We start from the raw sequence: 57,671 nt of genomic DNA on the forward strand, positions 1-57,671 counted from the left end.
TAATGGAACGATATTCTTTTAAAACTGCTTCTACACAGTGAAGCTTAAACTCATAAGTATATTTGTTTCTCTTTCTCATACAAATACCCTCAAGATGTGTCTAACTTTTTGGGGGCAGTGCATATGGTAGGAACCTTTTTGCCATACTACTATAAAAGCATAATGGTTATTCTAGTTTCGAAGCGTAAAGATACTAATAGGAAACAGAAAAAGGTAGACGCTGCGGTGTATACCTTTTTGGCAGATGATAGTGACGCTTATGGAAAAGTTACAACTAGGTAGTAATAATGACTGTAATAATTGAGATTTGGGATACAGGATTCAATTTTATAACAGTTAAATTCGAAATCAGAAAAACGCAATCATAGATATTATCTATTAAACTATAGAATCTATTGATTTTGATTATATATTTCAAGGCAGTAATTTTACACCCAGATAAAATCCTGTAATAAGTCGATGCCAGTTACAATCTGTTAAGCCAGGAATTTATTGAAGATTTGAAAGAAAAATATCAGTATCCAAGATAATTTTCATCATAGAATAGTAATCCCTGATAAAAATAATATTGCAATAACTTACCTTTCGTATAAGGTTTATAATTTTATACGATAACACACAAATTCAGAGACATTCACAATTCATAAATCTATAAACTTTTTAAAAATATGGGACAAGAATCCGGCGATATTAGCAAATGCCCGTTTCATAATGGTACAATGAAACACAATACAGCAGGTGGAGGCACAAGAAACCAGGACTGGTGGCCTAATCAATTAAAGGTGAGCATCTTGCGTCAACACTCTACGAAATCAAATCCGATGGATGGCGATTTTGACTATGCGGAGGAATTTAAAAGCCTTGATCTTGAAGCTGTGAAAAATGACCTTCATGCTCTCATGACCGATTCTCAGGACTGGTGGCCTGCTGACTTCGGGCATTACGGCCCTTTGTTTGTTCGTATGGCATGGCATAGTGCAGGTACTTATCGTGTAACTGATGGTCGTGGTGGTGGTGGCTCAGGCCAACAACGTTTTGCACCATTGAACAGCTGGCCTGATAACGTAAGCCTTGATAAAGCCCGCAGATTGCTATGGCCTATCAAACAAAAATATGGTCGCAAACTTTCATGGGCTGACTTACTGATTCTTACAGGAAATATAGCGTTGGAGTCAATGGGCTTTAAAACATTTGGCTTTGCAGGTGGACGTGCAGACGTTTGGGAGCCGGATGAAGATGTATACTGGGGTTCAGAAACTACCTGGTTGGGCGGTGATTTACGTTATGCGGATGGCTCAGATGGTGTTGCTAAAGAACATGGTGTAGTTTCTTCTGACGATAATGCAGATGGCTATATTCATCATGATCGTAATCTTGAAAAACCATTAGCGGCTGTACAAATGGGATTGATTTATGTGAACCCTGAAGGACCGGATGGTAATCCTGACCCAATTGCAGCTGCCAGGGATATTCGCGATACTTTTGGCCGTATGGCCATGAATGATGAAGAAACAGTTGCCTTGATTGCAGGTGGACATAGTTTTGGTAAAACGCATGGTGCTGCGCCTTCTTCACATGTGGGTAAAGAACCGGAAGCGGCTGACATTGAATCACAAGGGCTTGGCTGGAATAATAGTTTCGGCTCAGGAAAAGGTGCAGATACCATTACCAGTGGATTGGAAGTAATCTGGACAACCACGCCAACTCAGTGGAGCAATAACTTCTTTGAAAACCTGTTTAATTTTGAGTGGGAATTAACCAAAAGCCCGGCAGGTGCACACCAATGGGTAGCAAAAAATGCAGACGGAATTATTCCCGATGCCTTTGATGAATCGAAAAAGCACTTGCCTCGTATGCTTACAACCGACTTGGCGCTAAGATTTGACCCGATTTACGAAAAAATATCAAGACGTTTCTTAGAAAGCCAGGATGCTTTTGCAGATGCTTTTGCCCGTGCCTGGTTTAAATTGACACACCGTGATATGGGTCCACGTGCTCGTTACCTGGGTGCTGATGTTCCTGAAGAAGTATTGCTATGGCAAGATCCGATTCCTGCAGTAAACCATATTTTAATTGATGAGAATGATGCGGCAGCCCTTAAAGCAAAAGTATTAGAATCAGGATTAACAGTGTCTGAACTGGTTTCGACAGCCTGGGCTTCAGCTTCTACTTTCCGTGGCTCAGATAAACGTGGTGGTGCTAATGGTGCTCGTGTACGTTTAGCTCCTCAAAGATATTGGAGAGTGAACAACCCTACACAATTACAAAAGGTATTGGGTGCATTAGAAGGCATTCAGAAAGAATTCAATGGCGGACAATCAACTGATAAGAAAGTTTCAATAGCTGACCTGATTGTATTGGCTGGTGTAGCAGGTATTGAAAAAGCTGCCAAAGATGCCGGACACGACATTACTGTTCCATTTACACCAGGCCGTATGGATGCTTCGCAAGACCAGACTGATGTAGAATCAGTAGGTTTCTTAGAGCCTGTGGCTGATGGTTTCCGTAACTACCGTAAATCACAAATGCGTGTATCTACCGAAGAACTATTGATTGATAAAGCTCACTTGCTTACATTAACAGCCCCTGAATTGACCGTATTATTGGGTGGTATGCGTGTATTGGATACTAATTTCGATGGTTCTAAGCATGGTGTTTTCACCACTCGTCCTGGTGTATTAACAAATGATTTCTTTGTTAACCTATTGGATATGAGCACAGCATGGAAAGCAACATCGCCAGATAGAGAAATCTATGAGGGTAGTGACCGCAAAACAGGTGCTGTAAAATGGACAGGTACCCGTGCAGATTTAGTATTTGGTTCGAATTCAGAACTAAGAGCTGTTGCTGAAGTATATGCAAGTTCGGATGCGCAAGATAAATTCATCAAAGATTTTGTTGCCGCCTGGACCAAGGTAATGAATCTTGATAGATTTGATTTGGCTTGATAATTAAACTTGAATAGATGAATCGAAACAGCCTTCAATTAAGAAGGCTGTTTTTAATATGACCCTTACAAAGACACCTTCTTATGCCCATCGTTTGTGGCTTTTAAGAATTTAATCAGCCCTGCCATATAGATTTCCTGATCATCCCACATAGCCATATGGCTTCCATTCGGACAGAACAAATAACTTCCGTTTTGTACTTGCGTACTCATCCATTGCATATGGTTTGGATCCATTGTATCATGTTTGGCTCCGATCACTAATGTAGGTACGGTAATGTTTTTCAGTTGAGTTTTGCGGTCCCAGTTTACTAAATTGCCGCCTATACCAAATTCACTTGGGCCTTGCATAGTAACATACAGCGAATTGTTCATCTTGCTGAATGTGCGGTTGACTGGCTCAGGCCATTGGTCGAGGGGCATCCGGCAAAGGTGTTTTGCATAGAAATTAGGCATCAGCAATTGCATATATTCTGGATTGCTAAAATCTTTTTTGGCTTCAATCTCACGGATACGGGCCAATATTTTTGGGTCAAATTGAGGAGCTAACACACTATCGGCATACTTACCATAATCAGGGCAGCTACTCATCATATTAGAGATGATCAGCCCTTTAATATGTTGCTGATATTTCAATGAATATTCCATAGCAAGGATACCTCCCCAAGAATGGCCTAATAGGTAGAAATTAGTATTATCCAGTTTCAATGCCTGACGCACTTGCTCCACCTCCTCTACAAAGCGAGGCAATTGCCAGAAAGTAGTATCATTTGGATTATCAGAATTGCCACAACCCAACTGGTCATAGTAAATCAGTTCGATACCCTCGGCGGGTAGGTAACTTTCCATGCTTTCAAAGCTTTCGTGTGTGCCACCTGGTCCACCATTGAGTAAAAGCAACTTGATACGAGGATTATTACCGATTCTTTTTGTCCATACATTAAATTTCCCTTTAGGAGTATTAAGGCTGACCATCTGAATACCACCTGTTTTAACGCCTGATGTAGTATCCTTAAAGTATTCGCGTAAGGTAACATCTTGTGTGGAAGATTGTTTCTGGCAGCTGCTTGCCCATAGGGCGCAGCAAAGAACTAAGGTTAAAAAGAAGTATTTTTTGATCATGAGCATAGAGTTTAGATGATTTTTACAAATATATAAAAAACAACTATACCCCATTGATAATCAATCAAATACTAAAGTATGAGCTACTGGTTTATTACTTGATAGATGAATGAATTAATTAAATAACCTTTTAAATTCCAGTGGTGATTGGTTAGTTTTCGTTTTGAATAATTTACTGAAAGATTGTGGGTGTTCGAAGCCCAGTTCATAGGCAATCTCGCTTACCGATAAGTTTGTTGTAGATAATTTCTCCTTGGCTTTTTCAATCAGTTTGTGATGGATATGCTGTTGCGCATTTTGACCTGTAAGTGAGCGGAGAACATCACTTAAATAACTTGGTGATAAGTTTAGTTGTTCTGAAAGATAATGAACAGTTGGGATTCCATCACTCAGCGCTGTTTCGTTTAGAAAATAGTTATCAAGGATATCTTCCAGTTTTTGGAGTATATCATTGTTTAGTACTTTTCTGGTAATAAACTGACGTTTATAAAAACGATTGGCATAATTAAGTAATAGTTCAATCTGGGAAACGACTACATCCTGACTAAAATCATCAATCCGGCTGTTTAGTTCATTTTCTATCATGGCAAAAACACCGAGGATGGTTGTTTTCTCATCTTCTGAAAGATGGAGCGTTTCATTTGTCGAATAAGAAAAGAAGCCGTATTGTTTAATCTTTTTTGCTAAAGAATAACCTAAAAAGAAATCGGGGTGGATCAACAAAGTACATACTGAGCATACGGTATCTTCATTTTCGCTATTACCAATCACCTGACCCGGAGCTGCGAATAACAAACCTCCTTCATCAAAATCATAATAACTTTGTCCATATCTAAGTCTACCCGTCAGCTTAGGTTTAAACGCTATTTTATAAAAACTCAACACATGACTAGTAGGATATCTATCAAGGTCAATCCGACTATTAGTATTGTTAATCAAACTAATAAGAGGGTGTTGAGGTTTGGGTAAACCAAAAACCAGATGTCCTTCGGATAAAGACGAAATTTTCAGAGGACTATTATCTTCTTTTCTCATAAACTGAGTATAGTTTCAAACCGATAACCAATAGTTGATCAAATATTGGTTATCAGTTTGTGTTTTATCATTTGTTTATCTTATCAAAATCAGCCCTGAGCTGAGTTAGAAAGCTCTGCCCATGCCTCCCAGGTTGCCAGGCGTTCATTATAGGCATTGCGTGTCCAGGGCAAATTATGACTCCCCAGAAAGAATCGCAATGGAGGATTTTCTGCATCTACAATCTGGAAAAGCGCCTGTGACGTAGCATCCGGATTGCCTCGTTCCAGAGTTCTTAAATTTTCAAAAAACTCTGCTTTGAAATCCGTATAAATATCCAGATTCTGTGCAAATTTCAAGGATTGCTGGCTGCCGAATTCGGTGGCGTATGCACCTGGTTCTATGATAGTTACTTTTATTCCGAATTGTTTTACTTCGGTTGCCAGACTTTCGTGAATGGCCTCAAATGCCCATTTTGATGAACAATAGTAGCCTATAACAGGCAAAGTAACATGTCCAAGATTACTTGAAGTACCCAGTATATGTCCAAAACCTTGTTTTCTGAGTAGCGGTAAAGCTGCCTGAATAACAGAAACTGGCCCTATAACGTTCGTTTCATAAAGTAGGCGAATATCATCTGCACTAGCCTCTTCTATAGTGCCCACCAGAGAATATCCTGCATTATTAAAAACAATATCAAGTCTTCCAAAATGGGCATATGCCTGTTCTACTACAGCTTTTGCCTGTTCAGTATTGGTAACATCCAATTCTAGTGTTAATACGTTTTCACCGTACTTTTCATTCAATCCGGCAATACTTTCTAGTTTTCTTGCTGTGGCAGCTACTTTATCTCCACGTTTAAGAGCGGCTTCAACCCAAACCTGTCCAAATCCTCGGGAAGCGCCTGTAATGAACCAAACTTTAGCAGATTTATCAGAAACCAGTGTTGAAAGAGCTCCTGCATTTTCATTGTATTGTGACATAATTTTCTTTTTAAATGAATAATGGCACAAAGGTCAGCAAGCAAAGTTTGAGATTTGTAGCCGAATTGCAGCATTTTGTAACCGAAATGAGGATACTCTCAAGTGAAGAATTTAAATAGCTATTCTTACTCTTAAAAAAATGTATTAAATAAAAAAGTCGCCAATGATTGGCGACTTAAAAGCAATTGCTATAAATAAGATTTATCGTCTCAACAATAATTCTTCCAGATTATCCAGCCCCATGGTAAAGCCTTCTTTAAAGCCCATATCTAGTATAGCTTTCAAATCGGCTGAACTTTCGTGTTGGATAGTAATATCTACCGTGGTATTATTGTTTTCTTCTGTAAAAATAATTGTCCAGAACGAACCAGGCATTTCTGAATTTTCATTACCATCTTCATCACAAAAGGCATCTTTCCATGAAATAAGTCTTTTTTCTTTGATTTTATCAAACTCAGCTTTGCTCCAGTGCTTTTCATTTTCTGGGCCAACCATGGCATATAACCATGTGCCACCCTCGGTGAAATCAAAGCGTTTTGATTGTGCCCGCCATGGCTTTGGCGCCCACCATTGATCCAGAAGTCCCGGCTTAGTCCAGGCATCCCAAACCGTATCAATATCTGCCGGGAATTCACGTGTTACATCAACGGTATTATTATCTTCATTTACCGTAAATTCAAATAATAAGTTGCTTTTCATATCATTTTATTTTTTGGTTCATACTATTCTGCATAGTATAAACTACATAAGTACATACCTTGTTTGTCAGAAATTCAAATTTGAATTTATACTAACAAAACATCACTTATATATTTTATCTAACAAAGTTTCTTGGCTAATCTGAATTTATTAATTATCTTTATAATCAAGACACTTAACAATCAAGATATATGTTTAATAAAGAAGAAGTCTTGAAACTAAGAAAGCTAAGCCAACGGTTGGCTTATACTTCCATTCAAATGCACGAAGCCATTGGACGAAAAGCAGGTATGACTGGCACTGACCATAAATATTTAGGGTTTTTACTTCAACGGGGACCAATGACTGCCGGAGAATTTTCTATAATAACCGGACTTACCACCGGTGCTATGACCAGCTTAATAGACCGTTTTGAAAAGAAAAAACTGCTTAAACGACAGCCAGATGCAAGCGACCGTAGAAAAGTAATCATCGTGCCTGATACAGAAAAAATAATGGGGTTGTTAAAACCACTTTATGAAGATTTTCAAACCGATACCGAAAACCTGTTTGCAACATTTTCAATAGAAGAAGTAAAGGTTTTAGAAAGGTATTTTCTAAATGCTATAGAAATTATGAATCATAAGATACAGACTCTAAATCAAAAACAATAAGGCAATGAATACATCACACGAAATTAAAGAACCTATTCAGAACGCTTTTTCACAAACCTACTTTCATGGAACTAAAGCAGATTTAAAGATTGGTGATTTCATAGAAGTAGGTTATAACTCGAATTTCATAGACATGAAATTGAAACATATTTATCTGACTTCGACATTAAATGCTGCTATTTGGGGTGCTGAATTAGCTTCAGGAGAAGGACGTGAAAGAATTTATCTGGTAGAAGCGACCGGTTCGCTGGAAGATGATCCTAATGTAACTAATAAAAAATTTCCGGGTAATCCTACCATGTCTTATCGTTCTGAGCAGCCTTTTAAAGTGATTGGTGAAGTTACTGTATGGCAAAGCCATTCAGCAGAACAAATAAAAGCTATGAAGGATGGACTGGAAAAGAGGAAACTGGAAGGGGGAATTTTGATTGAAGAGTAGATTTAAGAAAACGTAATTAAGAATATTTTAGGCCGCAACTCACAATTTTCTTAACTCCTGGAAAGAGTCGGAAACCCAGCAGGTTTATGATTGCATGATAGTAAATTTACATTTTTTTAAAATGGGTTTTGCAACATAAAAGGAAACTACTATATTTGCACCACAATTCGGGAAAACACCTGAAAATGGATCCGTAGCTCAGCTGGATAGAGCAACAGATTTCTAATCTGTGGGTCGCAGGTTCGAATCCTGCCGGGTTCACAAAAATGTTAAAGTCACTGAATTTCAGTGGCTTTTTTTGTATTCAAGTGCAGCAAGATTCGAACTTAAACGTATTTAATAGCAATTGACTCTTAATCAGCGGGTCAACAAAAAAATATCCTTTAAAAAATTCCCCTTGAATAAATAATCTCTACAAAAATACCTTTGAAACTTTGATATTTACGCTGAACTTTGAAGCTTGATTTCAGAACTAACAAACCGCCTGAATGCTATTCAACTCATTACAATTCGTATTCTTTTTTATTGTTGTTACGCTAGCTTATTTCAGTTTACCACATCGAGGCAGAATCTGGTTGTTACTCTTAGCCAGTTGTTATTTCTACGCGGTTTTCAAGCCTATCTATATTCTCATTCTTTTTGTAACCATAGTTGTAGATTATTTTGCAGGGATTTTGATTGCCGATGCTACTGGCAAAAGGCGTAAGTGGTTATTGGTATTGAGTCTGATTACCAATATTGGTTTCTTAGCGTATTTCAAATATTATAATTTTCTGAATACCAATCTTGCCATTATATTATCAAAGTTTGATACCCCTACCCCATTTCCGTTCTTAGAATTTGCATTACCAATAGGTTTGTCTTTTCACACTTTTCAGGCAATGAGCTATACTATTGAGGTATATCGTGGAAACCAGAAAGCGGAGAAAGATTTTGTGATTTATTCGCTCTATGTGATGTTCTACCCCCAGTTGGTGGCTGGACCTATTGAGAGACCGCAAAATTTACTATGGCAGTTTCATAGCTTTTTTAAATACGATTTCGGCAACCTGAAAGAGGGCTTAATGCGCATTGCCTGGGGTTTATTTAAGAAGGTAGTAATTGCTGACCGTTTAGCTTTAGTTGTAGACTCTTGCTACGATAATCCCCAAGATCATAATGGGCTTACGCTTTTGATTGGCACAATTTTCTTTACTTTCCAGATATATTGTGATTTTTCAGGCTATTCTGATATTGCCTTGGGTACAGCACGGGTAATGGGCTTTAAGCTGATGGAAAACTTTGATACGCCTTATTTCTCTACCTCTATTTCCGAATTCTGGCGTAGATGGCATATATCTCTTTCTGGTTGGTTCAGAGACTATTTGTATATTCCAATGGGTGGGAATCGGGTTAGTGAAGGTAGAAAATATTTCAATAGATTTTTTGTATTTATGATGAGTGGGTTATGGCATGGCGCAGCCTGGACATTCGTTATATGGGGAGCTTTACATGGCTTATATCTCATTATGGCGCAGATACGCGATAAGTATTTCAAACTTAAAACCCCTGTCCTACCCGCTATTCTGATTAAGCCTTTTAATCTGCTGTTCACGTTTATACTGGTCATGCTTACCTGGATATTTTTTCGTGCGAAAGGTTTGACGAACGCCAAAATTATCTTCCAGAAAATACTTTCATTTGGCAGTTACGGAAATACTATTCATTCGCCATTAAATGATATAGAAATGATATTCTGTTGGTTACTGATTGCAGGCTTATTATTGAAAGAAAGATTCTATAAAGTAATTGACACAAGCAATACCACTAAGTTTTACATATTATTTACTGTTTTCATGATCCTATGCTATTTCTTTGGGGTGTTCGAATCTAACCAGTTTATTTATTTTCAGTTTTAAAAAATTATTTAGTGATTGAACCAACGCGGCCCGGTGTTTAGTGATTGACCTAAACGGATTTTTACATTGTAAATTTAGTCAAGCAAATATGACTTCTAAAATATTAAGATATACAGCGCTTATTGTCTTTTCGGGTTTGTGGTTATTAGGCTTTTCCACGCATATCTCAAAATGGCTTTATGCACAAGGGATTATCAAAGACGATTATCGCTATGGGGATTTGTATCGTTTTTCGAATCTGCCACAGTTCAGGGTATTAAAAGAACCTTGTCAAACACCACAAACGAAAATTACTCAACCTAATACGGCACTTTATTTGATTGGAGATAGTTTTACTGAAGAAGGTCGCATTGAAGCAGGAGATTTTGTGAGCGGAAGTTTTCATAGATTCTTTATCGGGCATTCGCCTTATATCAAATTAGACAAAACTAAGAAGAATGTACTAATCATTGAGACTGTTGAACGACATTTCAGAGAACGTTTTGCTAAACCTTATAGAAATCTTACTTTCAAAGAACCAAGTGCTCAACAAGCGATAAATACCAGGCTGAAACAGGCAAAATCAGATTTCTGGTATGATTCAGAGCGGCATGAGTCTGTTCTGTTTTCCTCAGATTTCTTTCTGACTATCAAAGAATGGAAGGCATCATTAAATGATCGGATATTTGATAGAACTGATGGCCATGTGGTAGTGTCGAAAGATAAAAAGAATATTTTTTATGAGCTTGATGCACGGTCGAATGGCATAACCTCTACGTTTGATAAAATTTCCGATAAAGAAATCACTCTATTGGTAGAAAATGTCAACCGTACCTACGATTTTTACAGAAAGAGTGGTTTCGATAAAGTGTATCTCACGATTGCGCCTAATAAGAGTTCTGTTCTTGGTAAAGATTTGGGAGAATATAATCACCTGATTGAACGCATTCAGAAAAGCCCTGCTTTACGTATGCCAATCTTCGATATTTATACACCTTTCAGCACTTCTGAAAAGATGTTGTATGATGTTGGAGACACGCATTGGAATTGCGAAGGAAAGCAGATATGGATCAACGCTGTAAATCAAAAACTATAATATTTTTTTTATACGGCTACGTTCATTAAATTTGTACTTTATTTAGATACATATTATATAACTTAATAGCATAAATTATTTCTTATGAAAAGAGCACTGGTATGTGGAGCAGGTGGTTTTATTGGAGGCCATTTGGTTAATCGCTTAAAGAGTGAAGGTTATTGGGTGAGAGGAGTAGATTTAAAATATAATGAATACGGAAATGGAAATGCGGATGATTTTGTGATTGGAGATTTGACAGACCCGGTAGTTTGCAAACAAGTATTAGAAGGTGGATTTGATGAAGTATATCAATTGGCGGCTGATATGGGTGGTGCAGGATATATCTTTACAGGCGAAAACGATGCAGCCGTTATGCACAATTCGGCACTATGTAACCTACACATGTTACATGCTGCACAACAGGCAGGCGTAAAAAAAATCTTCTATTCATCATCAGCTTGTATGTATCCTGAATACAATCAGCTTGACCCTGAAAACCCTAAATGTTCAGAAGAATCAGCATATCCTGCTGCTCCGGATAGCGAGTATGGTTGGGAAAAACTATTCAGCGAACGTTTGTATCTTACTTACCAGCGCAATTTAGGTATTACAGTAAAAGTAGCTCGTTTCCACAATATCTTTGGCCCGCAAGGCACCTGGAAAGGTGGTAAAGAAAAAGCACCAGCAGCTATCTGCCGCAAAGTGATTGAAGCAGAAGATGGTGGTACTATCGAGATCTGGGGCGATGGCAAACAAACACGTTCATTCTTATATGTAGATGAGTGCGTAGATGGTGTTCGTCGCTTAATGGAATCTGATTTCTCTGGTCCTGTAAATATTGGCTCAGAAGAGATGATTTCTATCAACGATTTTGCTAAAATGATTGCTGAAATTTCTGGCAAAAAAATCACTATTAAAAATATTCCTGGTCCTCAGGGTGTACGCGGACGTAATTCTGACAACGCTTTGATTCAGGAAAAATTAGGATGGGCGCCATCGCAATCATTGAAAGAAGGTATCACTAAAACCTATCAATGGATTGCTGAACAAGCTAGCAAAGAGGTTGCTGAATTAGTGTAAGAATTATCATTTCTTAATTATAGATTGAGATGACTGTGCTAAGGTTCAGTCATCTTTTTTTTATTGGCAAGCCAATTCAAATTGTAGGGCTCAAAATTTTGAACTCCTACCTGGTAAATATTCTTTGACCTCATACGTGGCACGCATTTTTATTCATTTTATAATAAAAATCTGCTATGAAGTCCAACTTTGACCTTACGTTAATGCTTGCTCGTATTGAGGACGCCATTAGGCCTTTTCCCAAAGCAGCCATGTTTGAATTGGCTGAGAGAGGCTACACCTCTCTATTTGAGCAACTGATTTCCTGTATTATCTCAATCCGTACATTTGATGAAACTACTATTCCTGTCTCCTTACGGCTTTTTGAAATTGCACGGACACCCCAGGAAATACTAAAACTAAGTCCTGAAAGACTGAGTGAATTATTGTTTGGCAGCTCTTATCCGGAACAGAAAGCTTATACTATGTTAGGCATTGCACGGACAGCAATTGAACAATACAATGGTGAATTACCTGCTGACTTCGATAAGCTAACAGAAATGAAAGGTGTAGGGCCAAAATGTGCGAATCTGGCATTGGGAGTAGCAGCAGGACAAGCGGCTATTAGTGTAGATATCCATGTGCACAGGGTGGTAAATCGGTGGGGCTTTATACAAGCCAGCCAGCCGGAAAAGACGCTGAAAGCATTAGAAGCCAAAGTACCTGTTGAACAATGGATTGATATTAATCGTTTACTGATGCCTTTTGGAAAACATATCTGTACTGGTAATTTACCTAAATGTTCTACCTGCCCGGTATTGGAATTTTGTGAGCAGGTCGGAGTAACAAAGCATCGATAAAATATAAAGGCGAACTTTTAGTTCGCCTGCACGTATTATATTTCTAATAGTGTTCTGATAAATGCTTCACTGGTATGATCTTCTATAAATTGCTTGGCTTTTTGAGGATATTCAACTTTTGAAGTGTTCAGGAAATACTGGAAAGCCTCTTTAATTTCTTCCGACTTATGACCATCAACAGTTATTCCTAAGTTATACTCTCTGGTCTGTTCTCCTACTACACCGTATTTAGTTGCAATAATAGGTTTATTATGGCGAGAAGCAAGACCAATTACACCACTTGATGAGTAAAAATTGACATAGGCTAGAGAAATCACATCGCTTTGGCCGATAAATGATTCCATTTCATCATCACCTACAAATCTACTTTCAAGAGCCACTTGAAGTTCAGGCCTTAATTGTTTAGCCTCTGCAATTGCCTCGGCTAGTGGTGCCTGATATTCATCTCTTATTTTACCAACTATCAATAAACAACTCCTGGATGCTTCTTCTGCAGATAGTTGCTGTAGGCCTTTCAATAGATTCACTACATTTTTTTTACTATCTATCATCCCAAAAGCCAGAAAGATTTTTCTGTTAGCGTTAATCCTATATTTCTCTCTTATTAATAATCCATCTCTTGAAGGATAATCATAAACAGGGTCAGGCAGATAAGCAAATATTTTTGTTCCCAGAGTCTCATTCATAGTCTTTACCGTTTGCCTGTCGTTAAAGATAAAGACTTTCTTTAGATGCTTATTCCGGAGCATCCACCAGGATGTAAATATCTTACGCGCTTTGGTTACGGCTGTCTGTTGTTTAGCTCTAAGGGTACCCTGAGCAGGAATCACTCTTGGGTAAGGATTAAACATAATCCCGGTGATTTCGCACGCTGAACGACTACTTCCAATGGTATGTTGAAACATATCGACCATCATTAATATCAGTTTGTCTGCTTTCCAGTCGCTGACATATTTCATGATGGACTTCCAAAGTAATTGTGTCGACTTTATCAGGCTCATGCCCGAGTTATGCGGCGCAAACTCTTCGTCAGTAAAGAATGTTATCTGAACGTTTTTGGCAGAAGTAGTTATTGAAGGGATAGTCTTTGCCTCAGGATTCAGCAAAAACACATATTCAGTCTCGTTTGGGTTTTGTTCTAAGAATCTTAAGATATTTTGAATATGTCCTAAATTATGCCCCACTAATTTCACATAAATATCGCAGATAATAATTCGCATAATTTGTCTTTTGAAAATCCGATTAATAAGAAAACGATTAAAATAATAATCGTTATATCGACACTAAATTGAAAATGATATAACCCTGCATGAAATAAAATCTCACGACGCACTTACTTACCAACCACACTTTTATAGACATTTAAAGTCTTCTTAGCAGTATTTTCAGGAGAAAAATCTTTCAATCTCTGATAGCCTTTTTTCACTAAATTCAACTTTAACTCTGCATTATCAATCAGTTTTTCAACTTCGAAATTAATATTCTCCTTATTTTCAGGATTAAAATACAGCGCAGCATTCTGTGCAACTTCAGGAAAACATGAACGATCGCTTAGTATTACAGGGCACCCACAGGCAAATGCCTCCAGAATTGGTATCCCAAAACCTTCATATAAAGATGGATAAATAAAGGCTATAGCTTTCTGATAAATCCGATAGAGTACCGCATCGTTTGGTATTTCCTGATGTAAAATCTGCCCGCTTACTCCCAATTCATGAAATAATTTCTGCTCGCTTTCTGTAAAGCCATGACTTCCGGCACATATCAGATGTAAATCTGATTGTTTATGTAGAATTGGTGCAATGGCTGTGAGGAAAATGTCAAAGTTTTTATAGTTTTCCCTGTTCCCAACATATAGCAGGTATCTTTCAGGCGTAACAATATCAAAATCTTCTGCAGGTTTGTAAGTAGCAAAATGTGTAGAATGATGAACTACTTCTATCTTTTCCGGTGCAATACGAAAAATCTCTAAGAGGTCATTTTTTGTATTCTCCGAAACCGCAATCACTTTTGCTGCTCTATCCAGTACTCTTTGTTTATAAGCTTTATCAAATCCATCCAACTGAGCATATTGGGTAGCAAATTTCTCAGGAATTGCATCATGGTGAGTAATCACATAAGGTGTTTTACCCAAAAAAGTCATGAAATAATCGTTGAAATAAGTCGGATGAAATATATCGTAATTATGACGTGTTATCTGGAGGGCACTATTAGCCCGGTTAACGTGAGAAAACAAAGTATTTGTAAGGCCGTGTCCCAGGAAATAACTGAATGGAAATACCTTTTTAACATCGGCATTTTTCAGGTATTCGTTATTTGAGAAAAGTAATGATAAATTCACCTCTACTCCCTGATGATATTTCAGATTGTGCATCAGGTCATAAAAATACCTTGCTACACCTCCAAATTTTGCACCCGAAAATGATTGATGATCGAAAAGGACTCTCATAAAAAAGGTCAGTATGTAGTAGTATCGATGCTTAGGAAAACAAAACTTTAATGCAAAATACCCTACATTCTATTTTAATTCTTACAAAATAAAATACTCTAAAAAAATGTATGCATAGTTTGATTACTGTATTTTTATCTTTTTAGGCTATCTGCTGATAAAACTACAACTATTGAGCATAAGAGGCATGTTAAACACCCAGACTATTTATTGATGTCAATTCAGATGTGATTTCAGAATAACATAAGCATGAAAGTGTTACCGAAATTAGTTTGTCTTGAGCAAATATTACTGATAGTGAAATGCAGTTTTGCTGAACATCCTGGCAAAAATAACAAAAAAGGATAACATTGCTGTTATTTTTGCCAGAGTTAATAATTTATTACCAGAAAAATGCAAATGCGATACTTTTACGTCACTCACCTATCTAAAATGCTCGTTTTACTTGTAAATCTTCTTTGATGGTATTCTCATCAGAAGTAGGAAACCGATTATAAAAAAGACCAGAATTACCAATACTGAATTGCGCATATTGCCGGTTATCTGTTCCACAAAACCAAATAAAAGAGTACCAAGTGTAATAGCGATTTTCTCAACAATATCATAAAAACCAAAATAGGACGCAGTATCTTCTGTACCTTCAGGAATTAGTTTCGCATAAGTTGAGCGAGATAATGATTGGATGCCTCCCATTACCAGACCTACAATGGCAGCAATCACATAAAACTCGTTAGCAGTGGTTGTAAAATAGGCAGCCAAAGGCATGAGTCCCCACACAAAAATCTCTATCAACAACGCTTTAGTATTACCAAATTTACTTGATAACCACGAAGCTAAGAATGAGCCTGGAATAGCAATTAATTGTATCAGCAAAAGCGTGACAATCAATCCTGTTTTTTCGATATGTAATTCCTTATCAGCAAAGATAGTTGCCACATAAATAACAGTCATTACACCCATATCAAAGAAAAGGAATGATAATAAGAACCGGGTAATCAATTTATTTTTCCTAACCTCTTTCAATACTTTGCCTAATTCATGAAAACTATTACTTAACCAGTTACCGGCTAATGATTTCCTCTGATCTTTTGGTAAATAGTAGAAAGGAATCTGTGCAAATAATGCCCACCAAAGCCCCACGGTTAAGAATGAAACACGGGCTGTAAATCCTGAGTCGCTATCTTCCTGAGTAAGGCCAACAAACTCCGGTTTCATTATCATTACCAGATTAAAAACCAATAACAGCACACTACCGATATAACCCATCATAAAACCTCTGGCGCTCAAGTTATCGAAGCGGTCCTCGGTAGCGATTTCTGGTAAGAACGAGTTATAGAAGACAATGCTTCCACCCCAACCCATCACAGATAACCCAAAGGCAATAACTACCCATGAGACGTTTTCCTTAGTAAAAAAATAAAAATAAGCACAGCTGGCCGCACCCAAATAACAGAAAACCTTCATGAAAAACTTTCGGCGCCCGCTTGAGTCTGCTAATGGAGTAAGAACAGGATTTAATAGTACTAATAATAAGGTTGCAACGGAGATAGAATAAGAATACAGAACAGAGTTCTGGACATGAAAACCGAAGAAATTTACAACATCATTGATAACATTTCCCTGCGCATCCTTATCGGTAGTTGTTGCCAAAAAATACATTGGAAAAACAACAGTGATAATGACTAAGTTATGAACTGAATTGGCCCAATCGTACATAGTCCAGGCAGTCAGTACTTTCTTCTGATTTTTTTGAAACATTTCTAAGGTAGGTATTTAGTTTTTTTATAAATACAAAAGTATTCAACAAAACATTAAATATTGAATTACTGGCGAAGCAATTTATTAAAAAATACTATACGATGCTAATAGAAAGAAAAAACGTTGTCCATAAGCTAAATCAAGCATTTTATTTAACATTCAAAAAATAATAATATGGCAAGTAATAAAATATTTCCTACGAAACACTTGCACAATCTACGAAATATTCGTAGTATTGAAAATATTTCGTAACACTATGCAAAAACTGACAGTACAGGAAGAACAAGCTATGAAAGTAATATGGCAATTAGGTGAAAGCCATATCAGGGCAATATTAGATTTAATCGGTGAAGATGAAATGCCTTATACTACATTGGCCTCAACTATCAAAAACCTTGAAAAGAAAGGTTTTTTGAAGAGTCGTAAGATTGGCAATGTGAGCTTATATACACCTCTTATTACAGAGGCTGCTTATAAGAACACGTTTCTTCATCGATTTGTAGAAGACTATTTTGATAATAGTTATCAGCAAATGGTTAATTTTTTTGTGGAGAATAAAAAATTAACACCAAGTGAGTTAAAAGAAATTATTTCAATGATTGAATCCGGAAAAAAATGATAACTCTTGTAATTATATTACTAAAATTTAGTCTGACTATTTCGGCAATATGGGGTTTCTACAAACTTATTCTGGAAAAACTCACTTTCTTTGTTCCGAACCGGTTTTTCTTTTTGAGTGGTATATCCATCGCTTTTTTCATTGCCCTCGGACGCTTTGAATGGGTTGCTACCTTCGTTAGTAATCAATTTAGCATGGCTGATTTAGACCCATATATTCCTTCTATTCAAGCCACAAACCAACAGGTTTTTAATCCAATCACCCAATTACTTGCATTTAGCCCTATTTTATTATCCGTATATTGTTTGGGTGTTATGGTTTTGAGTATGCATCTGTTTATCCAGTACCTATCCTATCGGAAACTGAAAAGAGGTGCCTACACGACAGAAATGTATGGCCAAAAAGTTTATGTAGTTCAAAAAGATATATTACCGTTCTCGTTTGGCCAATCGATATTTATTTCTGAAAGTGCTGCAGGCAATCCTGAAATCGGAAAAATTCTATTGCACGAATCTATTCATATTCAACAACATCATAGTATAGATGTGCTATTGGTAGAGTTAGTCAGAATTATCAACTGGATTAATCCTTTTGCCTGGTTGTTAAAAAAATCCATTCACCAGAATCTTGAATTTTTAACTGATGACCTGATTATCAATAAAGGCATTGATAGAAAGACTTATCAATATCTGCTTTTACATTTTTCGGGCAATAAGCCTTTTAGTTTAGTAACAAATTTCAATTTTTATTCACTTAAAACAAGAATCAGTAAAATGAACCAAACCAAATCGAACCAATTACAGTATTCAAGGTTCCTATTGGTTATTCCTGTTGTTTTAGTTTTGTTATTTGCATTTAGTTGTATGAACGAACAAACAACTAATGTAACTCCAAAACCTAAGGAAATAACCATCGAAGATTTAAAATCGAAGCTGAAAGAACCTGTATTAAAATTAGATGCCTCGGCTGACAACCAGTTTGCCAAAATGGATGAAAAAGAAATCGTTGCACTTAAATCGAAACTGAAGCTGTCTTTAGTAAAATTAGACGCTTCGGAAAAGAGTCAATTTAAGACAATGAGCGACGTAGAAGAAGTCGTAAAGTTTAAAGAATCATCTTTAAAATTAACCTTACCGACTGAAGAGCAATGGAATCAAAAGCTAATTCTTCAAAAAGTTAAGAATTCCCCAAAAGAAGTAGTAGAAAAACTCCCGCCTCCTCCACCTCCGGTTCCTGACCAAAAATAATCAGATTAAATCTGCGGTAATTTGTCTATTTCTGAATTATTACTCAGAATGTTTGAGGGAGAAGTATGCTAAAAAAAAGGCTTCTGGAATAGATCTATTTCTATTCCAGAGACACCTTTTCAAATTATGCTTTAGCTCCCGGAAAGAAGAATTGCTATTATAAAGCCTTTACCAATAAACCTTCAGCTTTAAGCTTATCCATCAACACTTTAGCGAATTCAAGAGCATGAGTGCCATCACCATGTATACAAACAGTGTCAGCGTTGATTGGCACAATACTTCCATCTGTTGAGACAACTGTTTTGTCTTTTATCATCCTGACAACCTGATTTACAGCGATATTAGTATCCTCAATCAGTGCATTAATTTGTGTACGCGGTGTGAGGCTTCCGTCATTCTGATAGGTGCGGTCAGCAAAAACTTCTGAGGCTGTTTGTAAACCTATTTTTTCAGCTTCACTAATCAGAAAACTTCCTGACAGACCATAAAGAATTAAATCAGTGTTACTGTCTTTGGTAGCTTGTGCAATGGCATTAGCCAGTCTGGCATCTTTGGCTGCCATATTGTATAAAGCTCCATGCGGTTTAACATGGTGGAGAGTTGTTCCTAAAGCCTTTACTACATTCAGCATTGCTCCTACCTGATAAATGCAAATATCATATACTTCCTGTGGATTTAAAGCCATGTTTCGTCTACCAAAACCTTGTAAATCAGGGAAACCCGGATGGGCTCCAATGGATACTCCTTTTTGCAAAGCCAACAAGGCAGTCTTACGCATGATACCCGCATCACCGGCATGGAAACCGCAGGCAATATTAGCCGATGAAATATAGTTCATCAATGCTTCATCATTACCAATCGTCCAGGCCCCGAAAGACTCACCCATATCGCAATTCAGGTCTATACTTTGCATATTCTATTTGATTTTACTTTGCTAAAAACTCTATTGCTCCTCTTAATCTTCTAATTTCCTGCTCTCTTAAAATTAATAATTCTTCAGCTTCGGCTAATGAAACAAATTGAAACCGAACCGAATCTTTTATACTGCACTGGGCTAATACTGGTAAATCTACTGAGACTATATTGCCTAGTCGTGGATAACCTCCGGTGGTCTGGTGGTCAGCCATTAATACAATCAATTGCCCGTCAGGTAGTAGCTGAACCGTGCCGAAATCTACTGCTGACGAAATTAACTCGATTTTGTTTGCTAAACTTAACGCCTCTCCAACCAACCTGAAACCCATACGATTGGAGTTTTGGCTAATGATAAATATTTCATCTTCTAAAATTTTCTTAGCTCCTGCGGATAGAAAATCATATTCATTGCCTTTGATAAGTCTGATAATTGGTGACTCCGAATAAGGTGGTCGAACAGAAGCGCCTAAATAAGGTAGAAAATCTGGCTTAGAGTAAGTTTTTATGTCAACCTGATAATTAGGTTTAATGGTATTAAAGTCAAGCAGTGTATTAGTGCTTTTACCTCCTAACCATTCTTTAGCTAAAAAACCACCTTTAATAGCTATATAAGCTCTTTGTCCTGAGATACGTTTTTTAAACTTCAATATACTTCCAGCCTTTACCCAAATACACCGCCAATTAGTAACTTGCTCTGGTTTCTGATTTTCATCAAGCAGATAAGGTGCGAAATCAGCACCTCCGATTGCCATGATACAATCCTTTTCAATTAATATTTCAGGGCCCGGAAAATGGACTTCAATGGCGGCTTCATTCTCTTCATTCTGCAAAAGGATATTCAGCAACCTGACAGCCATTTTATCCATAGCTCCATTAGGATTAATACCTAAATAGCGATAGCCATTTCTGCCATTATCCTGATAGGTGCTTAATATCCCTGACTTTATGAATTGCATGTGTTTGAGAATTGAGTGAATGAGCGAGTTAGTGATTGAGTGATTATTTAAGTAATCATTTCAGAGGGAATATTTGAATCGCCCAATCACTCAAGAAATTTATCAAAAAACACCAATGTATCTACAATATGTTCCTGCCAATAAGGCCACTCGTGCTTACCGGGATATTCTTCATAAATATGCTGAATATTGTTTGCTACTAATTCCTGATGCAGTTTTCTATTTGCTCCAATTAATATATCATCTTTGCCACAATCAAATCTAAAAGGAGGTAAGAGACTTTTATTAGCTAATAACCATTGAAGGGTGTCTTCCTCTACCGAAACATTCTCTTTCAGAATTGTATCATCATTATTTTCTAAAAACTGCTTGAGTTGAGAAAATTCAGTAATTGAAGATAATCCTGAAAAAGACTTGAATACCTGTGGATATTTAGCTCCTAAACGCATGGCTCCATAACCTCCCATTGAAAGGCCTGTTATAAACAATGGCAAGTCTGGACTTAAGTCTGGTTGAATCTCATAAATCAAGTCTTTGAGGTCTGTCGTAATCCAATCCTCGTAATTTTCATCATGATGTGGAAGATAACCACTTCCATCTCCAAACAACCCATCAGACGGCATGATTAGAAGCATAGGATTTATTCTGGCTTCATTAATCAGACTTTGAGTGGTTTTGTGCACGCCCCCCTTGAGCGACCATGCCCAATGTGAGCCATAGACGCCATGTAACAATATTACCATGGCTTTAATGGGTTCTTTCGGGACAAATAGACTTATATCCGCTCTTTTTTTAAGAGCATTGCTTTTGACTGTCACGTAACGGAGGTTATCGTTTTCGTAAGAGGGGTCAGATATTTCTATTGTAAAGAATTTTGACATAAATATTCTTTATGTAGGCAATTAACTAAACTATCTTACCTTAACCAATCTGCAGTTTTCTTTTATAATATTCAGTTGGAAGGATGTTACTTTTTTTACCTGAAAAAAAGTAACGCAAAAAAACAGGCATCATTTAAACTCGCACAATTAAAAATCCGCTATTCATTTCCTTTTGGCAACAATTATCCCTTGATTTTTAACAGTGCTCAAACAGGAAATGATGTTTTAAGGATATCATTTTAGTTGTTATTTAATTCTGAGAGGCATTAAGATTTTTTGTAATAATATTCTTCCATAATTAAAATACAATGACTCCCTTAGCATTTAGGCCTTGGTGCATGTCTGAGAAGGCTTGGTTCAGGTCGTTTAAGGTATAGGTTCTTGTAACCATTTTGTCTAAAATCAGGTCGCCTTTCTGGTAAAGTTCCTGTAAAATCGGGAAATCAATTTGCGGACGAGCTTTACCATATAATGGATTGATATAGATCTTATCCCACTCAAACAAATTCATATCTATATTGATTTCCTGCTCAATACCACTTACCTGTACTGCCGTACCCGCATTTCGTACCATGGCCAAAGGTGCGGCACCTAATGCTGGGATAGCCGTGCACTCAAAAGCGTAATCTGCACCACGGAGAGTGAGTTCTTTAACCTTTTTTGCAGAGCCTATTAGACCTATATCATCTTTTGATGCCAGAATAGTATGAGTTGCTCCGTATTCTACCGCCATTTCAAGTCTTGACGGGTTAATATCAATTGCAATAATTTTACCTGCTCCTGCTATTCTGGCACCTTGAATTACATTTAGTCCAACCCCTCCTGTGCCCAAAACCACTACAGATGAACCTGCTTTAACTTTTGCTGCATTCACCACCGAGCCATAGCCTGTCATGACTCCACAGCTGATAATAGCCGCTGATGAAAAAGGAATATTGACATTAATTCTGACACAGGCAGCTTCACGCACCAATGTATACTCCGACATAGTACCCAAACTAAAAGAGCGCTCTATAGGAATATTATTTAGCGTTGATGATTCTAAACGGGCATGTCCACCTGATACTTTATTGCCTGCAGTAACGGGAGAATTAACTTCACAAATATGCTGATTACCCTCCTGGCACTGAAAACATTGGTAACAGGGTATGGCCCAATTGAGTATCACTTTATCCCCAGGCTGCAGATTTTTCACTTCCGGGCCAACTTTTATTACCACCCCTGCTCCCTCATGACCCATAATTAATGGCTTACCCCAGGATTGGGAATCCCAATCGGTATGACAGATACCAGCGGCTTTTACCTGGATTAGTACTTCGTCCTGTACAGGTATATCATTAACTTCAATAGTTTGAATGGAAAAATTGCCTTGTCCATCTGCAATAGCAGCTTTCGCTTGTATCATAGGTTAAAATCGTGAAGGTTGAATGGGTTCAAAGATAGGAGAATTTAATTTACCAAAATCTGATTAATCTTATCTTGAATCATGCATTGGCTGAATTTTAGAATAAACATAAGTATCAGGATTGTAAGCATTTAGTTCAACTATCTTATTAATCAAAATCCTTAACCTAAAGTTTTCTCCATATACTCTGAATTGCCGACCAATAAATTTAATCTCTAATTGATCTATTTTAGCATTGAATACGATTGGTTCATCAGAATCGTATTCAAAATCTAGAATATCACCTACAGTATGTAAACCATTAAATATTTTTTCATCAACATACCCTTCTTTTTTGTATCCCGTATCACCAAATTCAAAATCCTCCAAAATTCCATTTCTATCAAAAAGACATAGAAATGATTTGTATGTAGTCGTTTGTATAGTGATATACGTCTTCAATTTCTTATTTTTTGTATTTTGAGAAGATTTTCCGTTATAGGTGTTCATAGCATTTTTTAATTTTGCTATAAACCTACCATACAAATAAGCAGTGTATTTGCATAGTTACAACAACTTTACTTGAGAATAAAAAGTTAGCGAAATCAATTTGATTATTACTTCACCTCTATAAACCTTACCAAATCACCAGCCTTCAAAAGCGTAGGATTTGAAGAATTGCTATCAAACAAAGGCAATGAAGTTCTGCCAATCAATTGCCATCCACCGGGGCTTTCTAGTGGATAAATTCCTGTTTGCTTACCAGCTATACCAACACTTCCTGAAGGAACTTTGGTGCGCGGGGTTGATTTTCTTGGAGTACTAATACGTTCATCCATTCCACCTAAATAAGCAAAGCCTGGTAAAAATCCCATCATAAATACCCGATACGTGGCCTGAGTATGTATTTGTATTACCTCCTCTATACTCAATTGATTATGCTCTGCTACAAAAGCCAGATCTTCACCATCGTATACCACTGGAATTTCAATTAATGCAGGCTCTTTTGTTTCAGTCGACGTAAGAGCCTTTAAGGATGTAATTAAGTAGTTTTCTATAACAGCATATGCAGTATTGGCGCTAGGATTAGCCTCTCTTACTTGTAAAACATTATAAAAGATCGTCAATGAAGCATAAGCAGGAACGGCTTCTATAAAACCAATAAAGGGGTGGGAATTAGAATAGTCGAATAACTGAGCTACGATTGTGTTAATACCCACATCAATCACCGCACCAAAGTCAATGGTGATAGATGAATCACTCAGAGGGAATATTTTATAAGGTGGTGTCAGTATACGAATAATCTTTTATTTCATTAATTCTAATGCTTTACTGATATCTGATGTGGGTAATTGGCAGGTTTTGTCATAACAGACATATATCATTGTTTCGGCATTTCTGGCACTTCGGTTTTGCAATAATGGCAAATCTGATGATTGAGCTGTACCTACATATACTTTATTAGGTGCGTAGGTTTCATCCAGAATAGCCCTTACATTCTGCAAATCATTTCCGACAATGGCTACTTCGGCTGTTGGCTTGGCAAATTGAGTGGCTAAGGTAGCCCAGTTAGTGAGCCATTGGGTTTCAGTCAGCACCAGTTTTTTCATTTTCCCCAACATATTTTTGCTTATCTCAATAAAATCGGCTCGGTCAAGAATTAGTCCTAAATTATACAGGTTACTTGCCATAATTGAGTTTGATGCCGGAACTACATTATCAAAAAGCTCTTTTTTGCGGGCAATCAATTGTTCACCCTGACTATCTGTAAAGTAAAAGAATTCATCTTCTGCATCATAGAAGTTAGCAATAGTATAATCGGCCAGCATTTCTGCTTCTTTGAGCCATTGCTCATCAAAAGTTACCTGATACAATGCCGTGTATGCATCAATTACACTGGCGTAATCTTCCAGGTAGGCAATTAATGTGGCCTTACCATTTTTGTAATTATGCCATAATCCCCTACCCTCTTTGCCTTCTTCGGTCAATACTTTTACACTCATTTTTTCTTTTAGAAAGTTCGCATTTTCAAGTGCTAACCTTAAAAATTGAGGTTCATTAATATAGCGATAAGCATCAATCAACCCTTTCAGCATCAGACCATTCCATGAGCATAGAATTTTATCGTCTAATCCAGGACGAACACGGGTATTTCGTTGCTCTAATAATAGAGAAAACATTTTATCCCATTTATTATTATCTACTGCCCACAGTCTTTCTTCCAGATGCAGAATGTTATTTCCATGTTCCCAATTGCCCTCTTTGGTTATATTAAATGCCTCACAAAATTCTTTCGATTGCTCAGCCAGTATATAATCTATCTCTTTTTTCGACCATATATAAAATTTACCCTCCTCACCCTCACTATCGGCATCCAATGCAGAATAAAATCCTTTTTCTTCACTGGTCATTTCTTTTTCTAACCATCCGATAGTTTGTGTTACTTTATCTTTATACAGATGGTCTTTTGTGAGGGCATAGGCTTCAGCGTAAAGTGATACCAATTGGCCGTTATCATATAGCATTTTTTCAAAATGGGGCACTTTCCAGTCTTCATCTGTTGAATAGCGGGTCCAGCCACCACCTAGAATATCATAGATACCTCCCAAAGACAATCTATCAAGCGTCAGACTGATATGTTGTAAGGCTCGTTCGTCTTTTGTAACTGAATAATACCGGAGCAGAAACTTCCAGATACTTGGCATCGGGAATTTAGGCGCTCGGTTCATCCCTCCTTTTTCATAATCAAAATCAGCCCTAATGCGGTTGAATATTGTTACTAATTCTTCTTCTGTAAAAGTCAATTCGTCGTCAGCCTGTAACCCATACTTTTCCGATTCTTTGAAAAGCATATTCTGCGTAAATCCTTCTGCTGACTCCTGCAATTTATCATAATTTTCATCAAAAGCCCGTTTGATGCTGACTACCAGATTAGCCCAGTTTTGTGGTGGGTAATAAGTGCCTCCATAAAATGGTTGAGCATCGGGCATCAGAAAAACATTTAAGGGCCATCCTCCACGCACGCCCATCGCCTGCAAAGATTCCATATAAATGGCATCTACATCCGGACGTTCTTCTCTATCTACTTTAATACATACCAGATGCTCATTCATCAATTCTGCTATCTGCCTATTTTCAAACGATTCACGCTCCATCACATGACACCAATGGCATGCAGAATAACCAATACTTACCAGTATTGGTTTGTTTTCTGTTTTAGCTTTTTGTAGTGCTGCTTCTCCCCATGGATACCAGTCAACAGGATTGTGGGCATGTTGCAGCAAATAAGGACTTGTTTCGTGAATGAGTTGATTGGGCATATTGTATGAGGAATGGTTTTGATGTTAGAAACATCGAAATGGACCATGTTGTTATACTTTCTTTTAACAATTAAAGTGGATTAAATTTTACCATGGAGTTGCTCAGAGTTCGGCACAGAGTTACACGAATAAATCCCATTGATTACTCCCTCACAAACTTCTTAGAAAAATTCATTGCTTTTATTATATACGTTCCACTCGGTAAGCGATTTATATTTATAGTCATGGTATTTTCACCCTGCTGCAAGTTTGCAGTCTCCAGATGTATTACTTTACCGGTTGCATCAACAATTTCAATTTTAGCCGTTTGTTGAAATAAGCTATTAATCCCAATGGTCAGATTATCCTGAGAAGGATTAGGATAAATTTTAAAAGAATTAAAAGATTGATTTGGCTCATCAGCAAGCAAATCCATATTAAACCTGCATAGAAAGACTTCGTAACCTTTTAGCAAGACATTCACTTTCAAGTTATTATATGTGGCTTCCACCACCACTACTTCATTTTCATCTTTGGCATAAGGGTTATGTGCAGCTACCAAGAAATCATTTCCTTTGGCTACGCCTCTCCAGATAGGTTTATGGTTATCGACATATGCACGTGCAGGTTGAGGAATTATTAATTGATAACTGCCTGTGAACATATCTTTGTATTGGGAAAGTCTATATAAGCCATTAATAAAATACTCGTAAGAAGCAAAGCTTTCATTGTTATTAAACAAAGCGGGATCATCCCAAAGCCATAAGCCATTTGCCCCGGAAAAGAAAGGAAAAATAGCGGTGGCTTCTGCCATAAATGGCTTAATGAATTTACGCGCAGCATCAGTTACATAACTATAACGCAACCATACAAATGGAATAATAGATTTATTAGGTACCCATGCCTTATTTACCTCAATCTGAAACAATAAATAAGCCAAATAATCAGGAGCAAGTGGATGCGGATAATCGTAATAGTAATACGCTGATGGACTAAAGAAATCTTGTCTGTTATAAACTTCTCCACCGATATTATTCGAAGAAAAATCATAAAACAAGTAATTGAGCAGGCTTGGATCGGTAGTCCATTTTTGCCAGCTATTGCCGGCAATATTAATATAGGTATTCAGAATCGGAGAATCAGAGTATCCTCCTATTCTCGACGATTTATTGCCCCTTGTAAAACCGAATGATTCCGCATAGAGTGTCTGTAAGTCTTTTTTATATTGAGTAATAAAAGAATTATTATCCAGATTCCTGTAGGCGATAGGTGTAGAACCATGGTTTTTCAGAATCAGAATAGAATCATTTGATTTAATTTGCCTTTCAATATCAGGCACTAATAAATCTACCTCCGGCATAGTAGAGAGTTCATGTTGCCACTTGGCTCTATATCCATCAAGATTATTATTCCAGGGACTTTTAACAGTTTCCCAAGGCTGATTAGTACCTGTGTAGGCCACACCGTACCAGACAATGGCTCTTTGATTTTTAGGCAGATTATCATCTGCTCCCTCAAAAGTAGCCAAATGGCTAAACCCATGTCTCAACGGAAGTCTTTGAGAATCTCCAAATCTTGGCCCACCATAAACTACAGAAAACGGTAAACTGAATTCAGGAAATTTCTGCCATTCAATAATTTTGCTTAGGGTTGTGGGTTTTAATTGAAAGCCGGTACCACATGTTTGGGCTTGAATTTTTTGCGCAAACAATATAAATAACAAGAATATTATCGAGCCGAAAAAATTAGTTGGTTCGTTTTGTGTCAATCTCATTATTTTCCTGCTGATTTTCATTCAAGCATTTTAAAATGGAACATATATTCACTTTGTAATTGGAAGCAATTCTCTAAATTGAAAACAAACATTTCGATTAGCCACCCATTTCAAACTAATATCCTTTCTCTTGTCTCTTCAACTCATCAAAAACATAACGAATAGAGCTGTAGGAATTGATTAACGCCTTCTGAATTTGCTTTTCATCCATCCACTGTAACTCATCAATATCTTCTTCCAACTGCGGTCTCATCTCTGAATCATCAATACAATTCATTCGATACCATTTAGTGCGTTTCAATATTTTACTACCATTCATGGCGTAGGTATGCCAGGTAGTACATACTTTCTCACCTAATACCACACCTATATTGCACTCCTCGGCTACTTCTCTTACGGCAGTTTCTTTTGATTTTTCATTATCATCACGTTTGCCTTTAGGCAAATCCCATTTACCAAGACGGTGCATCATCAGTATCTGGTTTTCATGATTGAACACCACTCCACCGGCAGCTTTCACTACTCTATAATAACTCTTTATTTGCTCTTCGATGGCTTCTTTATCATCTACTACAAATGTTACTGACTGGTATTCAAAGTCTTTTACGTTTGCTATCAGACGGAAAAACTTTTCGATTGTAGCCGCCGATGTATTTAATACGATAACATGGCCTTTAAATTTCTTTTCGTTCAATTGTTCCAACCGGGCATCTAGTATGGTATCGAAATCGCTGCCATGCAGGTTATGAAACTTTTTTTTACTAATAATTCTTACAGGTTTGTCGTCAATGAAGATAACCATTTGTTTTGTTCAGGCAGATTTGATTAAGGTCACAAAGTTCGTATTTTTTTTTAAAGTAGGCATCTGTTTAAATATTATATTTCGACCTAAATGGGTAGCTTTACGATTAGAAAGACAATATTTACGCAAGTTCTGAGTGTTCTATAAAAAAATTATAATACGCTTTTCGTTTACAATATCTGCAAAACATATTATTTTGCATGCTAATCACCATCTGACTTGCAAACTGTGGAGTCAAAACCATTTAAATGGAAATTTTAATTATTCTTTTTTTAGTGATACTCAACGGTATTTTCTCTATGTCGGAAATCGCCTTGGTATCCTCCCGCAAAACAAAACTAGAAATATCAAGTAAAAATGGCGATAAAAGAGCCCAAGCTGCGCTCGAACTTGCAAATTCACCCAACCGTTTCTTATCAACCGTTCAAATCGGAATCACACTCATCAGTATCTTAACCGGTATTTTCTCTGGCGACAAACTAACAGAAGATTTAAAAGCCACCCTTATGGGTTGGGGTTTACCAATTGTCTATGCTGACGAAATAGCTGTGGGTCTGGTTGTATTAATCATTGGTTTTGTTCAATTAGTTCTGGGCGAATTAGTCCCCAAACGCATAGGAATGGCCAACCCGGAGGCAATTGCCAAAGTAATGGCCGGTCCGATGAATATTCTTTCCAAGATCACCTCACCATTTATCTGGTTATTAACCAAGTGTAGTGACCTGATATTCAAAATTTTAGGGATCCAACAATCTGAAAACTCAGTGACAGAAGAAGAAATCAAGTCGATGATACAGGAAGGTGCTACAGGAGGTGCTATCGACGAAATTGAACAGGAAATTGTACAGAATGTATTCCATTTAGGTGATAGAAAGATAACTACACTGATGACAAGCCGGAATGAAATAACAATGCTGGATGTAGAAGATTCAGTTGAGGAAAACAGAGAAAAGGTGATGGAATATAAACATTCCGTATATCCTGTATGTAAAGATGGTGTTGATAATATTATTGGTTTGCTTTATATCAAAGACTTATTAGGAAAAGATTTAGACGCAGAATTACAGCATTTGGAATCGCTGCTTAAAAAACCTTTATTTATCCCCGAAAATAATCATGCGTACCAGGCTTTAGAGAAGTTCCGCGAGGATCGCATCCATGTTGGAATCATCGTTGATGAATATGGTAGTGTTTTAGGTATTATAACCCTCAATGACATTCTGGATGCTTTAGTAGGTGATATTTCAGTAGATGCCGAATTTGAATATGATATTCATGAACGAGAAGATGGAAGTTTCTTAGTGGATGCTTCTTTACCTTTTGATGATTTTCTGAATCATTTTGATATACAGATTAACAATCGCAAAGAGTATACAGGTTTTGATACCTTGGGTGGATTTGCCTTGAATATTCTGAAAGAAATTCCTGATACAGGTGATAAATTTGAATGGGAAGATTATGAGTTTGAGATTATTGATATGGATAAAAATCGTATTGATAAAATTCTGGTCATGAAAGTTCCAGCGCAAGAATAACAATTTAGTGATTGAGTGAATGTATGATTTAGTGATTATGAAATCTCTATTAGATAGTAAAGTAATTTAAGTTTGTGATTTGAATATAGAGCAAATTCGACAAGCAAATACTAAATCACCGCAGCGGCGGCCGCACATTCACCTATTCACTCATTTACTCAATATTAATATAATGAATACCTCTCACAAGATTGCTTCTTATTTGTTATCGACCAAAGCAGTAAAACTAAGTCCTGAACAACCATTCAAATGGAGCTCGGGCTGGAATTCTCCTATTTACTGCGATAATCGTGTAACATTGTCTTATCCGGAAGCAAGAACATTTATTAAAAAGTCTCTGGCCAAAGCCATCAAAAAATATTTCCCTGATACCGAACTGATTGCAGGTGTTGCTACAGCAGGCATTCCGCAAGGGGCTTTAGTGGCTGAAGCGTTGGGTTTACCATTTGCCTATGTACGTCCGAAACCGAAAGAGCATGGCATGGGCAATCAGATTGAAGGGCGTATTGAGAAAGGACAGAAAGTTGTAGTGATTGAAGACCTGATTTCTACAGGTGGCAGTTCCCTGAAAGCCGTTGATGCACTCAGAGAAGCAGGTATTGAAGTAGTAGGCATGGTGGCTATATTTACTTATGGCTTTAAAATAGCTGATACAAACTTTGCCGAAAAAAACGTACCTCTGGTAACACTAAGTAATTATAATGCCCTGATTGACGAAGCAATTAAGCAAAATTATATTTCTGCTGAATCGTTGGAGTCGCTGAAGAAATGGCGTAGAAAGCCTGAAAAATGGGGTGTTTAGAATTAAGGTATCTCCTTTTAAAGGTGGAATCTGTTTTCAGGTTCCACCTTTTTATTTATATGCTAAGACAGCAAATGTTTCACAGGAAGTAAAAGCTATCAGTTTTGAGGGGGAAAAGAGCGTTAATAAAATCATAGACACAGCATAAATTGAATTGGCAATCGGGCAAACACAGTTATATAAAATAAGGAGATAAATTCTAAGGTTAAGGACAATTTTCAAAAGAATAAAAAAGTAAAGAAATGTTTTACTAAATACAAGTAGACATTTGCTGGTATTGTTTAGGCCAAACCCTATTTTATTCTTACTAAAATCTTCTGTTCTGTGGACTCTTTTCAGATAGTCAAGCAGTTTTTTACTAAGTGGAATAGTATAGCTTCACCACATTAGTTTCTATAAAGAAATGATAGGTGGTTAGGTGTATCAACTTTATAAAAATTATAGCTCTTTATCGTGCTAAAAATCAATACCCAAAATTGAGAATAAAAATTAAGTCAGGTATGCGTAAAAATACCTGTTTTTAATTTCAGGTGTTTTTACATAAAATGTACGTTTCTGTTTGGCTTGTTTTTTGAACATGGATTAAAGTAATTTTTCACCATCGCAAAAACAGGTATTTTTACGCATATCGGCGTTCTTAAAAGCACCTAATTTTGCTTAACCATCAAACAAAATGAACTTAGATGTAAAAAACACAAACGTACCCGTAAACGGGCCATCAGCTGATCCGGATCCTTACAAAATCTCTTTAAAAACAGCTAAAGAATGGATAAAAAACTGGTTGGAATTTGATTTACAAAAGGCAAAAATCCAACCAAGTGAGATGAAAGCTTTTGCCGTTAGAAAACAAGATTTACAGGATTTATGGAATCTTGCTCCGGATGCTAACTGGGTACGTATGTATATTGGTTTAGAATTGCTTGATACGGGTATTTACCAACCACATTTATTGATGGTAAATGCCATAGGACCTGAGAATGTAACCGCAATTACTCGTCTGAAAATTAAAGATCTTATTAACTATGATCCGGAAACTTTACAAGACCAGTACGTAAATGATTTTTCAAAAGTTTGTCCACCTATCTGTGACCCTGATAGTGAATTAAACAATTGACAATTGCTGAATAACAATCGTAATTACGGATTTTAATACTCTTCATTAACCCTTAACCCTGGTAAAAGAGGTATTGCTCCGGATACGTTTCCTAAGTTTTTCTTTGATTCAGTCGCAATTACGCTTTGTTATTTTATTGATGAATGCATAAGCTGTCCTCGATGCACTCAAAACGACCTTTGCTGCCTGTTATTAAAATTTAGCTCTACAAATGTATATATTTGTAGAGCTAAAATTTATCTAATAAACCTACCTGAAATGCTTAAAACCGTTACAATATGGCTGGTAACTTACGTAACTGTCCTTTTGTTTTTTCCTTTGGGAATTGCGATTTATCGACGAAAGTATTTGAAAAAAGAACTAAAGCCTATATTTTATTATTTGCTTTTTGCTTTATGTTTTCAATTAATTTCCATCATTTCAACCAGGTTTGTTAAAAATAATACACCCTTTCTGCATGTGTATACAATTGCTGAATTTGGGTTAATTTCATGGTTCTACAAAGAATATCTCGGAGACTTTCTGAACAAAAAAATCATTTATGGTATTTTTGTTCTATTTACCCTATTTGCTATTGTAAACGCATTTGTTATTCAATCCGTTTATGCGCAAAATGCATATCCACGCGGATTGGAATGTCTCTTTGTAGTATTTTATGCCATTACAGCCTATTATAAAACCCTTAAATCGCTTGAAATAATTTCGATAGAAAAATCGCCTTTGTTTTGGATTAATGCCGGATTTCTTTTTTACTTTGCAGGTAGTCTCTTTTTGTTTGTTCTCGGCAATTTAATCTTAACCCAAGACATACAGCTAAGTTTACTATCATGGGCCATTCATGCCTGTGTGTTAGGCTTGATGTATATTTTTATCGGAATTGGTTTATGGCACAGTCCTCGTCAGTAGGTGCTTCTGTTGATATGTATGTGATGATTATCGGAGGCACTATTATGCTTTTTTTATTAGCCAGTGGTATCATCATCTTTATGGTGATGTATCAGCGAAGAATGCTCGAACATAAAATAAGCGTTCAGGTAGCTGAGAGCAAGCATCAGCAAGAACTATTCTATAGCACACTGGAGGCGATCGAAGATGAGCGTATACGCGTTGCTCGTGACTTACACGATGAAGTAGGTGCCTCTTTAGGTCTTATGCGCTTGATAGTAGGTCAGATGCCTGTTAATAAAGTACCCGAGTTACAAGAAGCCAGCACTCAATATAAACAATTGATTGATAGCACGATAGATAATGTAAGGCGTATTTCGAACGACTTACTCCCTCAAGGTCTAGAAGAAGCCGGATTAGCATTTGCGATTGAGGGTTTGTGTGATAAAATTCTTAGCGTATCAGATGTGGACATTATTCTAGATGTTGACAATAAAGTAACAAACCTAGGCAATATTATCAATCTGGCAGCCTATCGCTTATTACAGGAATTGCTCAACAATGCCGTGAAGCATTCAGGAGCTACATTAATAGAGATCGGCATAAAAAAAGAAGACTCAATATTAAAAATCAATTACGCTGATAATGGTAAAGGATTTGATTTTGAACAGGCTTATAAGAAAAAGAGTTTAGGCCTGAAAAATATCGAAACCCGAACCAAAGTACTGAATGGTATAGCAAAATTTGAAACACAACCAAATGCTGGATTAAAAGTGAGGATTGAAATTCCACTCACACATTGATTTCCTAATACCTGATAAATTACTAAAAAACCTGACTCGAAGAATAGGCTTCTGCCATCTATTCCTGGTAATGCATTTGCTTCATTGGAGACTAAATCTTCGTTGTCAACCTAATCGACCTAACCATAAATCATTCTGCTGTTGACTGAACTCTGTTGAAACTTATCAATCAATAATCTATATTGATTAATCATTATTATGGAAAAAATTAATGTTGCTATTGCAGATGATCAGATTCTGTTTCGAAAAGGTATGGCTGCTATTATTAATAGTCTTGACGATACTCAGATAACAATTGAAGCTGACAATGGCAGAACCCTACTTGAAGCAATTGAGGCCAGTGAAACAAAACCTGACATCGTTTTACTTGACTTATCTATGCCGGAACTAAACGGTGTAGAAACCACTAAAATACTGCATAGCGACTTCCCCGACATTAAGATTATTATTTTGTCGGTGCATAGCGACGAGCGCTTTGTAGCGCATCTGATGGAACTAGGCATCAATGCCTATCTCTTTAAAAATGTTGAACCCTCTGAGGTTGAAAAAGCCATATTAGCTGTGGTTGAAAAAGGATTTTATTTCAACGAAGTATTTCTCAAAGCCATGAAAAACAGAATGCTTGGCAAAAAACCCCGATTGCTGATTCAGGATAATATTCCGTCCACGCTCACGCAAAGGGAATTAGAAGTATTAGATTTGATTTGCCGCCAATACACGGCCCAGGAAATTGCTGAAAAATTATTCATCAGTACACGTACCGTTGACGGGCATCGGAATAATCTTCTGGAAAAAACAGGTGTGAGAAATACTGCAGGGCTTGTTGTATTTGCGATAAAAAATAACCTGCTCGACCCATCTGCGCTGTTGTAGTTAGCACAGGGAAGAGGGCTTGGGGCTTGGGAGTTACATCAAAAAGCACGATTTAAAATCGTGCTTTTTGATGTAACTAGAATAAGGAAACGGCGATTTACACTATTTTCTCTTAATTATTTCCTAAATACTTTAACATCCTGATGTGAGAATCAAGTCCTTTGGCAAATGAAGCTTTATCATTATAAGGAATATTAAATTCAAGCGCTGTACTTCTAACAATTGAAGAGATAGCCCGGTAATGAATATGAGAAATATGAGGAAAAAGATGATGTTCTATCTGATAATCAAGCCCACCGATATACCATGAAAGGGCATAATTTCTACTAGAAAAGTTTGAAGTTGTATTCAATTGATGAATAGCCCAGGTATTTTCGATATTCCCCTTTTCATCTGGTGATGGCTGGCTGGCTCCCTCAACCACATGTGCCAACTGAAAAATAGTGCTGAGTATTAGCCCTGCCACACAGTGCATGGTTAGAAATCCGATTATCCATTGTCCAAAACTCAAATCAAGCAGATATATAGGCAAAACGGCAATAATTAATACATAAGCTATTTTCCCGATAATCAAATAGATTATTTCTTTTAGAGGGAACGACTTTACCAAGCCCGTTTTTGACATCTGATTATAGAGGCCAATCTCTTTAAAATCTTTCCATAAAAAAGAAATGGTCATCAGGCTGTAAAGAAAGAAAGCATAAATATGTTGAAAACGGTGGATGGCTTTCAACTTATCTCCGCACGAAAGTCTTAAAAGAAATTTACCAGTAATATCTTCATCAACATCGTGAATATTAGTGTAAGTATGATGCAAGCGATTATGCTGAATCTCCCAGTTATATACATTCCCCCCTAAGAGATATAAAGAGGCACCAAATAGTTTATTGATCCAGCTATGTTTAGAAAACGAACCATGAATAGCATCATGCATGACGGACATTCCGACTCCTGCAGTACCTATGCCCATTAAAACGGTTAAAGCTAACATCTGCCAATTAGAAAAATTGCCAGTCAGAATCAAAGCATAAGAACCAAGATAAACACTCAGCATGCAGGTTGCCTTAATCAGGATAGTTTGCCCGCCTGTTTTGCATATCCGGTTATCATGAAAATAGGCATCTACATTCTGGCGCAGAACAGAGAAAAAGAGGGATTTATCCTTATTCAGGAATTTCACTCTGGCGTATTTGGAGGGTTTCATTAAAGGGTATCGATAGGTTAGGACCTGATTTTTTTACAATCTACCATTTATTCTTGGAAGAATATAATTTTAATACGCTTTTCTGAAAACTTTATTACTTCTTTAGCACTTTTTATTTAAAAAAATTGTTTCACAAAGTTATTATCGCTTTAACTAACTCATTTCCTGATTGGAGCAGGCGTTCGAAACTATCTGCTACTTTATCAAAAGCAACACGGTGTGTTATCCAGGCATTGGTATTTATTTTACCTGCCTCCATCAATTGAATAATATAATTAAAATCTTCCGGCAATGCATTTCTGCTGGCAAATATCGTCAGTTCCCGGCGGTGAAAAAGTGGGTCAAAGAATGTCATGTCTCCCTGAAAAAGCCCGACAAAGATTATTTTTCCACCAAAAGCAGCCAGCTCAAAAGTAGACATCATCGAACTTGGGTTGCCGGTAGCATCAAAAATGGCGGTTGGCATATCTCCATCAAACTGCGCCTTAATCTCTTCCGGGTTCTTAACTGAAACTACTACAGTAGCATTGGCCTTCATCACATTTTTTGCAAATCCTAAACGAGATTCGTTTACATCAAGCATCACCACTTTTGCTCCTTTTATTTTGGCAAATTGCAAACAAGCTAATCCAATTGGCCCTGCTCCTACCACCAGAACTTTATCTGCTTCTGTAATTCCCGATCTGTTTACTGCATGACACCCTATACCCAAGGTTTCTACCAATGCAAGTTGTTCATAACTCAATTGGGCAGACGGATACAACTTATTAGCAGGTAATTTCATATACTCGGTCATACCACCGTCTGCATGCACGCCTAGCACTTGTAAGGTTTCACAGCAATTAGTTTTACTATTCCGGCAAGACTGACATGTACCACAGTTCAGATAAGGCTCAACTGAGCATTTATCTCCAGATTTTATATGAGTTACTTCGCTTCCAATGGCTATTACTTCTACTCCTAGTTCATGTCCTAACACACGAGGATAAGTAAAAAACGGCTGACGACCGCGATAAGCATGGTAATCCGTACCACATATACCTATGCAATGGATTTTTACCAGCGCTTCATTAGATGCCAGAACTGTAGGTTCTTCAATAGATTGGTAAACGAATTTTCCTGCTTCTTGTAGGGATAATGCTTTCATTTGTATGGCTAAGTATTGAGGTAAATTGAATTAAAAATACCTCTTTAAACTAATAATCTGCTCCGGAATTGGTTGATTATTCCAATGCTCATGAATGACTAATGCTGCTCCTAATGCTGATGCCTGAGCAATTTCAGAAGCAAAGACTTGTTTATTAAAAAAGGCATCTGCCAGTAAATTCATATAAATTTCGTTTTTAGAGAATCCCCCATCTACAAAAATCTTCTTCACATTTGTGCGGCCTATGGCTAATCTTAAAGAAGCTATTTGTTGTGCCACCAAATCTAGCATAAACTGATGATAAGCTTCCTCATAAGATTTGAACAGGTTGATATTACGTTCTACAAATGGACAATCCAGTAATACATCGGCCGTATCAGGGGTTGCCTGTTTATATTTACTACGCAAAAACATAATTAAATCTCTGTCAAATTTTACTTGTTTAAAGTAATCCACCTTGACATTGAAATAATCAGCCAGGTGTTTGATTTGTCGCTCGTGTTCGTTTCCTGCAAATATTCTGGAAGCCTTTACGGGTTTACCCTCAAAATTTAAATAACATAAACAATCCTTGGCCAGCTGGTTGGCCGTAAGCGGCTCCTCACTGAAAGGATTCAGGCTAATAGCCCAGGTACCTGTTGAAAGCAGGATAAAGTTTTCGTCGAATGATTTCAGATAAGGTACCAAAGCAGAAGAACTATCATGTATACCTATGCCTATCGGAAATTCCTTCGTACTATCAGTAATTACATTATTGCTCAGCATCGGCTTTTGACTAATAGAGTGTAGATGTTCTGCTTCTACCCAGCTATGATAATCATCTTTTTCAAAATCCCACAGTAAAGTATGGCAACCAACACTGGTAATCTCAGATATGGCCTGATTTGTGAATAAAAAACTACAATATTGTGGCAAATGCAAAGAGTGCCGTATCTGATGAAAAATTGTTGGTTTTTCTTTTTTCAGCCAATACAACTGCAAGCTTGAATTGAGCATACCCAAATCTGGCGAGGCGGTTTCTCTGAAAATATCTTTGCTGTACTTTTCTAAAAACTCTTTATGAAGAGGCTTAGGGAAATTTTTCAGGTAATTATATAAAGCCGCAACTGGCTTGCCATTTCCATTTAAATGAACCAGACTTGCCCCATATGCTGAGAAATTTAAACCTTTAATTGAAAAATTCGGGTTTTGAGAAAGTGTTTGAAAACTATTCTTAATCCAGTTTGTCAGTTGAAGCAAATCATCAGTCGGATAGCCGTCATCATCCAGGCTTTCTTCTAACTGCACTTGTTCTTCTTTTAATACGTGATAATTCTGGTCAAAAACCAATAATTTTTTATTTGTTTTACCAATATCAAAAACGGCACAAACTGGCGTAGAAGTTTTCTTTTCAATCATTGAGTGTTCTTAAGTTTCCGGTTCAAAAATAAGAAACAGTTTCAATTAATGCTTTCTGCACTGTCATAATTCTTTTTAAATATTACTATCTACTTCAATAACTCTTCCAAAGCTTGTTTTCCACCTTCATTTTTAGGATTTAACTCAATTGATTTCTGATACATTGTAATAGCTTCCTGCTTTTTACCTAAGTGAGCCAAAGCTTCACCGTAGCTATCATAGGTATTAAAGCTATCAGGAAAGAAAATAGTATTAAGTTTCAAAATTTCCAAAGCCATTAGGTCATGATTCTGGAATGCTGCTGCATATAATAGTTGGAGACCAAGCTCATTCATATCATCCTCATCTAAATAGTAGCTACCTGTTTCGGATTGCAATTGTTTTAATTGAATAAACGCTGCATCAATTCCACTTTGTTGAATCGTACTGGCATATTGTTTCACTAATGAAACTTTTGAAAAATCCACTTTCTTATCATTCAAAATATTAAGCGCATCAAAGCCATTTTTATAAATATTTTTGTTGAATGCATTATCAAAAATTACTATAGTTTGATGCTTATCTATATTTCTTAGGAAAATCCCCAAGGCTCCCGGTTGCCCACCAGTATGCCAAACTATTCGGCCATCTGCTTTATTATCTAAGATAAACCACCCCAATCCGTATGACGCTTGCCCTTGACTGCTAAAAGCATTTACATATGTCCCATCCAGCTTCCTTGTTGGTGTGAAGGCTTCGTCTAATGAAGCCTGGCTCAAAAGTTTGCCATCATAAAGTGCCTTATCAAATTTAAGCAAATCGGTGGTTGTAGATAAAATATTGCCTTGTCCAACAAAGCCTGATGCATTATAAGTTCGCCATCTGTATTTCTTCAGGCTATCAACATTTTGTCTTTCCATTGAAAACAGAAATGGATATTCATGGTTGATAGCTTGATTTTCTGTCTTGATAGTTTCTGTTGCAAAAAAAGTGTGTTTCATATTAGAGGGTTCAAAAATATTTTTTCTTACATATGTTTCAAAGGTAGTTTTTGCTACTTGCTCTACTAATAAAGCCAGAAGCATATAATTAGTATTCGAATAATTCCATGCCTCTCCGGGCTTTTGGCCTAAAGGTTTTTGCCATAATTCTAATGCCGACATCAGGTCTGAAATTTTTAATACTTTTTCAGGGTTATCTTTAATTTGTTTTTCAAAAAGCTGATAATCTGGTAATCCTGAGGTATGTGAGAGCAATTGACTTATGGTTATATCAGGGTAAGGAAATCTAGGGAGATATTTAATCAGCTCATCCTCTAATTTAATGTTTCTTTTCTCAACCAATTGCAAAACTGCTGTAGAAGTAATTACCTTTGAAATGGATGCAAGACAGAAAAGTGTATTTTCATTGTTTCCTTTCTGTGTCGAAAAATCGCTATATCCGAACGAATTCTGATACACAATTCTGTTGTTTTCTGCCACTAAAACATTACCATTGAGCAAGTCCAATTTATTTAATTTCCTAAAAAGTGTATCCAATTTTTGATATTGACTATTAATCTGATTTTCTTTAACATGCTGACTAAAGCCAGCATAAGTGATCATAAAGAGTATTAGTAATTTTCTATAATTTTTCATGTGAATATGGTTTATTTTTACAGCACAAAAGTCAAACTTAAAAACCTATTCAACTATTTAAAAACCTTTAGTTAAGCTTTAGAAATATGATTTTTTTAATAAATAATCGCTTTAAAGCAGATTTTGAGAAAAATACCATTACTGATCAATCGAAAAGTCAAACTCATCATCTGGAAAACCGGTTGATTTCAGTTCTATTATTATTAATTAACGCCAAAGGAGAAATTGTAAAAAGAGAACAAATGATTGACGAGGTTTGGAAAAATTATCCCGGAGGAGATGAGGGACTTAATCAGGCAATTTCTCATTTAAGAAAATATTTAGATGATAATACAAAAGAACTTATTAAAACCATTCCTAAAAAAGGCTATGTGTTAAATGCGACTATTGAAGAAGAAAAAAGTGAAATAAAAGAAACTAAAACTTTAAGATGGGAAGTAAACAGGCTTTTTATACTTTTAATTCTGGCTGGAATAATTGTTGTTTCATTTTTAATTTATCAAAATACACAGGCAGTTAAAAATCATTTCTCAAAGGAAATATTTCTTAAGAATGAAGAAGCACGGTCAAGACTAGACTCTATTCATCAGGCCGAAACATTAAAAAAATATGAAAATAAAAAGGATTGATTAAACGTCTACCAGATTATTATTCCTGACCTAGTCATTATTGATTTATTTCTAGTTATAAATACTCAAACTTAATATCTTTACATATAAGTATATTTTACATTTATAGTATACTTATTTCCTGCATAATGAGAAATAAGTCTCTCGTTGTACGGGATTTACGGCTTAGACCTTAAAAAAAAATTAATAAATAAAAATCCTGCAACTTTTAAAATACGCTGTGCGTTTTATAAGCAGTACAACAACAATTATTCGAAAAAAATGAAACTTAGAATACACACCTTGGTGGTGTTGTCTGCGCTTGCAGTAACAACCACTGCTTTTGCCCAGAGCAAAAGTTCACCCCCGGCTAATTATAAGCAGCAAAATTTGCTTCTAGCGAAGAAGAAACAGCCTGCTCAACCAGCACAGATTGCGATTTCAAACGATTATTCAACCAATCCGTTGGAAAATCACCGCAATTACAAAGCACATGTTAATGCCCCGCAACCTTCTAAAGTCGTTTTTGATGTAGAGTTAGGTAACAGGCATAGAAACTATAAACAAAAAAATCTGCTTACGTCAAACGGCTACAGAGAGGCCACCAAGCGAGCACAGGATATTGAACAAGAGGAATTGGTTTTGAAATAGTAGTGAATGAGTTAGTTCAATATGAAAAGGTAGTCCTTTCGGGCTACCTTTTTTTGTTATATTTACTGTATTTGTAATCAAAATAATTTCAACAAAACGCCAGTTAAAGAAGCAAAAAAAATAATATACAACTCCGCATTTTGCTTAATGTGATAGATAATAAAAGCTGAAAACACGGCAATAAGAGCAGTTATTAAATCAACGATATTGCCACTGGCAATTACAACCACCGCTCCTATTAATGAGCCTACAACTGTAGCTGTAATACCATCGACAAAAGCTTTTACCGACCGATTACCACTTATCTTTTTAAAATAAGGTGCAGGAATAACCGTAAATAAATAGCAAGGCAAAAAAGTTGCCAAAGCGGCTATACATGCACCAGGGAATCCGCCTACCAGATAGCCAATAAATGCTACAGTAATTACCACAGGGCCAGGCGTAATCATAGCTATAGCAACAGCATCCAAAAATTGCTGTTCTGTAAGCCATTGGTGTTCGACCACTATTCCGGCGTGTAAGAAAGGTACAATCGCTAAGCCACTGCCAAAAATAAAAGCGCCGGCCTTGGCAAAGAAAATGGCGATTTCTCCAAGAGTACTCCATTCAAAACTCAAGAAAGGCATGGGCAAAAAGAACAGATTAGTCCCTGAGGATTTACTTAAACTGACAGGTACTTTAATAAACATATAGAGCAATCCTGCAACAATAAATAAAACAATATTTTCTTGCTTGGTCAGGTACGTGGTAATAGCTGCTATAATCAGCAAAATCCATAATAAAGTATTAGTTCTTATGGATTCTACATTGAATTTCCCCACCGATTTGATAGTGAGCTTATAAGTACTCATCAGAATAATGCCAACTACCGCAGCGCCAACACCATAAAAAACAGCCTGCATCCATTTCAGCTCACCATACATCTCATAGGTAATACCTAATAAAACCACCATAATAAACGAGGGTAAAACAAAGGCGATGCCTGCCAAAGTTGCGCCTAATACACCTTTATGAACATAGCCTAAATAAATACCTAACTGCGCCGCCAGAGGGCCGGGAGCTAATTGTGCTAAAACAAGCCCTTGTTTATACTCTTCTTCTGAAATCCATTTACGCTTTTCTACCAGATCTTTATGCATAGTTCCTACCAGCGCAATAGGGCCTCCAAAACCTGTAGTACCCAATTTCAGAAAATATAAGATTAATTGCTTTAATGTATATGGGGTTGTCATGACTTTAAAAGCTTAATCCAAACTGAAAACCGAGTGTAAATGATAAGGGGCGGTTATTACCTACCCGAAGCGGTAGAGGAACAGCAACATAATAATTGCTATTCTTGTTTTTCTTTACTACTTTGTTTAATACGGGAGTAACGCCATAACGGCCTGAAGTTTCGAAAGCAGCTCTTCCAGCAAAAGTATAGCCTTTACCAAGTGCAACAACTACACCCGGATGAATCAGTAGATTACTCATTCTACTTGTACCTTTTTCGGCAAGCACATGAGGTACAATCTCCAAAGAGAAGCCTACTTTCGCAGTTTTCCATATATTAATTCCTAATGGAAAACCTACTACATAACTGTCTTTGAAATTGACAGTATTCTTTTCGCTAAAAGTAATGATGGGATGTATTAAACCAACATAACCCGTAACTCTTGGGTAAATAACAGGGGCAGGAATTTGCGTTTGATTCTGAGCACGAACAAGCGTTGTAAGGCAGATTAAAAAACCAAGTAAATAATTTCTGAAAGGCATAGTTTTGAGTTTTGTCATACGCAAAACTATCCTTGAGTAAAAACCTAAAATAGGATCCTATTTACTTTTTGTATCTGCTTTACTTTTTCTGATATTATTTCTGAAAGATAGTGGGTTTTTACCTGTAATCTGTTTGAATGTGCGGGTAAAATGACTTTGGTCCGAGAATCCGGTGAGATAGGCTATTTCTGTAAGCGAATAGTCTGATTCTTCCATCAAGCTAATGGCTTTTTCAATTCGTTTTTGTCTGACATAATCGCCAAAATTCAGGTCATCGAAGTATTTTGAAAACTCTCTCGATAAATAGGATGGATTAAGCGCCAGTTCATCTGATATTTTCTTTAAGTCCAAAGTGAACTGGGTATCAATCTGATCCTGAATGATATTTTTCAATTCTTTTACCCAGCTTGGTACTTTCTTTTTATCAGGTTCTTTCAGAAATTTCTGATAAACTTCATATAAAAGGCTTTCAAAGGGACTATTTTGTAAGTGTTTTTGATTATATAAATGGGTAGCCCAACTATATAAGGCGTCATAAATAATATAGCCCTGCTCTAATAGCTGATAATCATTCTGGATATTATAAGATAACCCTGCCGAGATAGCCATTAGTCCGGCTGATTCATTGGCAATATCATATCTGTCAGTATCGGCCCCTCTTACAATAACCGACAGAATATCAATAGCTGGGTCTTTTATCTGGTATTTTTTAACGATATAATCGAAAGTACATTGGTCGTTGTAATGAGTAAACTCTACGCCTGGAATGTCAAATGGAATAGCATTCAACTCCTCGGCCTTTTGCAATACTTCGCTATAAGGTACGTAGATAAACTCTGCGTTAGTATCAACAAATTTTCTGATAAGCCACGGACAAGCCAATCGGTCAATTTTGGGTTTCTCTCGGGTTATCCATTTCATAAGGCAAGTTTTTGCCTACAAATTTATCTCCTCAATTTTCTTTTGCAATAGCTGAGTCACAAATTCATTCCCTTTTTCTGACCAATGTCCATCACATGGCAGAAAATATTCTGCTATAGACTCTGATTTTGCAAACTCTTCTAATAAATCAACCACATGAATATTTTCAGCTTTGCAGTACTGATATAAATCGTCCCGCAATACACTTTTGCCGGTTTTCTTATACTCCATCAAGTCAAGCGGATGAGGGATCAGTAATACAATCAATGGTTTCTGGCCTGCTATATTTTTAATTCTTCCAACATTATGATAAAACAAGTCCATTGCCTGGCTATTCTTTTGACTAAAAACATCACTTTTATAAGAGTTTTCAGTGCCTGACTGCTTGAACTTTAATCTGTTGATAATAAAATCAGCCATGGCTCCTGTATAGGTAAAATTAGTCGCCAATGCCCCTGCTTTATCAACAAACTTTGCTTTACTATAATAAATATCTTTAAATAAATCCATCCCTGTTCTTTTCACAACGCTGTCAGGATAAGCCTGTGACTTTTCAACAGCATCCAAATGATAAACTAATTTATAATCCTTGGTGGAGTCTTTCACTAAATAAGGGCGGTAGCGATTCTGGGTATAAAAGAAAGATTTACCAAACTCATAGTTATCATCGAGAAAATCATTGAAAGGGAAAAATGAAAGAACAACAGCATTATGAGAAAAATCTTTAGCTTTGGTTTCATATAATAATCGCATTTGCGTTGTACCAAAAGAACCGGAAGTACCGAAGTTTAAGCATTCTACATCCATATTCTTCTCCACCAGATTCGAAAGACGCTTATCTTTTTCAATGCCATATCCTTCAATAAATGAATCACCTAAAAACAAAATACGCTTTTTATCTGATTCCTTTTGTTTTTCGTCATCTCTTGCTCCATAACTATTAAACTGATACTCTACATTCCAGCATGGGCCAATATGCCTTGTAGTAGCATTGGGATAATGCCAGGCACCAAAAGCCTTATCATTATCTACAAAAAAGGGCAAAAACTGATTTGTGTAAACCTTAGGAGGTAACCCGAAATGGAACACCCGAATGGAAACAAAAGAAAAAATTTCAATAATAATGATAAGCAGTAACAACTGAATTAAGATAAATCTTAATCTTTTAAGTAGAGGTGATGACATAAACTAACATTTTTGTTGTATGATTCAAACAGCAATTGTCGAGGCTAATTTTTAGTAGGAATTAGTCCGGCAAAGTTAACTGCAATATTATCAAAAAAAATTATTTACCAAAATGAAAGAAAAGTGATTTAATGGAGTAATTTATTAAATGGTTAGGATGATATTCCACTTATAATTCTTTCTTTGTTTTAGAGTCGCAATATTTCCCTTTATTATAACACTCTTGCACGAGTTTAAGAAAGAAGAATATAAATAATCGGGTTTAACTGAATAGAAGAAAACGCCATATAATATGGTATTAATTAGCGTTTTTCATGTATTCAACTTAAGCTTATTATTAACGTATAGTTGATTTGTTTTTTTCGTTCTTAGTTATAGAACCCTTACCTTTGCAAAAAATCCAAAACTTTCATTGAATGAATATTCTTATTTCAAGTAATACTGCATTGCCTGTGACTAAATATGGTGGTATTGAACGTATTTTGTGGTGGTTAGGCGAAGATTTAACAAAAAGGGGCCATAAGATTACTTTTCTTACGCCCGAAGGCACTCAAAGCGATTTTGCCAGAGTGATTACTTATAATCCTGACACTCCTCTCGAAAAACAGATTCCTGATGATATAGATATCTTACATCTGAACGAAAAGCCTAAAGAGCCTATATCTAAGCCCTATATCGTGATGAATCAGGGTAACAGGACAGATTTCGAAGAATTTGATATAAACACTGTATTTGTTTCTAAAGACCATGCTGCCCGTTATCAGTCAGAGGCCTATGTGTATAATGGCTTGAAGCTTGAAGAATATGGCAAGCCTTTGCTTACTCAAAAAAGAACTCATTTACATTTTCTGGCCAAGGCTGCCTGGCGCGTAAAAAATGTAAAAGGTGCTATTGAGATAGCCAGAAGAACGAACAATAAACTGGCGGTTCTTGGAGGAACCAGACTTAATATTAAGATGGGATTCAGGTTTACTCCTTACCCAAGCATCAGTTTCTATGGAATGATTGGGGGGGAGGAGAAAAATCAATTGCTTCGTACGTCAAAAGGACTATTATTTCCAGTATTGTGGCATGAACCATTTGGAATAGCCATTATAGAGAGCTTGTATTTGGGTAGTCCGGTTTTTGGTACTCCTTATGGCTCGTTACCCGAATTGATTACAAGAGAAGTTGGATTTCTATCAGACAAAAAATCGGAATTAATAGCACAAATAAAAGACATCGGGCAATTCAGTAATAAAAAATGCTCGGAATATGTGGCTGACAATTTCACAATGAAGCAGACTACCGACCAATATCTGAAATATTATGAAATGGTGTTAAACAATCAACCTATCAACCAAACTCCGCCTAAATTAAAAGAAATGCCTCCTAAGTTTTTGCCATTGTATGAGTAAAAAAATAATACAATCATTAACCGTAATAATCAGTTTTCTGATTTGCGGTTCTTGTGTGGGGCCTAAGACTTGCAGATACGCTTCAGTCTTTACTAACGATTCAAGTGATGAAATCGAATTTGGCTGGTATTATCGAAGCACAAAAACTGGTAAAATAGTGAAACTTAAACGCAATGAATCGGTAGAATTTGATTTCTGGACTGAGGAAAATCCATTAAGATTTTTTCCACAAACTGCTGATTCTATTTTCGTAAATCTGACTAATGGGAAAAGAGTAATAGAGATAAAAAAGTGTGAAGCATATGGACCAGACACTACCTGCAAACCTGAAACACGCAGTTTCTTCAATCCTAAGGCTTACACTGGATTCAAAAATGGCAAACTGAATAAAAATTGTGGTGGTATAGAATATTTATTTTCAGATGAGGATGCAAAAAGGGGAATCTAAAGCATTTTTAAAACATCATTTCAGTCTAATTATAACAACGCCCTGTCATTTGACAGGGCGTTGTTATATTACACTCTAAAGTGACTACAATCTGAAACTACGTAGACTGTAAGTGAATGTCAGCATATAGTACCGACCCAAAACCATATTTTTCACGTCTTCAATATAAGCTGTTGATACATTACGACTGATACTATTATTTTGTTTCAGAATATCAAATACATTGAAACGCAATTCTCCTGCTTGCTTTTTCAGGAATTTATATCCTAAACCTGCATTCCAAAGTGTAAAGCTTCTGTTATATCCGGCACCCAAACCAGAGTATGATTGGTTGACAACCTCTGTCTGAAATACAAATCCTTTACCAAACAACCAGTTCACTTTTGCATTACTGCTTTGAGAAAAGAAATTACTGTTCAGGTTTGTCTGTAAGCTATTGCGAACAATATTATAACTCGGTGAAAATGAAACAGTGAAATCCAGTTTTTCGCTAGCACTACTACTTACCACTACCCCACCATTGATACCGTAGTTATTGGTGAAACTTCTGGCATTGTTAATAAGGTTGGGATTTTTAGCATATGAGAACCCTGCATTAAAGTTCACATTCGATTTGATTGCCGTTACAGGCAGCCCGTAACTTACGAATGTACGGGCACTCAGCATGCCATCCATGTTGACAGGCTTGGTTAATTGAGAGCCTTTGAAAAGGATAATCCCGTTAGCCAATTCATAATCCTGGTCAGCAATGAATGTCGATTGGACAATGGCATTGTTTGAATAACTAAAGTTACCAAATAAGTTAATGCTCTGTGCTGTTTTAGACTGTGTTGAACCGAAACGTATCGAGATATTATGTGTATAATCCTGTTTCAGATCAGGGTTACCGGTTGATAACTGCGTTGGGTTGCTGTTGTCGATAACATCCTGCAATTGATTAACTGATGGTGCATTGGTATTAGTACGATAGAATACACGCAGATTAGCTTTGTTCTGGAAACGATAGTTGAACATCGCATTGGGTAATACGCTATTAAAAGAGTACTTCACATTCTGAGTAAGCGGATAAGTTTGCTCACTTGCTAATACTGCATTCTGATAAGCTGCACCGATAACAAAGAAAGCTTGTTGATTACGGAGACGATAACTCACTCCCGTACGGTTGGTCAGATAATCGTTATCAAATACACTGCTTAACGATTGATTCAACAGTGAGTAGGTTTCTGTTTTTTCATCAAAAGCATTCACTCTTCTATCTGAGGAACTCAAAGTATAAGAGATATTATGGTCAAATTGCAATTGAGATGTTTTGCTTAGCGGCTCGGTATAAGTTGCCATTGCCGAAATACGATTGCTATTTGTCAATGATTTGGTTTGCTGATTGATAATCTGCGTGGTATCAGTAGGTGAAAAATAACGGCTGGTTGAATACTGATTGCTTACACCATCACGGTCGTTCATATTATCTTGTAAACTAAGAGAGAATGTACGCCCCTCTTTGGCAAATCTATGTCTGTAAAGCAATTCACCTGATAAATTGAAGCCTTTATTATTCGAATTTCTTGAGGTTTCGGTAGTATTCTGTAATGCTCCATTTAATATTGTCTGAGCATTTAGCGTTGATAAAGCATTGTTATCCTGCCAGCTGATACGTGGAGTAAATATGATAGAGTTATCTTTATTAATATTGTATTCCAGACGCATATTTACCCGGTGGTTCATATTATCGTTATTCGATGTACTTAAGGCGTCATACGTTTGAGGGACAGTTCCTAAATACTCACGATGCGAGGTACTCACATTGCCGTTAGCAGCCGAATTGAAGAAATAACTGGTATTCAATTTTACTTTTTTACCCAAATTATCGCTGTAGTTTAAACCTATAGAAGTAGTACGTGCAATACCAGGTTGCTGGCCTACCATAAAATCTCTGGCACTTGACCCTCCACCGCCGCCACCAAATCCTCCAGGACGGCCTCCGCCACCTCCTCCACCACCCGGTCGACCACCGCCGCCACCACTGAATCCACCTCCGCCAAATCCACCGCCACCACCAGACGACCCTAATACACCTAAAATATCATCGTTCGAGAAGTTTTGCTGATTAATATTGTTTGATAAACCAATAACAGTCAGACGTTGATCTTTCTTAAAGAAGTTCATACTTACGCCTGACTGATAGCGATCATTTTCACCGTATCCGGCATATACTTTACCAAACTGTCCGTTATTTTTACCTTGAACGGTTGTAATATTGATAGTTTTGACTGAATTCCCATCATCAAATCCTGTGAATTGAGCCTGATCGCTGAGTCGGTCGAATACCTGAACTTTATCAATGATTTCAGCTGGTAGATTTTTCAGGGCAAGAGTAGCATCGTCGCCAAAGAATTCCTGTCCATCAACTGTTACTTTTTTTACATCTTCACCTTGTGCTTTTACCACCCCGTTTTCAATGGTCACACCAGGCATTTTCTTCACAAGGTCTTCTGCTGAAGCATCTGGATTGGTTTTATAGGCACTGGCATTATACTGCACAGTATCGCCTTTTTGCTCTACACGAATTTGTTTTTCGCGTACTACCACCTCACTTAACTGGCGGGCATTTTCACCCATTATAATAGTACCTAAGCTTTTGGCAGTCGTCCCTACTGTAACTTTAGTTTCGAGGTCATCGTAACCGATGGAGGTAACACGTAAGCGATAGTTTCCGGGTTGTACACCGGTAAATCTAAAAAATCCCACGGTATCAGCCTGGACGCCTTTTCGTTGTGTGCTGTCTTGTTGATTAATAAGTAATACACTGGCGCCAACCACTGCTATTTTGGTTTTTGCTTCCTGTACTGTTCCTGTCACTTCTACTCCTTGAGCAAAAACTTTAGCAGAAACTAAAAGTGTGAGCGATAATATAAATAGATGCTTCTTCATTGTTAGTAATTAGTTAACATCTCTTAGAATAATAAAGCTATTTAAAGTTTAGCCGCGCCTACATATAAGGCGACCAATATACGTGTTGTGTAGATAAAATATATAAAAACGGTCGATTATCTACACACTTTTTATTGTATTAATCTAATATTTTTCTTCGAAATGCCTTAAAATTATGTTATGCTTATTGTTAAAACACTAATTTAATATTCGTAAAATTGCAGGATTATTACTATAAAATCAGGTCACTAATTTACCAACACACATACCCAACCAAATCATTGATAATCAATCACTTCAGATAAATTTCTATGAATTTACAAAATCATTATATTAACCGTTTCTTTACAATTTATTTACTGCTATCGCTCATCTGCCACAGTTACACTTATGCACAAACTTCAAATAACCCAAGGGTCAGATATAATTATTTGTTGCACTTACCAAAGGACTACGACAAAAAAACTATGCCATACCCTGTAATTATATATTTACACGGTAGCTCACATAGAGGAAATGATTTAAACAAACTGAAAGGATACGGACTACCTTATGTAATTGACAAAGGCAAAGAGTTCAATTTTATCGTGGCCTCACCGCAATGCCCGGATGGTAAATACTGGAGCACAGAAAACTGGTTTGACTCTTTGTACACCGAATTGAAAACCAAATATAGAATAGACCCAGACCGCGTTTATCTGACAGGCATCAGTTTAGGCGGTTACGGTGCTTTCATTGTAGGAATAGAACATGCAGATAAATTAGCGGCTATAGTGCCTTTATGTGGAGGCGTGAATGATAGTGATATAACCAGGCTATGTAGCACCTTGAAAAATATACCTATCTGGACTTTCCACGGCACGGCAGATAATGTCATTCCTATAAGTGAGACGGAAAGAGTTGTGAAAGCTCTGGAAGCATGTAAAGGCAATATAAAGTTTACCCGTCTTGAAAAAGAAGGGCATAGTATACAGTATTTGTATGAGGGGAATGAGATTTATGAGTGGATGTTGAAGTGGAAGAGATGAGTAGATTACTTATCCCATATCTTTCTGACAAGTTTCAGCAATGTCAGTTCCTGAGTTTTAATACTAGTTTCATCAATTTTTATTATTTCTCCATGAATATATTTTGGTCCGCCACTCTCGATAGCTTTCTTTAAAAATTCATTTTCATCAGGTGGTTGTTTTAAATCAGCACCGCCTTTGTGTGCGTAAGGTACATACTCATTAGGGGGTTGAGGTAATTTCATTTCGCACTCAATTGAACATAGATTTGCCAGAAGTGGTAATACGTCTGTACCTATCCATAAAGAAATCCAGAGTTGATTAGTTTCTTTATAAGTAATCTCTCTTTTGCAAACACTGCATTTAAGACTATCTCCGGAATAACGAATGGGATTATGCGATAGGCTTGGAAAACCCTTTCTATTTTTATAATTACCATAAAGTACCCTTGTACTTACTCTGCTATCCTTGAGTCTCTTACAATTTGTTATTTCATAAGGAAACCAAAATAGATTATATGAGGTATATGGGTCAAAGTATTCCAACGATTCCATTTCTCCTATTTCTGGTGGAATACGTTTAAGATTACTTCCATAAAGCCATACTTTCTTGACCTTCTTAAGTTTTGCAATACTTTCAGGTAAAGTATAAATTTGTGCAAATGAATCCTTTCCCAAAGCTTCTGCTGGTGAAAACTCATCGCTCTCTTCTTCTGCAATTTTATCAATATACTCACATAGCTTTTTCCAGGCTACTGAATTTCGGTCTTGTACATCATTATCAATCCTTATAATTCTATTATTCATTTTTAGCAAAGCTTTATATCAATCCTCCTGTTGCTTCATAAAATTTAATAAATTCAGCAAATGCTGGTTAATATGGGCCTTGAAAATAAATTTGAAAAAATAAAGCCCATCATTCAGACTATTGTTCTCTATTCGCCATTTTACTTCCAGTAATTCAAGAATAATATCGTTCAAATCATCAATAGCATCTTCTAATCCTATATCCGTAAAATTGGTCATGTTGTTAATATCTAATACTGATTTATAGAAACCGAAGCTAGGGAAATTGTTTTTAATATTGCCGAGAATGTCAGGAAGCTTAGTCTTATCAAATTTGGGATAATTATGATGGTCATCTTCATATTCAACTTCAAAATGTAACTTATAGATAGTTACTAGATGTTTTTCTAATACTAACTCTTTGTTAGGAACATTTAAATTTGGTTGAAGGCCAAATTGAGTTATTTCATCAATAGCGGAGACAAGTATTTCTCTTAATTCAGTCACAATTTTAATATTTGATTAATGCAACGTTATAAACTATTCCCTTAAATATCAAACCCAATTCAACTGCCAGTTAACCCCATATCTATCAGCCACCCAACCAAACTTCTTACTGAATCCGTAATCACCTAAAGGCATTAATATACCTCCTCCGTCTGAAAGGCTTTTATAAAGAGACTCCAATTCTTCTTCTGATTCGCAATTGACATAGATAGATATGGCAGGAGTGAAAGCAAATTTATGGTCAAAGCCGCTATCAATAGCCATATAGGTTTGTCCGGATAACGTAAAAGTAGCAAGTTTAACTGCTCCTGCTTTTCCTCCCTGTTCATTGGCTTTGAAATAATCTATGTGTTGAATGCCTGAGTCTTTGAACAAAGAGATATAAAATTTGATGGCTTCTTCGGCTTTGCAGAATTGTTCGCCTACGAACATCAGAAAAGTGATGGTCTTTTGCATAATAGTTTTTCTTTTAAATATAATATTAATACTTAATGCGAAATAGCTTTCAACCCAACAATTGAACCCACTAAAGTTAATAAAAAGAAAATTCTCCAGAAACTGGTGGGTTCTTTGAATACAAAGATGCCGATTAATACTGTCCCGATGGCTCCTATACCTGTCCAGACTGTGTAGGCCGTCCCAATGGGTAGTTTTTCCAGAGCTTTCATTAACAGTAACATACTGCTTATTAAAGATACGACAAAACCTGCATACCACCAATAAGCTTCGTTGCCTGTGCTTGATCTTGCTTTGCCTAAACATGCGGCAAACGCTACTTCAAATAACCCTGCAATAATTAAAATTATCCAATTCATATCCATTTTCAACGATTTATTGATCCGTCGCAAGGGAATCGTCATTTGTTTTATTTTTGTCACAAAGGTCTGGATAATGAAGTATGAATCCTTTTACAAATGTTAAAAAGCGGACAGCTAGTTATGGAATTTGTTATTTAATTTCTGCTCTGATGCGGCTTAAGCTTACCTGAGTAATGCCCAGATAAGAGGAGATGTAACCTAATGCTACTCTTTGCAATAAGTCAGGATGATTTTTTAGCAAAGCCGTGTAGCGTTCGGCAGCGGTGCTGAATTGTCTGGCAATTAATCGCTCTTCTGTTTTGATTAACTCCTGTTCCGCAAATTTCCTACCCCAATTGGCAATATGAATATCCTGAATGAAGAGTTCCTGTAACGCATCAGTTTGTAGTTCGTAAAGCTCACAGGCTTCTAATAGTTCAACGTTTTCATAACCGGGTTGATTCATCACATAGCTTTTCATCGAAATAATGGTTTCACCTTCTTTGCCAAACCAGAATGTTATTTCGTTGTCGTTCTGATAAGCGTAGGCTCTTACAATACCTTTTTTGATGAAATATATCCTTCTCTCAGTAGTATCTGCTTTCAGTAAAACATGTTTTCTTGGGAATCTTACTTCATTGATGCAGTTTACCAGCTTTACAAGAGAACTATCAGGGAAGTGGTATATATGGTTGAGAATGTGTTGAATTTCCATGGATAGTTTACTTTATCAAACATTTTCAATAATAATCTTTGAGGAAACTAACCGATTTCTGAATTTATTAATGAAGCAGATTCCACTTTTAATCGCTCTATTTCATTTAATGATTTACCATTTTTATCTTTCCAAGCATCTCTTCCATTTATTGAATATCCCATAATCACCGCTGCTGCCGCGGAAGCACTTTTGAATAAATAGTCCTCAACAAAATACAATTTATTAAGTTGATTAGAGATAATCACTTTTTCAGAAATCAACTTTTCTCTTAAAGCTGAATAATTGTAGTTTTTTGACTCGCTAATTGAAACTTCTGAACTTTTCAAAACAACAATACCTTCATCAGTTTGTATAGCTTTAGCATATATTTCTTTAATCTTTAATTCAAGTTTAAGATTTTCAGTAACAGTTGAAAAACCGCTAACTTGTGGAAGGTTGTTTATATCTTTAAAATCAGACTTAGGAATAGGGTCTTCTAAAAATTTGTGCCCTAAAGTACCATTTAAAAGTTTAATATAAATAACAAAGTCTTCCATTGCATCTCTATCTGGCAGTGGTAAAGAGTTTAAAACTGGAGCGTTACTATTTTCAAGTTTATATCTATCTGCAATTCGCAATTCCCAGAAGTTTACTTTCTAAATACTTAACATGAGCCTTAGTTAAATTCTCATCTTTACTTGTAAACAAAACTACTTCATTCCAAAAATCTTTAAGTGTATCATGATTTTTTAATCTCTCCCAAACATTTTCGGCTTCTCCAATATATACCTTTGATTTAATTGTTCCATCATCCCCTAAAAGAAAATAAACTCCTGGTCTATTTGCTTCTTTGGTAAAGTCTTTATTTAATTCAGATAGTTTATTGCGAGGACAAGAAATCGCTTGTATAGTATGATTTACTACTTCTGCCAACTTAATGCCCGAAACATTCCCATCCTTTAGATAAATTCTAATACTTCTACCTAATCCCATAAATTTTTAAATAAAATTTATCATATAAACCCATATTGTAATTTATCTCCCTTTCCTCTTTGCCAGAAACGCCTCCATTTCCTCAAGGCTTAGGGCATTGAAAGTCATATCAGCAGTTAATCCACCTTTACGTGCTACAGCCACGCCATAGTGCATATCGTGATAGCCTTCCATTTCGTGGGCATCGGGGTTGATGCTGAGCATCACACCTTTTTCTAAAGCATACTGAATCCAGCGCCAATCTAAATCTAATCGGTAAGGGCTGGCATTAATTTCTATGATTACCCCATTATCAGCACAGGCATCAATGATTAATTTATAATCGATCGGGTAACCCTGCCTTGATAAAAGTAAGCGTCCCGTCGGATGTCCCAGGATAGTGGTATATGGGTTTTCTATGGCTCTCACAAGTCGCTCATTAGCCCGAGGCTCTGTCATATTCAGATTTGAGTGAACCGATGCCACGATATAATCAAAACTGGCTAAGATTTCATCCGGATAGTCTAATGAACCATCACCCAGAATATCAGATTCTATGCCTTTTAAAATTTTGAATGGCTTGCCACCTGCTGCATTCAGTTTCTTATTCAATTGCTCAATTTCGGCATGTTGTTGCTGCACTTTAGTAATCAATAACCCGGAAGCATATTGTGCCGATTGGGAGTGATCAGCAATACCCAGATACTCAAAACCTAGTTCCTGACAATAACTTGCCATTTGTTCTAAAGAATGGCGCCCATCAGAATAAGTCGAGTGGTTATGCACGATGCCTTTCAGACTTTCCCAGGTTACTAAGTCCTCGTTTTTGTGACTCTGAACCCAATCGAACTCGAAATCCCCTACACGCATTTCAGGAATAATATATGGAATACCATACTTTTCATAAATCTCTTCTTCACCATTAAGGCCGTCAGTCTTACTTAGTTTTAGTAGAGTCTGTCCTTTTTCATTCTTGCGCTTCAGATGGTTAGCATCTGCCGAATAAATGAATTGCTTATGTACGAACTGATTGTTAGCTACCCATTTGATTTCCAAATCTATTTTGTTGTCAAGGTAACGTCCTCTCCAGGTAAAAGGAGAAGAGATTTTTGGGTCTTCAACAAAACTCTCAGGTAAATTGGCAAAGAAACCTCCGGTATGTCCATCTGCATTGCTAACCAAAAATAACAACGATTCAACTATTTCGTTTTTGCGTCTTACCTCACCTGATATTTCAACCTTAGCAAAAGATTTTTGTAATTCTTCTTTAATCACCTCAGCCAGCGCCTGTGCTTTATCCATACGTAACTTACCTGCCTGACTATTCACAAATGCAATAGATTGAAGAATTGACTCCTGCGTTTTTCCTCCAAATCCTTTTACTTTCGCAAGACTACCATTTTCACACGCTATTTGCAGGTCGTTGATATTATCAATCCCTAATTCTTTCCAGAGAACTTTTATCTTTTTTACACCAATGCCCTTTATTTTAAACATATCAATCACTCCCTCTGGCGTGTTAGCCAGCAATTCCTGCAACTCTTTCAATGTTCCTGTGCTGACAATCTCTATGATTTTACCTGCCATCGTCTTCCCTACTCCTTGAATCTGCGTAAGTTGTCCGAAATCCAAAGTGGCCAAATCTCCGGTATATTTGTCCATATAATAGATTGCATTTGTATAAACTCTTACCCGGAGTTCGTCAGCATCGTGCAATTCCATTAACTTTGCGGTAATTTCAAGTGTTTCTACGATATAGGAATTAGTAACCATAGGTTTAAATCAATTGGAATGAGGTCAATATTATTCAGATTCAAAGTAAGCAATAAATTATGAGAAAGATATTGTTTTGTATGCTAATTTCTATTACTGCAACGGCGCAGAATCCAACGCTGAAAATCAATATCAAGGGGTTTGAAAGCAATAAAGGCACCTTGATGTTAGAGGTACTAGATACTCAAAAAAAGCCAGTTAAAAGGTTAGTTCAACCCGTTGCCAATAAACAAGTATCGGTTGAGCTTAAGGATTTAAATACAGGGCAGTATTCAGTAAGAGTATTTCACGACGAAAATGATAATAAGAAACTAGATACAGGTATGTTTGGAATTCCAAAAGAAGGATGGGGAATGTCAAATAATGTAAAAGCTATTATGGGGCCTCCTGATTTTAAGGAAAGTTTATTCTGGTTGAAAGAAGATAAGACCTTAGAGATTTTACTGAAGTGAGATAAAATATAACTCCTATTCCTTCACGGGTCGTCCTAAATCCCTTTCCCAACTGTGGGGAAAGGGACTTAAGTAGTGGTTAAATTTACACCGCGACCGGAGCCTTAATGGCCGGATACGGATCATATTCTTCTAATTTAAAATCTTCAAATTTGAAATCAAAAATGCTTTTTACCTCCGGGTTTATCCACATTTTAGGTAGTTTACGCGGTTGTCTTGATAATTGCAGCTCTACCTGCTCCAGGTGATTTGAATAAATATGTGTATCACCACCTGTCCAGATAAATTCATAAGGTTCTAAACCACATTCCTGAGCAATCATCATAGTAAATAAAGCATACGAAGCGATATTGAAAGGCACTCCCAAAAATACGTCTGCACTACGTTGGTATAACTGACAAGACAATTTATTATCGGCTACATAAAACTGAAATAGTGCATGACAAGGCATCAAAGCCATTTGCGAAAGCTCGCCTACGTTCCAGGCTGAAACAATAATCCGACGGGAATCAGGAGAGTTTTTTAACTGTTTTAATACTTCCTTCAACTGGTCTATGCTACGACCATCTGTTGTTTCCCAACTGCGCCATTGTTTA

At 36.7% G+C, this 57,671-nt stretch carries 55 protein-coding genes and 1 tRNA gene (1 of these 56 running past the window's edge); 22 read left to right on the plus strand and 34 right to left on the minus strand.

The annotated features are described in order from the left end of the window. Positions 1–668 precede the first annotated feature (668 nt). Complete coding sequence (katG, locus tag D0T08_RS25985; protein WP_116985684.1) at positions 669–2,948, plus strand: catalase/peroxidase HPI; 2,280 nt, start codon at positions 669–671, stop codon at positions 2,946–2,948. Between the two features lie 65 nt (positions 2,949–3,013). Here katG and D0T08_RS25990 read toward each other — a convergent pair whose 3' ends face one another. The 4 genes from D0T08_RS25990 to D0T08_RS26005 all read right to left on the minus strand — a co-directional run bounded on the left by D0T08_RS25990 (position 3,014) and on the right by D0T08_RS26005 (position 6,765). Further along, positions 3,014–4,069, minus strand: a complete 1,056-nt coding sequence (locus tag D0T08_RS25990; protein WP_199538226.1) for a proline iminopeptidase-family hydrolase — start codon at positions 4,067–4,069, stop codon at positions 3,014–3,016. 114 nt (positions 4,070–4,183) lie between these two features. Beyond that, entirely contained in the window at positions 4,184–5,104 is a 921-nt protein-coding gene (locus D0T08_RS25995) for an AraC family transcriptional regulator (protein ID WP_116985686.1), read from the minus strand. 89 nt (positions 5,105–5,193) lie between these two features. Then, complete coding sequence (locus D0T08_RS26000; RefSeq protein ID WP_116985687.1) at positions 5,194–6,066, minus strand: SDR family NAD(P)-dependent oxidoreductase; 873 nt, start codon at positions 6,064–6,066, stop codon at positions 5,194–5,196. A 201-nt stretch (positions 6,067–6,267) separates the two neighbouring features. Then, positions 6,268–6,765 (minus strand): SRPBCC domain-containing protein, encoded by a 498-nt coding sequence (locus D0T08_RS26005; RefSeq protein ID WP_116985688.1) that lies wholly within the window; start codon positions 6,763–6,765, stop codon positions 6,268–6,270. Between the two features lie 191 nt (positions 6,766–6,956). On the opposite strand from D0T08_RS26005, the gene D0T08_RS26010 reads away from it, so the two are divergent. From D0T08_RS26010 to nth, 7 genes are all read left to right on the plus strand, one after another. After that, positions 6,957–7,418, plus strand: a complete 462-nt coding sequence (locus D0T08_RS26010; RefSeq protein WP_116985689.1) for a MarR family winged helix-turn-helix transcriptional regulator — start codon at positions 6,957–6,959, stop codon at positions 7,416–7,418. Between the two features lie 4 nt (positions 7,419–7,422). Further along, the gene (arr, locus tag D0T08_RS26015; protein WP_116985690.1) at positions 7,423–7,857 is read left to right on the plus strand and encodes an NAD(+)--rifampin ADP-ribosyltransferase; all 435 of its coding nucleotides are present in this window, start codon (positions 7,423–7,425) and stop codon (positions 7,855–7,857) included. Positions 7,858–8,044: 187 nt separating this feature from the next. Continuing rightward, positions 8,045–8,118, plus strand: a tRNA-Arg gene (locus D0T08_RS26020). A 227-nt stretch (positions 8,119–8,345) separates the two neighbouring features. Next, entirely contained in the window at positions 8,346–9,755 is a 1,410-nt protein-coding gene (locus D0T08_RS26025; RefSeq protein WP_116985691.1) for an MBOAT family protein, read from the plus strand. A gap of 88 nt (positions 9,756–9,843) precedes the next feature. Then, positions 9,844–10,830 (plus strand): hypothetical protein, encoded by a 987-nt coding sequence (locus tag D0T08_RS26030; RefSeq protein ID WP_116985692.1) that lies wholly within the window; start codon positions 9,844–9,846, stop codon positions 10,828–10,830. Between the two features lie 84 nt (positions 10,831–10,914). Further along, positions 10,915–11,892: an NAD-dependent epimerase/dehydratase family protein gene (locus D0T08_RS26035; RefSeq protein ID WP_116985693.1), complete on the plus strand. Its 978-nt coding sequence runs from the start codon at positions 10,915–10,917 to the stop codon at positions 11,890–11,892. A 176-nt stretch (positions 11,893–12,068) separates the two neighbouring features. Then, a complete protein-coding gene (nth, locus tag D0T08_RS26040; protein ID WP_116985694.1) occupies positions 12,069–12,731 on the plus strand; it encodes an endonuclease III in 663 nt (220 codons plus the stop codon). A gap of 35 nt (positions 12,732–12,766) precedes the next feature. On the opposite strand, the gene D0T08_RS26045 is transcribed toward nth, so the two are convergent. The 3 genes from D0T08_RS26045 to D0T08_RS26055 all read right to left on the minus strand — a co-directional run bounded on the left by D0T08_RS26045 (position 12,767) and on the right by D0T08_RS26055 (position 16,938). After that, positions 12,767–13,951, minus strand: a complete 1,185-nt coding sequence (locus D0T08_RS26045; protein WP_116985695.1) for a glycosyltransferase — start codon at positions 13,949–13,951, stop codon at positions 12,767–12,769. A gap of 113 nt (positions 13,952–14,064) precedes the next feature. Then, the gene (locus D0T08_RS26050; protein ID WP_116985696.1) at positions 14,065–15,180 is read right to left on the minus strand and encodes a glycosyltransferase family 1 protein; all 1,116 of its coding nucleotides are present in this window, start codon (positions 15,178–15,180) and stop codon (positions 14,065–14,067) included. A gap of 441 nt (positions 15,181–15,621) precedes the next feature. After that, positions 15,622–16,938 (minus strand): MFS transporter, encoded by a 1,317-nt coding sequence (locus tag D0T08_RS26055; protein WP_116985697.1) that lies wholly within the window; start codon positions 16,936–16,938, stop codon positions 15,622–15,624. Between the two features lie 256 nt (positions 16,939–17,194). Between D0T08_RS26055 and D0T08_RS26060 the strand changes: the two genes are divergently transcribed. Both D0T08_RS26060 and D0T08_RS26065 read left to right on the plus strand, forming a co-directional pair. Further along, positions 17,195–17,557 (plus strand): BlaI/MecI/CopY family transcriptional regulator, encoded by a 363-nt coding sequence (locus D0T08_RS26060; RefSeq protein WP_116985698.1) that lies wholly within the window; start codon positions 17,195–17,197, stop codon positions 17,555–17,557. Continuing rightward, complete coding sequence (locus D0T08_RS26065) at positions 17,554–18,804, plus strand: M56 family metallopeptidase (protein WP_116985699.1); 1,251 nt, start codon at positions 17,554–17,556, stop codon at positions 18,802–18,804. The genes D0T08_RS26060 and D0T08_RS26065 overlap by 4 nt, the downstream gene beginning before the upstream one ends. 157 nt (positions 18,805–18,961) lie before the next feature. Here the strand turns inward: D0T08_RS26065 and D0T08_RS26070 are convergent, their stop codons facing one another. The 9 genes from D0T08_RS26070 to D0T08_RS26110 all read right to left on the minus strand — a co-directional run bounded on the left by D0T08_RS26070 (position 18,962) and on the right by D0T08_RS26110 (position 28,815). Continuing rightward, a complete protein-coding gene (locus tag D0T08_RS26070) occupies positions 18,962–19,717 on the minus strand; it encodes a LamB/YcsF family protein (protein ID WP_116985700.1) in 756 nt (251 codons plus the stop codon). A 13-nt stretch (positions 19,718–19,730) separates the two neighbouring features. After that, positions 19,731–20,675: a biotin-dependent carboxyltransferase family protein gene (locus D0T08_RS26075; RefSeq protein ID WP_116985701.1), complete on the minus strand. Its 945-nt coding sequence runs from the start codon at positions 20,673–20,675 to the stop codon at positions 19,731–19,733. Positions 20,676–20,761: 86 nt separating this feature from the next. Continuing rightward, entirely contained in the window at positions 20,762–21,556 is a 795-nt protein-coding gene (locus D0T08_RS26080) for an alpha/beta hydrolase family protein (protein WP_116985702.1), read from the minus strand. Positions 21,557–21,854: 298 nt separating this feature from the next. Further along, positions 21,855–22,961, minus strand: a complete 1,107-nt coding sequence (locus D0T08_RS26085) for an alcohol dehydrogenase catalytic domain-containing protein (RefSeq protein WP_199538227.1) — start codon at positions 22,959–22,961, stop codon at positions 21,855–21,857. A 69-nt stretch (positions 22,962–23,030) separates the two neighbouring features. Then, positions 23,031–23,450, minus strand: coding sequence for a hypothetical protein (locus tag D0T08_RS26090; protein WP_116985703.1), 420 nt, complete (start codon positions 23,448–23,450; stop codon positions 23,031–23,033). A gap of 107 nt (positions 23,451–23,557) precedes the next feature. After that, entirely contained in the window at positions 23,558–24,244 is a 687-nt protein-coding gene (pxpB, locus tag D0T08_RS26095) for a 5-oxoprolinase subunit PxpB (protein ID WP_310586313.1), read from the minus strand. 3 nt (positions 24,245–24,247) lie between these two features. Continuing rightward, entirely contained in the window at positions 24,248–26,260 is a 2,013-nt protein-coding gene (locus tag D0T08_RS26100) for a thioredoxin domain-containing protein (protein ID WP_116985705.1), read from the minus strand. A gap of 142 nt (positions 26,261–26,402) precedes the next feature. Beyond that, entirely contained in the window at positions 26,403–28,013 is a 1,611-nt protein-coding gene (locus tag D0T08_RS26105; protein WP_158561354.1) for a T9SS type A sorting domain-containing protein, read from the minus strand. 115 nt (positions 28,014–28,128) lie between these two features. Continuing rightward, complete coding sequence (locus D0T08_RS26110) at positions 28,129–28,815, minus strand: NUDIX hydrolase (RefSeq protein ID WP_116985707.1); 687 nt, start codon at positions 28,813–28,815, stop codon at positions 28,129–28,131. 248 nt (positions 28,816–29,063) lie between these two features. On the opposite strand from D0T08_RS26110, the gene D0T08_RS26115 reads away from it, so the two are divergent. From D0T08_RS26115 to D0T08_RS26140, 6 genes are all read left to right on the plus strand, one after another. Continuing rightward, positions 29,064–30,350, plus strand: coding sequence for a hemolysin family protein (locus D0T08_RS26115; RefSeq protein ID WP_116985708.1), 1,287 nt, complete (start codon positions 29,064–29,066; stop codon positions 30,348–30,350). A gap of 172 nt (positions 30,351–30,522) precedes the next feature. After that, positions 30,523–31,152, plus strand: coding sequence for an orotate phosphoribosyltransferase (gene pyrE, locus D0T08_RS26120; protein ID WP_116985709.1), 630 nt, complete (start codon positions 30,523–30,525; stop codon positions 31,150–31,152). A 673-nt stretch (positions 31,153–31,825) separates the two neighbouring features. Then, positions 31,826–32,266 carry a hypothetical protein gene (locus D0T08_RS26125; protein WP_116985710.1) on the plus strand — a complete coding sequence of 147 codons (441 nt, stop codon included), beginning with the start codon at positions 31,826–31,828 and terminating at the stop codon, positions 32,264–32,266. A 258-nt stretch (positions 32,267–32,524) separates the two neighbouring features. After that, positions 32,525–33,172 carry a hypothetical protein gene (locus tag D0T08_RS26130; protein WP_116985711.1) on the plus strand — a complete coding sequence of 216 codons (648 nt, stop codon included), beginning with the start codon at positions 32,525–32,527 and terminating at the stop codon, positions 33,170–33,172. Continuing rightward, positions 33,151–33,954 (plus strand): sensor histidine kinase, encoded by an 804-nt coding sequence (locus D0T08_RS26135; protein ID WP_116985712.1) that lies wholly within the window; start codon positions 33,151–33,153, stop codon positions 33,952–33,954. The genes D0T08_RS26130 and D0T08_RS26135 overlap by 22 nt, the downstream gene beginning before the upstream one ends. 198 nt (positions 33,955–34,152) lie before the next feature. Next, positions 34,153–34,827, plus strand: coding sequence for a response regulator transcription factor (locus D0T08_RS26140; RefSeq protein WP_116985713.1), 675 nt, complete (start codon positions 34,153–34,155; stop codon positions 34,825–34,827). A 112-nt stretch (positions 34,828–34,939) separates the two neighbouring features. Here the strand turns inward: D0T08_RS26140 and D0T08_RS26145 are convergent, their stop codons facing one another. From D0T08_RS26145 to D0T08_RS26160, 4 genes are all read right to left on the minus strand, one after another. Further along, on the minus strand, positions 34,940–36,031 hold the full coding sequence (locus D0T08_RS26145) for an acyl-CoA desaturase (RefSeq protein ID WP_116985714.1): 1,092 nt from the start codon (positions 36,029–36,031) through the stop codon (positions 34,940–34,942). A 130-nt stretch (positions 36,032–36,161) separates the two neighbouring features. Next, a complete protein-coding gene (locus D0T08_RS26150) occupies positions 36,162–37,178 on the minus strand; it encodes a zinc-binding alcohol dehydrogenase family protein (RefSeq protein WP_116985715.1) in 1,017 nt (338 codons plus the stop codon). Positions 37,179–37,208: 30 nt separating this feature from the next. Beyond that, entirely contained in the window at positions 37,209–38,576 is a 1,368-nt protein-coding gene (locus tag D0T08_RS26155; protein ID WP_116985716.1) for an FGGY-family carbohydrate kinase, read from the minus strand. Between the two features lie 89 nt (positions 38,577–38,665). Continuing rightward, positions 38,666–40,192 carry a serine hydrolase gene (locus D0T08_RS26160; protein WP_116985717.1) on the minus strand — a complete coding sequence of 509 codons (1,527 nt, stop codon included), beginning with the start codon at positions 40,190–40,192 and terminating at the stop codon, positions 38,666–38,668. 86 nt (positions 40,193–40,278) lie between these two features. Here D0T08_RS26160 and D0T08_RS26165 point away from each other — a divergent pair, with 86 nt between their 5' ends. Together D0T08_RS26165 and D0T08_RS26170 are read left to right on the plus strand one after the other, a co-directional pair. Then, complete coding sequence (locus tag D0T08_RS26165; RefSeq protein ID WP_116985718.1) at positions 40,279–40,821, plus strand: winged helix-turn-helix domain-containing protein; 543 nt, start codon at positions 40,279–40,281, stop codon at positions 40,819–40,821. 261 nt (positions 40,822–41,082) lie between these two features. After that, complete coding sequence (locus tag D0T08_RS26170; protein WP_147322847.1) at positions 41,083–41,451, plus strand: hypothetical protein; 369 nt, start codon at positions 41,083–41,085, stop codon at positions 41,449–41,451. A 77-nt stretch (positions 41,452–41,528) separates the two neighbouring features. Here D0T08_RS26170 and D0T08_RS26175 read toward each other — a convergent pair whose 3' ends face one another. Genes D0T08_RS26175 through D0T08_RS26190 form a run of 4 tightly spaced genes read right to left on the minus strand, consistent with a single transcriptional unit; the run spans position 41,529 to position 45,312 of the window. Beyond that, positions 41,529–42,683 (minus strand): chromate transporter, encoded by a 1,155-nt coding sequence (locus D0T08_RS26175; RefSeq protein WP_116985720.1) that lies wholly within the window; start codon positions 42,681–42,683, stop codon positions 41,529–41,531. A gap of 4 nt (positions 42,684–42,687) precedes the next feature. Then, on the minus strand, positions 42,688–43,224 hold the full coding sequence (locus D0T08_RS26180) for a hypothetical protein (protein WP_229239062.1): 537 nt from the start codon (positions 43,222–43,224) through the stop codon (positions 42,688–42,690). Positions 43,225–43,263: 39 nt separating this feature from the next. Next, positions 43,264–44,127, minus strand: coding sequence for a chromate resistance protein ChrB domain-containing protein (locus D0T08_RS26185; protein ID WP_116985721.1), 864 nt, complete (start codon positions 44,125–44,127; stop codon positions 43,264–43,266). A gap of 15 nt (positions 44,128–44,142) precedes the next feature. After that, positions 44,143–45,312 carry an SGNH/GDSL hydrolase family protein gene (locus D0T08_RS26190; protein ID WP_116985722.1) on the minus strand — a complete coding sequence of 390 codons (1,170 nt, stop codon included), beginning with the start codon at positions 45,310–45,312 and terminating at the stop codon, positions 44,143–44,145. A gap of 416 nt (positions 45,313–45,728) precedes the next feature. Here D0T08_RS26190 and D0T08_RS26195 point away from each other — a divergent pair, with 416 nt between their 5' ends. Together D0T08_RS26195 and D0T08_RS26200 are read left to right on the plus strand one after the other, a co-directional pair. Then, on the plus strand, positions 45,729–46,709 hold the full coding sequence (locus D0T08_RS26195) for a glycosyltransferase (RefSeq protein WP_116985723.1): 981 nt from the start codon (positions 45,729–45,731) through the stop codon (positions 46,707–46,709). Next, positions 46,702–47,157 (plus strand): hypothetical protein, encoded by a 456-nt coding sequence (locus D0T08_RS26200; RefSeq protein WP_116985724.1) that lies wholly within the window; start codon positions 46,702–46,704, stop codon positions 47,155–47,157. Before D0T08_RS26195 ends, D0T08_RS26200 begins: the two co-directional genes overlap by 8 nt. An 84-nt stretch (positions 47,158–47,241) precedes the next feature. On the opposite strand, the gene D0T08_RS26205 is transcribed toward D0T08_RS26200, so the two are convergent. Then, entirely contained in the window at positions 47,242–50,085 is a 2,844-nt protein-coding gene (locus D0T08_RS26205; protein ID WP_116985725.1) for a TonB-dependent receptor, read from the minus strand. Positions 50,086–50,396: 311 nt separating this feature from the next. Between D0T08_RS26205 and D0T08_RS26210 the strand changes: the two genes are divergently transcribed. After that, complete coding sequence (locus D0T08_RS26210) at positions 50,397–51,113, plus strand: alpha/beta hydrolase-fold protein (RefSeq protein WP_116985726.1); 717 nt, start codon at positions 50,397–50,399, stop codon at positions 51,111–51,113. A 5-nt stretch (positions 51,114–51,118) separates the two neighbouring features. On the opposite strand, the gene D0T08_RS26215 is transcribed toward D0T08_RS26210, so the two are convergent. The 8 genes from D0T08_RS26215 to D0T08_RS26245 form a co-directional block, all read right to left on the minus strand. After that, a complete protein-coding gene (locus D0T08_RS26215; RefSeq protein ID WP_199538229.1) occupies positions 51,119–51,898 on the minus strand; it encodes a leucine-rich repeat domain-containing protein in 780 nt (259 codons plus the stop codon). Positions 51,899–51,916: 18 nt separating this feature from the next. Beyond that, positions 51,917–52,384, minus strand: a complete 468-nt coding sequence (locus D0T08_RS26220; protein WP_116985727.1) for a DUF5063 domain-containing protein — start codon at positions 52,382–52,384, stop codon at positions 51,917–51,919. Positions 52,385–52,432: 48 nt separating this feature from the next. Continuing rightward, a complete protein-coding gene (locus D0T08_RS26225) occupies positions 52,433–52,840 on the minus strand; it encodes a VOC family protein (protein WP_116985728.1) in 408 nt (135 codons plus the stop codon). Between the two features lie 32 nt (positions 52,841–52,872). Beyond that, complete coding sequence (locus D0T08_RS26230) at positions 52,873–53,199, minus strand: multidrug efflux SMR transporter (RefSeq protein WP_116985742.1); 327 nt, start codon at positions 53,197–53,199, stop codon at positions 52,873–52,875. 133 nt (positions 53,200–53,332) lie between these two features. Continuing rightward, entirely contained in the window at positions 53,333–53,896 is a 564-nt protein-coding gene (locus D0T08_RS26235) for a Crp/Fnr family transcriptional regulator (RefSeq protein ID WP_116985729.1), read from the minus strand. 47 nt (positions 53,897–53,943) lie between these two features. Further along, on the minus strand, positions 53,944–54,516 hold the full coding sequence (locus tag D0T08_RS27845) for a DUF4357 domain-containing protein (RefSeq protein ID WP_199538230.1): 573 nt from the start codon (positions 54,514–54,516) through the stop codon (positions 53,944–53,946). Beyond that, positions 54,500–54,871, minus strand: a complete 372-nt coding sequence (locus tag D0T08_RS27850; RefSeq protein ID WP_199538231.1) for a GIY-YIG nuclease family protein — start codon at positions 54,869–54,871, stop codon at positions 54,500–54,502. The genes D0T08_RS27845 and D0T08_RS27850 overlap by 17 nt, the downstream gene beginning before the upstream one ends. A gap of 42 nt (positions 54,872–54,913) precedes the next feature. Further along, on the minus strand, positions 54,914–56,623 hold the full coding sequence (locus D0T08_RS26245; protein ID WP_116985730.1) for a DNA polymerase/3'-5' exonuclease PolX: 1,710 nt from the start codon (positions 56,621–56,623) through the stop codon (positions 54,914–54,916). Positions 56,624–56,682: 59 nt separating this feature from the next. Between D0T08_RS26245 and D0T08_RS26250 the strand changes: the two genes are divergently transcribed. Beyond that, positions 56,683–57,075 (plus strand): DUF2141 domain-containing protein, encoded by a 393-nt coding sequence (locus D0T08_RS26250; protein ID WP_116985731.1) that lies wholly within the window; start codon positions 56,683–56,685, stop codon positions 57,073–57,075. Between the two features lie 85 nt (positions 57,076–57,160). Here D0T08_RS26250 and D0T08_RS26255 read toward each other — a convergent pair whose 3' ends face one another. Beyond that, positions 57,161–57,671 carry the 3' portion of a thymidylate synthase gene (locus D0T08_RS26255; protein WP_116985732.1) on the minus strand. It continues 284 nt past the right edge of the window, so 511 of the gene's 795 nt are visible here — the last part of the coding sequence; the start codon falls outside the window, past its right edge; its stop codon occupies positions 57,161–57,163.

The sequence above is a fragment of the Emticicia sp. C21 genome (assembly GCF_003418935.1).
In the GTDB taxonomy this organism is placed as follows: Bacteria; Bacteroidota; Bacteroidia; order Cytophagales; family Spirosomataceae; genus Emticicia.

Bases quoted from the DNA above. Each gene is read 5' to 3' on its own strand.
- katG (WP_116985684.1), top strand. From the start codon at position 669: ATGGGACAAGAATCCGGCGATATTAGCAAATGCCCGTTTCATAATGGT.
- D0T08_RS25990 (WP_199538226.1), bottom strand. From the start codon at position 4,069: ATGATCAAAAAATACTTCTTTTTAACCTTAGTTCTTTGCTGCGCCCTA.
- D0T08_RS25995 (WP_116985686.1), bottom strand. From the start codon at position 5,104: ATGAGAAAAGAAGATAATAGTCCTCTGAAAATTTCGTCTTTATCCGAA.
- D0T08_RS26000 (WP_116985687.1), bottom strand. From the start codon at position 6,066: ATGTCACAATACAATGAAAATGCAGGAGCTCTTTCAACACTGGTTTCT.
- D0T08_RS26005 (WP_116985688.1), bottom strand. From the start codon at position 6,765: ATGAAAAGCAACTTATTATTTGAATTTACGGTAAATGAAGATAATAAT.
- D0T08_RS26010 (WP_116985689.1), top strand. From the start codon at position 6,957: ATGTTTAATAAAGAAGAAGTCTTGAAACTAAGAAAGCTAAGCCAACGG.
- arr (WP_116985690.1), top strand. From the start codon at position 7,423: ATGAATACATCACACGAAATTAAAGAACCTATTCAGAACGCTTTTTCA.
- D0T08_RS26025 (WP_116985691.1), top strand. From the start codon at position 8,346: ATGCTATTCAACTCATTACAATTCGTATTCTTTTTTATTGTTGTTACG.
- D0T08_RS26030 (WP_116985692.1), top strand. From the start codon at position 9,844: ATGACTTCTAAAATATTAAGATATACAGCGCTTATTGTCTTTTCGGGT.
- D0T08_RS26035 (WP_116985693.1), top strand. From the start codon at position 10,915: ATGAAAAGAGCACTGGTATGTGGAGCAGGTGGTTTTATTGGAGGCCAT.
- nth (WP_116985694.1), top strand. From the start codon at position 12,069: ATGAAGTCCAACTTTGACCTTACGTTAATGCTTGCTCGTATTGAGGAC.
- D0T08_RS26045 (WP_116985695.1), bottom strand. From the start codon at position 13,951: ATGCGAATTATTATCTGCGATATTTATGTGAAATTAGTGGGGCATAAT.
- D0T08_RS26050 (WP_116985696.1), bottom strand. From the start codon at position 15,180: ATGAGAGTCCTTTTCGATCATCAATCATTTTCGGGTGCAAAATTTGGA.
- D0T08_RS26055 (WP_116985697.1), bottom strand. From the start codon at position 16,938: ATGTTTCAAAAAAATCAGAAGAAAGTACTGACTGCCTGGACTATGTAC.
- D0T08_RS26060 (WP_116985698.1), top strand. From the start codon at position 17,195: ATGCAAAAACTGACAGTACAGGAAGAACAAGCTATGAAAGTAATATGG.
- D0T08_RS26065 (WP_116985699.1), top strand. From the start codon at position 17,554: ATGATAACTCTTGTAATTATATTACTAAAATTTAGTCTGACTATTTCG.
- D0T08_RS26070 (WP_116985700.1), bottom strand. From the start codon at position 19,717: ATGCAAAGTATAGACCTGAATTGCGATATGGGTGAGTCTTTCGGGGCC.
- D0T08_RS26075 (WP_116985701.1), bottom strand. From the start codon at position 20,675: ATGCAATTCATAAAGTCAGGGATATTAAGCACCTATCAGGATAATGGC.
- D0T08_RS26080 (WP_116985702.1), bottom strand. From the start codon at position 21,556: ATGTCAAAATTCTTTACAATAGAAATATCTGACCCCTCTTACGAAAAC.
- D0T08_RS26085 (WP_199538227.1), bottom strand. From the start codon at position 22,961: ATGATACAAGCGAAAGCTGCTATTGCAGATGGACAAGGCAATTTTTCC.
- D0T08_RS26090 (WP_116985703.1), bottom strand. From the start codon at position 23,450: ATGAACACCTATAACGGAAAATCTTCTCAAAATACAAAAAATAAGAAA.
- D0T08_RS26100 (WP_116985705.1), bottom strand. From the start codon at position 26,260: ATGCCCAATCAACTCATTCACGAAACAAGTCCTTATTTGCTGCAACAT.
- D0T08_RS26105 (WP_158561354.1), bottom strand. From the start codon at position 28,013: ATGAGATTGACACAAAACGAACCAACTAATTTTTTCGGCTCGATAATA.
- D0T08_RS26110 (WP_116985707.1), bottom strand. From the start codon at position 28,815: ATGGTTATCTTCATTGACGACAAACCTGTAAGAATTATTAGTAAAAAA.
- D0T08_RS26115 (WP_116985708.1), top strand. From the start codon at position 29,064: ATGGAAATTTTAATTATTCTTTTTTTAGTGATACTCAACGGTATTTTC.
- pyrE (WP_116985709.1), top strand. From the start codon at position 30,523: ATGAATACCTCTCACAAGATTGCTTCTTATTTGTTATCGACCAAAGCA.
- D0T08_RS26125 (WP_116985710.1), top strand. From the start codon at position 31,826: ATGAACTTAGATGTAAAAAACACAAACGTACCCGTAAACGGGCCATCA.
- D0T08_RS26130 (WP_116985711.1), top strand. From the start codon at position 32,525: ATGCTTAAAACCGTTACAATATGGCTGGTAACTTACGTAACTGTCCTT.
- D0T08_RS26135 (WP_116985712.1), top strand. From the start codon at position 33,151: ATGGCACAGTCCTCGTCAGTAGGTGCTTCTGTTGATATGTATGTGATG.
- D0T08_RS26140 (WP_116985713.1), top strand. From the start codon at position 34,153: ATGGAAAAAATTAATGTTGCTATTGCAGATGATCAGATTCTGTTTCGA.
- D0T08_RS26145 (WP_116985714.1), bottom strand. From the start codon at position 36,031: ATGAAACCCTCCAAATACGCCAGAGTGAAATTCCTGAATAAGGATAAA.
- D0T08_RS26150 (WP_116985715.1), bottom strand. From the start codon at position 37,178: ATGAAAGCATTATCCCTACAAGAAGCAGGAAAATTCGTTTACCAATCT.
- D0T08_RS26155 (WP_116985716.1), bottom strand. From the start codon at position 38,576: ATGATTGAAAAGAAAACTTCTACGCCAGTTTGTGCCGTTTTTGATATT.
- D0T08_RS26160 (WP_116985717.1), bottom strand. From the start codon at position 40,192: ATGAAAAATTATAGAAAATTACTAATACTCTTTATGATCACTTATGCT.
- D0T08_RS26165 (WP_116985718.1), top strand. From the start codon at position 40,279: ATGATTTTTTTAATAAATAATCGCTTTAAAGCAGATTTTGAGAAAAAT.
- D0T08_RS26170 (WP_147322847.1), top strand. From the start codon at position 41,083: ATGAAACTTAGAATACACACCTTGGTGGTGTTGTCTGCGCTTGCAGTA.
- D0T08_RS26175 (WP_116985720.1), bottom strand. From the start codon at position 42,683: ATGACAACCCCATATACATTAAAGCAATTAATCTTATATTTTCTGAAA.
- D0T08_RS26180 (WP_229239062.1), bottom strand. From the start codon at position 43,224: ATGACAAAACTCAAAACTATGCCTTTCAGAAATTATTTACTTGGTTTT.
- D0T08_RS26185 (WP_116985721.1), bottom strand. From the start codon at position 44,127: ATGAAATGGATAACCCGAGAGAAACCCAAAATTGACCGATTGGCTTGT.
- D0T08_RS26190 (WP_116985722.1), bottom strand. From the start codon at position 45,312: ATGTCATCACCTCTACTTAAAAGATTAAGATTTATCTTAATTCAGTTG.
- D0T08_RS26195 (WP_116985723.1), top strand. From the start codon at position 45,729: ATGAATATTCTTATTTCAAGTAATACTGCATTGCCTGTGACTAAATAT.
- D0T08_RS26200 (WP_116985724.1), top strand. From the start codon at position 46,702: ATGAGTAAAAAAATAATACAATCATTAACCGTAATAATCAGTTTTCTG.
- D0T08_RS26205 (WP_116985725.1), bottom strand. From the start codon at position 50,085: ATGAAGAAGCATCTATTTATATTATCGCTCACACTTTTAGTTTCTGCT.
- D0T08_RS26210 (WP_116985726.1), top strand. From the start codon at position 50,397: ATGAATTTACAAAATCATTATATTAACCGTTTCTTTACAATTTATTTA.
- D0T08_RS26215 (WP_199538229.1), bottom strand. From the start codon at position 51,898: ATGAATAATAGAATTATAAGGATTGATAATGATGTACAAGACCGAAAT.
- D0T08_RS26225 (WP_116985728.1), bottom strand. From the start codon at position 52,840: ATGCAAAAGACCATCACTTTTCTGATGTTCGTAGGCGAACAATTCTGC.
- D0T08_RS26230 (WP_116985742.1), bottom strand. From the start codon at position 53,199: ATGAATTGGATAATTTTAATTATTGCAGGGTTATTTGAAGTAGCGTTT.
- D0T08_RS26235 (WP_116985729.1), bottom strand. From the start codon at position 53,896: ATGGAAATTCAACACATTCTCAACCATATATACCACTTCCCTGATAGT.
- D0T08_RS27850 (WP_199538231.1), bottom strand. From the start codon at position 54,871: ATGGGATTAGGTAGAAGTATTAGAATTTATCTAAAGGATGGGAATGTT.
- D0T08_RS26245 (WP_116985730.1), bottom strand. From the start codon at position 56,623: ATGGTTACTAATTCCTATATCGTAGAAACACTTGAAATTACCGCAAAG.
- D0T08_RS26250 (WP_116985731.1), top strand. From the start codon at position 56,683: ATGAGAAAGATATTGTTTTGTATGCTAATTTCTATTACTGCAACGGCG.